This window comes from Campylobacter concisus, assembly GCF_902460595.1.
Lineage (GTDB): Bacteria > Campylobacterota > Campylobacteria > Campylobacterales > Campylobacteraceae > Campylobacter_A > Campylobacter_A concisus_BL.
In genome coordinates this window covers 321,082-378,752 of record NZ_CABPVA010000001.1, presented here as the reverse complement: position 1 = coordinate 378,752, position 57,671 = coordinate 321,082, and the positions used below count along the sequence as shown (strand labels likewise).

Sequence of the window (57,671 nt, the reverse complement as noted above, 5' to 3'; positions counted from 1 at the left end):
TGCAAAGGATCACTTTAAAGCCAAGCGCAGCGCCGCACATAGCTACGCCGATACCTGTATTTCCGCTTGTTGGCTCAACGATAGTGTCGCCATGTTTTAGCGTGCCATCAGCTAGCATTTTTGTGATCATATTAAATGCGATCCTATCTTTTACAGAGCCGCCTGGGTTAAAAAACTCTAATTTTACGTAAATTTCAGCCTCGTCAGCACCTGTTTTAACCTTTACGATAGGTGTATTACCGATCGTTTTTACGATGTTATCGTAGATCATCACTTCTCCTAAAATAAATTTCTCGTAAATTTAGCATAGAATTTAAAATAAAACATAAAAAGTCCTAATTTGCGCTAAATTTAAAATAAAATTTTTAATTTTTAATGTTATCAAGCACCTTTTGTCCGCTTTGGCTTAAAATTTTGCCTTTGAAATTCTCTTTGCAAAACTCCAAAATAAGTGCATGATAGAGCTTTAAAACTTCAACCTCATCAAATTTATCACTATCAAGAAATTTATAAATTTCATCATAATCAAGCGAACTAAACCACTCAGCCGCCTCGTCGTAGCTCTCAAAAATGTAGTCAAAATATGCCATTATCCTAAGCGCATAAGCATCAACGACCATGTAAGGCTTGCCGCAAGCATAAGCAAGTATCGCGTCGCAAGTCTCAGCGCCAACGCCTTTTACGCTTATGAGCCACTCACGGCTAGCGTTTTCTTTAAAGTTTTCAAAGTCACCAAATTCATTTTTTATAGCTAGGCAAAGCGTCTTTAGCCGTTTTGCCTTTGTGTTGTAAAAGCCACTTGGCTTTATGAGTGTGGCAAGCTCGCTATTTTCAAGCGCGCAAATGCCCTGCAGGCTATCTTTGCTGGCTTTTTTTAGATTATCTAGCGCTTTTTCAACATTTTTCCAGTTGGTATTTTGCACCAAAATAGCTCCTAAAACAACCTCAAAAGTGCCCTCGCCTGGCCATTTTAGCTCGTCAAAATTTCTACTTTTGTGATTTAGCAGAGCCAAGAACAGATCAGTTGATCTCATTTTAAATTTTCTTTAAAAGTTAGATAAAACTGCTTTGCCGTCCTGCCACTTCTGCTGGCTCTTAGCGTGGCGAAATTTTTAGCAAGCGTATGAAGCTCCTCTTTGTCGCCAGTGTAGTCCTTAAAGTAAAAATCAACCATTTTTAGGTACTCGTCGTAGTTGCCTTGGTAAAAGCTGATCCAAAGACCAAAGCGGTCTGAGAGCGAAATTTTCTCCTGAGCTGCGTCGCTGTAGTGGATTTCTCCGTCTATTAGCTCTGAGTTTTCATTTTCGCTTTTAAACTCGCTTATTAGATGTCTGCGATTTGATGTGGCGTATAAAAGGACGTTCTTTGGCGGCTTTTGGATAGAGCCGTCCATGATAGGCTTTAGAAATTTATACTCATTGCTGCCATTTTCAAAGCTTAGATCATCGCAGAAAATGATAAATTTAAACTCGCTCTTTCTGATCTCGTCGATGATGTCGCCAAGGTATTTTAGATCCTCGCAGCCGATCTCGATGATGCGAAGCCCCTCTTTATAAAATTTAGTAAAAACAGCCCTTACAAGGCTTGACTTGCCACATCCTCTCTCGCCCCAAAGAAGCACGTGATTTGCCTCGTCGCCAGCTATAAAATTTCTAGTATTTTTTAGCAAAATTTCTTTTTGTTTCTCTAGTCCATAAAGTGAGTCGATATCGACAAAATCGATATCCTCAACTGGTTTTAACATCCCTTTTGTGCTCTTATAAATCGCTGCGTACTTCACACCCCAATCTATCATTTCTTATCCTTTCTTAGATAGACCAAAATTTCAGCCAAAACATCGTCGTCGTCCTTGCTGCGTGACTTTAGCCTGATCTTCTCGTCATCATTTTTTGTTATTAGTATATTTTGCTCGCTGTTTGAGATAGTCTTTATACCAGCTTTTAGGGCTAAAATTTTGATGATGATAAGGTCTAAAAACTGCTTTGTAAAGGTATCTATCTTGCCAAATCTATCCTCAAGCTCGCTTTGTATCTCGTAAACCTCACTCACTTCTTTGCATTTGCTAAGGCGCCTATAAATTTCAAGTCTTAGCCTATCTTCTCTTATAAATTCTTGATTTAAAAAGGCGCTCACGCTAAGCTTTAGATCGATCTTGTCAAGCTTTGCAGAGTCTTGATTAAGAAGCTTGTTTATCTCATCTTCTAGCATCTTTAGATATAGCGAGTAGCCGATAGCCTCGATGTGACCGCTTTGCGCCTCGCCGATGATGTTACCCCCGCCCCTTATCTCAAGGTCGTGATAGGCTAGCACCGAGCCAGCGCCCAAAAATGAGTTGCCCTCGAGTGCCACAAGTCGTTTTAGTGCGTCTTTGCTAATGGCATCTTTATCTTCTACCAAAAAGTAGCAGTAAGCCTGCTTGTCGCTTCTGCCAACTCGCCCGCGCAGCTGGTGCAGGTCAGCCATACCAAATTTATTAGCATTTTCTACGATTATAGTGTTTGCATTTGGCAAGTGGATGCCGCTTTCAACGATGCTAGTGCAAAGTAGCAAGTCATACTCGCCCCGCTCAAATTTCATCATCTCATCTTCAGCGACTTTTGCATTTATCTTTGAGTGAAGTATCAAAATTCTAAGCTTTGGCAAAATTTTTCTTAGCTCATTTGCCGTCTGCTCGATGTCTGCGATATGGTTGTGGATGTAAAAGGTCTGCCCACCGCGTCTTAGCTCACGCATGATAGCCTCTTTGACGACCTTTTCGTCCCACTCTCTCACGCTTGTTCTCACATCCAGCCTCGAGCTTGGCGGAGTGGCTAAAATGCTATATGTTTTTATCTTGCTAAGCGCCATATTTAGGCTTCTTGGTATCGGCGTGGCGCTCATACTTAGGATGTGTGAGTGCTGAGAAATTTCTTTTAGCTGCTCTTTTTGCTTAACGCCAAATTTATGCTCCTCATCAACGACGATAAGCCCTAAATTTTCAGCCTTTACGCCAAGAAGCGCATGCGTACCCACGCAAACTATGGGCTCATTTTCTTTTAGCGCTTTTTGCAGGCTTGATTTTTCTTTGGCACTTGAGAAGCGATCCAGCCTAAAGACCTTTATGCCAAATTTGCTAAATCTCTGGCTTAACGTCTTGTAGTGCTGCGAGCTAAGAAGCGTCGTTGGCACAAAGAAAAATGCGCTAAAGCCTGATTTTATGCAGGTAAATATGGCATTCATCGCAACTTCAGTCTTGCCAAAGCCAACATCTCCGCTAAGCAGCCTATCCATCACCTTGCCGCTTTTTAGCTCATCTTTTATATCATTTACCGCCTTTTGCTGGTCGCTCGTATATGAAAAGCCAGCGTCTTGGACGAAATTTAGATAAGAGATATCCTCTTTTTGTAAAATTTTGCCTGCGATTAGCTCTCTTTTTGCCGCCATCGCCACGATCTTTGAGGCGATCGCAAAGAGTTTTTCTCTAACTTTCTCTTTTATCTTTGCAAAATTTGCCTTGCCTAAGCGATCAAGCACCGCCATAGAGCCATTTTGAGCGATGTAGCGGTCTATCAAATTTAGATGCTCGACCGGCAAAAGAAGCTTGTCGTCATTTTGGTAGGCAATAACCACAAATTCCTTCGTCGCGCCTAAAACTTTTATCTTTTCAAGCCCCAAAAATCTGCCTATACCATAATCTTCATGCACGACGTAGTCATTTATTTTTAGCTCATCTACCACGAGGCTTGAGCGTTTTGCTCGCCTTTTTTTCTCAAATTTATTTAGTGAGACTACGATCTTGTCGCTTGAGGTTAAATTTACTACAAGGGGCGAAATTTCAAGCTTGACATTTGCAAAGCCATCAAGCTCATAGCCCTTAAAAAGCCCTTCATTTCTTGAAAGAACGGTTATGCTTTTGCTCTTATTTAGCTCAAAAAAGTCAAAATTTAAAGTAACTTCTAGGTCTTTATAGACCTTTGGCTCAGGCAAAATTTCAATGCCCTTAAATTTCTCCTCAGGCGCATCATAAATTTCAAAATCGATCTTTTTAACAAGCTTTGAGTCAAAAACTTTCAAGTAGTCGCTAAAGCTATCTATCGCCCAAAATCCAAGCGAATTTAGATCGCTCACCAAAGCGTCGCTTTGCATATCTTCGATCTTTTGGCTAACTTTTTCAAACTCATCTTTGCTCAAATTTGCGATAAATGGCACGATCTCGGCTTCGCTTAGCTCATTTTTGTTGCTAATTTGCGTGGCGGTGTTGTAGTTTCTGATGCTCTCCACCTCATCGCCAAAGAGTAAAATTCTAACAGGATCGTCCATATTTACGCCGTAAATGTCGATCACTTCGCCGCGTATGCTAAACTCACCAACGCTCTCAACGATATCGACGCACTCGTAGCCAAATCGTATGAGCAAGTCGGCAAATTCGCTTAAATTTAGATTATCTTTTAGCTTGATCGTTGAGCTTTCTAAGTTTTTTTGCGTTGGAAGTGGGTTTAAAAGCGTGCTAAATGGGCTTATGATGATCTTTTTGCCATCAAATTTATAGTATTTGCTAAGAACGGATGAAATTTCAAAGAGCTCCTCGTTAAAGCTTCTTAGATCATCGCCCTTTTTAGCTCTAAAATCAGGTAGTTTAAAGGCGCTAAAGCCAGCAAAACTGGCCGCATCGGCGCAGAGTGCAGCCTCTTTATCATCTTCGCAGATGAGAATTTGTGGGACGTGTGTTAAAAGATACTCATAGACCTTTGCTTGCATAGTACTCTTTTAAAAAGGCTTCGGCTAGGTGAAACGAACCAAATGCTAGGTAAATTTTGCCGTTTTTTGCCTCTTTTATATCGTTCATATCGCTTGGCTCAAACTCTCTATAAGAAATTTCAAGCTCGTTTAGCGCTTTGTTTATGAGCTCTCCGCCAAGCTCCCTGCCCTCGCAGTGGTAGTGATAAAGTAGCACGTCCTCAATGGCTGGCTTTAGAGCTGCCAAAACCGCCTTGAAGTCTTTATCTAAAAACGAGTTATAAATTAGTGTTAGCTTCTTACCGCCAAACTCTTTTGAACTAAATTTCTTAGCCACAGCCTTAGCGCCAAGCTCGTTGTGACCGACATCCACGTATAAATTTGAAGCGATCTTTTCGCATCTGCCACGAAGTGATAGAGCGCCAAGCTTTTTAATATCTATGCTACTATCTAAAATTTTAGCTGCGGCGTAGGCTAGAGTTAAATTTGAGCGCAAAAACTCTGGAAGATTAAATTTATCTGCGTAGTTTGCGATCTCGTTTAAATTTTCTTTGGTCAAAATTTCTCTTGGAAAGCTCAGAGTTGCGCCTTTTTCGCTTGCGATCTCTTTTGCGATAGCCACACTTATCTCGTTCATCTCATCATTTAAAATAGCTCTTTTGCCCATGGCTTCAAATTTGGTGCGTGAAATTTCTTCTAAGCTATTGCCTAATATCGCCGTGTGGTCAAAGCCGATCGGAGTAAAGATGCTTAGCTCTTTTTCAAAGACATTTGTCGCATCCAGCACGCCGCCCATGCCAGCCTCGCAGACAAAGTAGTCGCAACCCTCAAAAAGCACCGCAGAAAGCAGCGTCATATACTCAAAATAGCTCGTTTTTATCTTGTACTCATCACTCAAAAGAGCTTGCAAACGCTCGTGAGCTACCTCTAAAATTTCATCGCTAGCGACCTCGCCATTTAGCCAAAATCGCTCGTTAAATTTAAATATATGTGGGCTCGTGTAGTGGCCTACTTTTGCGCCATTTTGGCTTAAAATTTGCGCTAAAAAGCGACCCGTGCTACCTTTGCCATTTGTGCCGATGATGTGGATTATCTTAAAAGGTTTTAGATGGCCTTTGATCGTATCATAAGCCCTTATGATCCTGCCATAGTCGATCTCTTTGTAGTAAAGTGGCTTGCCGTCAAGAAATTTCGCTAGGCTCATTTTTCCTCGATTATCTTTGGCATGACTTGGTTTCTGCCGCCCTCTTTTGAAAGATAGAGCATCTTATCAGCGCCCTCAAGCGTCATCGTATCGCTTAAATTTGCGCTTCTTGTTGCCACACCAGAGCTAATAGTAACTTTGATGCGCTCGTTTTTATAGATAAATTTGAAATTTTCGATCATGCTTCTTAGCTTCTCGCCAAATCTAACACCATCTTTTAGGCTCGTACTTGGTAGCAAAATGACAAATTCCTCGCCACCATATCTACCAACAAAATCAACCTTTCTAGCATTTTTCTTAAGCACTTGAGCCACGGCTGAAAGTATCACGTCGCCAGCTTCGTGTCCGTAGGTGTCGTTTATCTTTTTAAAGAAGTCAATATCAACAAAGCAGATCGAATAGTCCGTGCCGTAACGTTTATAAGCCTCTTCGATACGCTGAATTTCACTCATCAAAGCTCTTTTTGTAGCCACTTTGGTTAAAAAGTCCTCTTTACTCTCAAGTTTAGCAGCTTCAAGCTCTTTTTCTAGGCTAATAACCCTGTTTTGAAGCTCAGAAATGGTCGCTTGCTTGCTGTTCATCTCAAGGCCAAGCTCCTTACTCTCGATCTCCAAGGCACCCGCGATCTCGATAAGCATGCTCTTTACATGATCAATGCTATTTTCATTTAAATTTACCTTTTTAAGGTCGTTTTTGATACTTTGCGCCTTAGCTGAGCTACTTTTTGAGCTAGCTGCGATGTCAGAAATTCTATCGCCTATGTTTTGCAAGATGTTATTTATCGAGCCCACTTTTTCGATGATCTCGCTTCTATCCTCTTCTATCCTGCGATCAACAAAGGTCTTTATCTTATCTTGAATTTCTTTGCTATTTAGGCTTTGTGGATTTTGCTTTAAAACGCTTCTAATGTTGCTAAGCTCTTCGCCAAGCTCCTTTGTGATAGAAGGCTCAAGGGCAAAATTTAAAAGCTCAACTAGCGCATTTTCATCACCGCCATCATTTTTTTGACTAAGAAATTTCTCAAGCTCGGCGGTCATCGTCTTTAGATCGTCAAAGTCTCTCACGCCATAATATTTCAAAAAGTCCAAAAATTCAGTATCGTAAGAGCTTACAAAGTCAAACCATTTAAGGCACATCTCTTCAAGATTTTTCTCATCATATCTTCTAGCAAGTAGCTGCATGCCCTGCTCCGCTAGAGCTTTTGCGTCTTTGTTGTGAAGCATAGAGATAGCTTGGAGGATTCTTCTTGCAAAGGCGTTTAGTGACTTTAACTTTTTATCATCAACCACTTGTGCTGTGCCATTTTTAGCACCATGAGAGAGCCTAGCGGTCATAAAAGCTACAAACTCATCAACCGTTTTTATATGAAGGCTTATAGCTTGCGCCTTATAGTCATCACCAAGCCTTGAGATATATTTTTCTATCTTTTTGCTCTCTTCGGTAGTAAAGCCATATTTTTTAGAAATTTCATTATAAACTTCGGTGTAATTTTCTGGCGTTAGCATCAAATGGCGATCTTTTATCTCGCTCAAGGCCTCCTTGACTATTTGACTAACGGTTACTGCTGCCATTTTTATATCCTTTTACAGCTAAATTTGCGATATACTCATCAAACGCCTCTTTTGAGGCCTCTTTTATAGCTTCATACTTTTGAGTATCGCTAAGAACACTATCGGCAAATCTTACATCTTTTTGACGTCTTGCCACACTAAAATCATACTCGCCAGTAGCAGGTATATCTATGACACGACCATCTTTAAATTTGGTTTTATAGTTTAGAATTAAAAAAGCTTTATACGATGTGATATAGCCGTATTCATCATAGATTATCGCTTCATAGGTTAAATTTTGCACTGAGACAATTATCGAAGTATCAGCGCTCTCTTTGCTAGATAAACTCTTATTTAGCCTTGCGACCATGCCCTCTTTTACGGCATCTTTTATCCAGACACTATTTTTTGGCTCTTCTTTGCTGATGATAACATCAACATAAACTCTATCTCCAACCAAATCCTGCGAGATCTTTGAAACTGGTTTATAGCCACATCCGCAGATAAATATAGCAATAAAAAACGCTAAAAAATATCTCAAAATTTATCCTTTAATGACAAAATTTACTAATTTGCCTTTTATATAAATCTCTTTTAAAATTTCTTTTCCTTCAAGCCATTTAGCCACATTTTGCTTAGCTTGTTTTAAAATTTCACTCTCACTCTCACTCGCTGCTACTTCAAACTCAGCCCTTTTCTTGCCATTAACTGTAACTGCAAGAGCGATGCTATCTTTTACAAAGACCTCTTCTTTTACAGCTATCTTTGTGAAATTTTTTCTGCCAAAAAGCTCTTCGCTAAGCTCATTTGCGATATGCGGCACGATAGGTTCTAGTAAATTTAAGATGATGAAAAAGCCCTCAGCATTTACGTTCTCATTATCCTGCGCATTTATAGCGTTTAGAGCCTCCATGCAAGCAGCGATTAAAGTGTTAAAAGCAAATGTATCGCCAAAAACCTCGGTTGATTTTTTAAGCGCTTCATAAATTTTAAGCCTTGCAAATTTCTCATCTTTATTTAAGCTTTCGTGATCTATCTCAGGCAATTTATCTATCTTTTTGATAGTTTGCGCCTTCTCCCAAAGCCTATTTAAAAACCTAAATGCGCCCTCAACTGCGCTGTCGTTCCACTCAAGCTCTTTTTGAGGAGGAGCAGCAAATAGGATAAAAAGCCTTGCTGTATCGGCGCCGTATCTATTTATGATATCATCAGGGTCTACGACGTTGCCCTTGCTTTTACTCATCTTTTTGCCATCTTTTAAGACCATGCCTTGAGTTAGTAAATTTTCAAACGGCTCATCGTCTCTTAGATAGCCAAGATCCCTTAAGACCTTTTGGAAAAATCTAGCGTATAAAAGGTGCAAGATCGCATGCTCGATACCGCCGATGTACTGATCTACATTCATCCAATAATTCACGCTCTTTTCATCAAGTGCTTTTTGCTCCCAACTCTTTTCATCACTTGCAAATCTAGCAAAATACCAGCTACTCTCTACGAATGTATCCATCGTATCAGTCTCTCTGATCGCGTCTTTGCCGCATTTTGGACACTTTGTAAATTTCCAAGTTGGATGTTTATCAAGTGGGTTGCCCTCGCCTGTGATCTTTACATCTTCAGGCAGTGCGATAGGTAAATTTTCCTCTTTTTCAGGCACTACGCCGCAGCATTTGCAGTGCACGACAGGTATCGGCGCACCCCAGTATCTTTGGCGAGAGATTCCCCAGTCTCTTAGTTTGTAGTTTGTGATCCTTTTGCCAAGACCATCTTTTTCAAATTTCTCTATTATAAAGCTTTTGGCATCCTCTGAGCTAAGGCCGTTTATAAGCTCAGAATTTATAGCAACTCCGTATTCTGAGTATGCTTTTGAGCCCTCACTCTCGCCCTCAAGCGGCTTTACGACTGGTTTTATAGGTAGATTAAATTTGCTTGCAAACTCGAAGTCTCTTTGGTCATGCGCAGGAACAGCCATGATAGCGCCACTGCCGTAGTCAGCTAGGATGAAATTTGCAACCCAAACTGGGATCTTTTCATTTGTGAGTGGATGAACGACGTAAATTCCTAAAAATTCTCCATCTTTATCGCTTGCTTGACGCTCTCTTGGGCTTTGATTAAGTATTGCTTTTATCTTTGCCTTTTTATTTTCATCAAATTTATCACTTTCAAGTAGTGCTTTTACGATAGGATGCTCTGGCGCAAGGGCTGTATAGCTAACGCCATAAATCGTATCAGGTCTTGTTGTAAATACCTCAAAGCCATCAAATTTACCGCCCAAAGTCTCTTTTGATGCCTCATCAAGGCTAAATTTAAACTCCAAGCCATAGCTTCTACCGATCCAGTTTTCTTGCATTGTGATGACTTGATTTGGCCATTTGCCCTCAAGAAGCTTTAGGTCATCAAGTAGCTCGCTAGCGTATTTTGTGATGTTAAAGTAATATCCTGGAAGCTCTTTTTGCACCACATCATTACCGCACCTCCAGCATTTGCCGTCTTCAACCTGCTCGTTTGCAAGCACGGTTTGATCGTATTCACACCAGTTTACGATGGCATTTTTTCTATAAACAAGCCCTTTTTCAAACATCTTTATAAAAAAGCTTTGCTCCCACTTTGTGTAAAGTGGGTCAGATGTGGCTAAAATTCTCTTTTTAGAAAACGAAAAGCCAAGGCTTGCAAGCTCTTTTTTCATATAGTCGATGTTTTCATAAGTCCAAATTTTAGGATGAATTTTATGTTTTATGGCTGCGTTTTCAGCTGGCATACCAAAGCTATCAAATCCGATAGGATGAAGCACGTTGTAGCCGCTTTTTCTATATGATCTAGCCAGCGCATCGCCGATAGAGTAGTTTCTCACATGTCCCATATGTATGCGTCCGCTTGGATATGGAAACATACTTAGGATATATTTTTTTGGCAAGCTTAAGTCATCTTTTGGCTCAAATTCTTCATTTTTATCCCAAATTTCTTGCCATTTTTTTTCTATCTTTAAAGGCTCATATTTTCTCTTCTCAGCCATTTTTTCTCCTAAAATTCTTCTTGTGATTTGCTTGATTCTATTAGTACCAAGGCTAGTGAAAATATATTTGCAATGACTGCGCCAATAGCTAATGAATAGCTAAGCGTTGCATTTTCAGATACTTGCAAAATGACAAAAGCTGGTATAAGGTGCAAATCAGCAACCAGAGAGCTTGCAAAAAGCTCAGCTGATAGTAAATTTTTAACGCCAATCTTAAGTAGCGTAGAAACTAAATTTATACTAGCTGCCACAAAAAGGGCGATCTCGTTTTTATCATATAAAAACTCCGCCGTAGTCGTAAGACTCATCAACGCAAAAAATATGTAGATAACTTTTCCCCAGTTCATTATCCCTCCTTACACAACGCCTTTTTCAAACATAGCACGCTCTTTATCACGCTCTTTTTTGATCCTTTGCTTCTCAGCCTCTCTAGCTCTAAAATGTTCGATGCTAAATTTAAACCAGATAAGAAATGGTGATGAGATGTAGATCGAGCTGATCGTTCCTATAACTATACCAACGATAAGAATAAATGAAAATCCATGTATCATATCTCCGCCAAACAAAAATAGCACAACAACAGTCATCATCGTAGTGGCTGAGGTTAGGATAGTTCTTGAAAGTGTAGCTGAGACTGACTCGTTGATAACGCCCTCGATATCAGTTCTCTTACTCTCTTTTATGCCCTCTCTGATCCTATCAAAAATGATGATCGTATCGTTTAGCGAGTAGCCAAGCACCGTTAAAACAGCAGCTAGCGTGTCCAAATTTACATCAATATCAAATAGCGAAATAGCGCCAACAGTTATGACTATATCGTGAATTTCAGTTGCGATCGCAGCTAGCGCAAATCTCCACTCAAATCTAAATGTAATATAAAGAAGCACGCCAATTAGTGAAATTCCAAGAGCCATCAAGCCCTTTTGCCTAAGCTCGTCACCAACCTTTGGACCAACGATATCAACACGTCTTACTTCAAAATTTCCAGTATCTTTTAAAATTTGTTTTATCTCAGTACCGATGTCGCCAGTTAAATTTGAGCTTGATCCTGAAAATCTAATAACAGCCTCATCTTCGCTTCCAAACTCAGTAACAGAGGCGTTTTTAAGCACTTCATTTGTGCCAAAAGCATCGCGAATTTTATCAAGTGGCGCTTTGGTGTCGTATTTTAGCTGGATAAGCGTACCACCAGAGAAGTCGATGCCGTAGTTTAGACCCTTTGTTGCAAGCAAAAAGATCGAGCCAACAAATAAAAATATAGAAAATGCGAGTGACACAAATCTAAACCGCATAAAATCATAAACTTTTGCCTTAGTAAAAATTTGCATCCCTAGCTCCTTTTATAACCAAACCAAAGTCTGGTATTTCCGCTTTTTTCTATCTTATCCATGACTGCATCAAACATGCCGTGAGTGCCTAAAATGGCTGTTAGCATCGAAGCCATGATTCCTATCGCCATTGTCACAGCAAAGCCCTTAACTGGACCAGTGCCATAAGCATAAAGCACAGCAACTGTGATGATAGTAGTTAAGTTTGAGTCGATGATCGCACTCATAGCGTGCTCATATCCCTTTTGAACAGCTGTTCTTATCGCCACGCCTTCACGTAAAAGCTCACGGATACGTTCATTTATGATGACGTTTGCATCAACCGCCATACCGATCGTTAGCACGATACCAGCCATACCTGGAAGCGTAAGAGTCGCTCCAAAAAGCGCCATAACAGCGACCAATATAACGACGTCCGCAACTAGCGCGATATTTGCAAAAATTCCAGAAATTCCATAATAAACTAGCATAAATAGCACGACTAAAATAGATCCAGCAGCAAGAGCAACCATGCTTTGATTGATGCTCTCTTGGCCTAAAGATGGGCCAACGCTTCTTTTTTCTAGCATCTTCACAGGTGCTAAAAGTGCGCCACTTCTAAGTGCGATCGCTACGTCGTGAGCCTCATCAAGGGTAAAGCCACCGCTGATCTGGCCGCTGCCACCACCTATTCTTTCGTTTATAACTGGAGCTGAATAGACCTTGCCGTCAAGCACGATAGCAAGCCTTTTACCCACATTTGCGCCAGTAAAATCACCAAAAATTCTAGCGCCTTCTGAATTTAGTGTAAAATTTATGATCGGTAGGTTATTTTGCTGAGAGAATGCGACCTTTGCATCAGTTAGCATCGAGCCATCAAGCACTGGGATATTTTTAACGACGTATTTTACGCGGTCATTTTTAGCATCTTTAAAGATCACATCACCATAGCTTTCGGCCTCAGCCTCGCTCATGGTATTAGCTTGATCTTGTCTTTTGTCATCAACTGCCATAAGCTGCAAGTGAGCAGCCTTTGCGATAAGATCTCTCGCTCTTTGCTCATCTTCTTCAGTCTTTATGCCAGGAAGTTCGACTAGGATATTGTCTTTACCTTGTCTAGCGACTGTTGGCTCAGCCAAACCAAACTGATCAAGTCTGTTTCTAATGGTCTCAACAGCTTGTGAGATCGCATACTCGATCGTATCAAGCCTCTCTTGCTCTGTTAGAGTGATGTGATAGTTTAGACCATCTTTTTTGATATCAAGCCCTTTTATCTCAGCAAGTGCCTTATCAACTTTTGGAGCCTCGTCACTATCAAGCAGCGCAAAATCAACACTATCTTCTTTTATCTTAAATTTATCAATAAGCACATCTTCTTTTTTAGCATAATAATTTATGCTTCCAGCGATTGATTTGATCTTAGAGTGGATGGCTTCGTTAGTTTCAACACCAAGAAGCATATGAAGACCGCCTTGAAGGTCAAGTCCTAATGAAATTTTAGCTCCACTTTGAGTCTGGAAAAAAGATGGCACCGAAAAGCCAAAACCAAAAATCAAGGCTAATATTAAGATAATCAGCCTATATGTAACTCTTGCGTTACGCATTATTTATCTTCGATCTTTTTAGCTACAAACTCGCGTGCTATACGAACGATTACATCATCGTTAAGTTTAACTTTGATAAAATCATTTTCGGCTTTAATCACTTCGCATATAAGTCCGCCATTAGTTACTATCTTATCGCCTTTGTCAAGAGCTGCAAGCATTGCTGCGTGGGCTTTTTGTTGTTTTTGTTGAGGTCTGATAACCAAAAAGTAAAATATGGCGAAAAGCACAATAAGAGGTAGTAATGATGTTAAAAAATCAGCGTTTTGCATGGATTTCCTTATTTGTAAGATTTTTAAACGGACATTTTAGCACTAAAATTATAATAAAAGCCTTTGTCGGTGCTTTTTTGCTTTCTAATTTCATTTTTTTAGCTATGGCTGAAAATCAAATTTTAAATTTCATCTCACCTTTTCTTACGCTAGCTGGAATTTTCGTCATCATAAATTTAAGCAGAGCTGGATTTTTCGCGGCTGGCTTTTTCACTGGAATTTTGTGGTTTTACTGGATCGGCTTTAGTTTTATCTACTACGAGCTTGTCTGGCTTATACCATTTGTCATCCTCTTTGTAGCCCTTGTTTATGGACTTTTATTTTGGATAGCCTCTTTTCCAAGCTTTATAGCACTAAGAGCCGTTTTACTATTTTTAATAAGCTACATTCATCCATTTGGTTTTAACTGGTTTAACCTTGAAGCCACGCTTGTTTTAGGGGCTTTTGAGCCAAATACTAGAGGGCTTATATTTGTTTTTTTAGCAGCCATTTCTTTGAGTTTAAAAGGTAAAATTTTAAAATTTATCCTAGCTTTTATCTGTCTGATCGCCGCTTTGCAGTTTAAAAGTAGCGAGGCAAAAACTCTGCCATTTGACGTGGAGCTAATAAACACCGATGTTGCTCAAAGAGTGCGCTGGGATAAAAGCTTGCGCATGAAATTTACAAATGAAAATTTAGACTTGATAAATAGCGCCATAGCCGAGCAAAAACGCCTCATCGTGCTTCCAGAGAGCGCGTTTCCATTATTTATGACAAATGAGCCACTGCTTGTTGATGAGCTAAAAGAGCTTTCAAAAAAGATAACCATCGTAGCTGGCGCACTTGCCTATGAAAATAAGCAAATTTATAACTCTGCATTTTTGTTTCAAGATGGCACTCTAAGGCGAATGGATAAGAAATTTTTAGTGCCATTTGGAGAAGAAATTCCTTTGCCAAAATTTATGCAAGATACGGTAAATAAGCTATTTTTTGGCGGAGCTAGCGACTTTAAAAAGGCTGAAAATTTTAGCGACTATGAGATAGACGGAGTTAAAATCAGAAACGCTATCTGCTACGAGGCAACAAGAGAGGAGCTTTATAAGGGCGAATTTGACGCGGTCGTGGCCATCACAAACAACGGCTGGTTTGTACCAAGTAGCGAACCTTTGCTTCAAAGAGTGCTGATAAAACACCTTGCTACAAAATATAATAAAGCGGTCTATCACAGCGTAAATGGCTCAAAAAGCGAGATCATAAAGCCTAAAAAAGCATTTTGGGATGAGTTTTAAAAGAAATTTAAAGTGGCTTTTTAGATAAAGCCACTTTTTTGATTATTTTTTTAGTAAAGCCTTGAAAGTATCAACCGCATCAAGCTTTTCCCAAGGGTATTTTGCATTTCCCACTTGACCTTTTGCAGCTACTTTTGCATATAAAAATGTCTCTTTGCTTGGTTTATCAAGACCAAATTTATTTGTTATCCAGCGAGGTGTCAGAGAAAAATGCTCGCTTACAAAATTTGAAAGCATGTCATCATTTACGCCGTTTGCGTGAGTTCCCATAGTATCAACGCTAACTGAAGTTGGCTTTGCAACGCCTATTGCGTAGCTTATCTGGACGATACATTTTTTAGCAAGACCAGCTGCTACGATATTTTTAGCTATCCAGCGCGCTGCGTAAAGACCGCTGCGATCAACCTTTGTGTAGTCCTTGCTTGACTGAGCGCCACCGCCTATCGGGCTATATCCACCAAAGCTATCAACAATTAGTTTTCTGCCTGTTAGGCCGCTATCGTGAAGTGAGCTGTGATTTACATATCTGCCTGTTGGGTTTATGTAAATGATCGTTTTTTCTTTATTATATAGCTCTTTTGGAAGGCCAGTTTCATCTATTAAATTTTGTATTAGTGCGCGAAGCTCTTCTATCTTCATGCTCTCCACGCAAGGTGCAGAGACGACGATGGTATGGATACTTTGAGGCTTGCAGTTTTCAAAGTTATCTTTGCTGCCGTAATCAATCGTAACTTGTGTTTTTATATCAACACCAAGCTTATCAGGGTTTGCTTTGGCAAATTTATAGACTTTTTCACAAAGCATTCTTGCATAAGTTATAGCTGCTGGCATAAATTCTTTCGCTTCGCAGCTTGCGAAGCCAAACATGATGCCTTGATCACCTGCTCCGATCTCGCCGTCGCTTTGATCAACGCCTTGATTTATATCTGGACTTTGTTGATTTAAGCAAACTTTGACCTCGATATCATCTGGATGCAAGCACTGCTCTTTTGTAAAGTTGCTCTTTCCGTCATATCCAATATGTGCAAGAGCGTCTTTTACGATCTTTTCGTAGTCTTTATAAGAGAGTTTTACCTTTGAGTTTATCTCTCCGCCTATTACTATATTTTTTCCAGCTACAAAAACTTCGCTTGCGACGCGTCCATTTGGATCTTGCGTTAAGATAGTATCAACAATGCTATCAGCGATGATATCAGCGCATTTATCTGGATGACCTGGACTTACAACTTCAGAAGTAAATAGATACATTTTCGTCCTTTTCCTTGGTTAAATTTTCGTGCAATTGTAACAAATCTATATAAAAAGCGAATTAATCTTTTTAAATTTCTTTATATTTAAAAATCATTTAGCTAGAATCAACAAAAAACTAATTTATTAAGGTGTCAAATGAATATGTTTAAAAATATTGCAAGAAGATACGCCGATGGAAATTTGATCGTTCAAATTTTAGTTGGTATCATCCTAGGTGCCCTAGTTGGCTTTTACACACATTATCAGGCAGCCCCTTACAACCAAATCTCAGCTAAAATTCAAACCATCCAAAAAGAGAGTGGCTTAAGCGTAGATGAAGTCATAAAAACTCGCCTTAGCCAAGATGAAGTAAAACAGCTTGACGAAGCCAAAGAAAAGGCTAGTTCGGCTGATTCTATCGCTGCTTCAGCCTCGGTTTTAGGAGATTTGTTTAAAGGCGCTCTAAAAGCGATCGCACCTATTCTTGTTTTTGTTTTAGTTGCAACCTCTATCATTTTAAAAGATTTTGGCCACACAAAAGGCATGCAAAAGATCATCACACTCTACCTTGTTGGCACCTTTTTAGCAGCTGTTGTGGCAGTCATTGCTAGCTTTTTATTTCCTATCGAGATACCACTTAAAGGTCTGCAAAGCGCTGATATGTCAGCACCTCAAGGCATCACAAACGTGCTAAAAGACCTTATCTATAAAATGGTCGAAAACCCTATAACCGCCCTAGCGAACGGCAACTATATAGGCATCATCACTTGGGCGATTGGTGGTGGCATCGCTATGAGATATGCCACACCTGAGACCAAAAAGGTATTTAAAGATATAAGCGACGGCGTAACTCATATCGTTAAATTTATCATTAGACTAGCTCCGTTTGGTATCTTTGGCATGGTTGCTATCAGCATTCATGACACTGGTTTTGAGGCACTTGCAGGATATCTAAAACTGATCTTAGTTCTTGTTGGAGCGATGCTTGTGGTGGCATTTATCGTCTATCCAGCGATGGTTTTTGCACTAACAAAGAAAAATCCTTATCCACTTGTGATGATATGCCTAAAAGAGAGCGCGATCTCAGCGTTTTTTACAAGAAGCTCTGCTGCAAACATCCCTGTAAATATGGCGCTTTGCAAAAAGCTTGGACTAAAAGAGGAGCTCTACTCGATCTCTATCCCACTAGGAGCCACCATAAACATGGGTGGTGCGGCAGTTACCATTAGCATCCTAGCGCTTACTGCGGTAAATTCTATCCCATCTATCACAGTTACATTTGGCGATGCGCTTCTTCTTTGCTTCATCTCAGCTCTTGGCGCGTGCGGCGCATCTGGCGTGGCTGGTGGCTCACTCCTCCTAGTGCCATTAGCGTGCGGACTTTTTGGCATTGGCAACGATATCGCTATGCAGTTTGTAACAGTTGGCTTTACGATAGGCGTCATCCAAGACTCAGTTGAAACTGCGCTAAATAGCTCATCAGACGTGCTTTTCACAGCAGTTGCCTCAGAGACTTCAAACTAATCTTCATAAAATTTCAGCTAAATTTTGGCTGAAATTTTACTTTTATCCATTTTTTTGTAAAATATCCCAAAAATTTAAAGGACGATAATGCAAATTTGGGATCTAAAAGCACTTTTTGCAAACGAAAAAGAGTGCGAACAAAATGCACTAAATTTACAAAAAGAGTGCGAGAAATTTAAAGATAAATACCTTGAAATTTATGAAAATTTAAAAAGAGACGAGTTTTTAAAGGCATTTGGCGAATATGAAAATTTGATAGCTAAAATTTCAAAAGTAATGACTTATGCTTTTTTAAATTTTGCTAAAGATACAAGCAAGGGTGCATTTTACGCAAAGATCGATGAGATAGCAACAAAAGCAAATGAAAATTTGATATTTTTTGAGATCAAATTTAATGAGTTTAGCCCCAAAAAACAAGAAGAGATCATAAAAAGCTCCAAAAAATATGGCTACTATCTAAGCAACCTCGCCAAAGCAAAACCGCACCAGCTAAGCGTTGCAGAAGAAAGAGTCTTGCTTCGCACTGCAAGCACCGGAGCTGAGGGCTTTTCAAGGCTTTTTGATGAGAGCATGAGTAAGATGAAGTTTAAATTTAAAGGCGAGCTTTTAAATGAAGAAGAGATTTTAGCCAAGCTTCATGAGAGCGACCAAAGCGTGCGAAAACTGGCCGCCAAAAGCCTTTCAAACGAGCTTAGCAAGCACCAGCACCTTCTTGGCTACATATATAATATGATAAAAACCGATCTAAAAACGAGCTGCGAGCTGCGAAATTTCAAGCTTCCTGAAGAGCCAAGACACCTTGAAAATCAAATCAGTAAAAAAAGCGTTGATTCGCTCATCGCTGTAACTGAGAAAAATTTTGATTTAGTTGCTAAATTTTACGAGCGCAAAAGAGAAATTTTAGGCCTTAAAAAGCTTTATGACTACGACAGATACGCGCCTCTTAGCAGTGAAGGAGAGTATAAATTTGATGAGTGTAAAAAGATAGTTTTAAAGGCGTTTGGGACATTTTCACCTAAATTTGGCGAAATAGCCAAAAGCGCCTTTAATGACGGCTGGATCGACGTTTACCCAGCGCCAAACAAGCGAGGTGGGGCATTTTCTCACTCAGGATCAAGCGACACTCACCCTTATGTTTTGCTAAATCACACAAACCAGCGTAGAGACCTTTTTACGCTAGCTCACGAGCTTGGTCACGCTGTGCATCAAAAGCTCTCATATAGCGTAAGCTACCTAAACTCAGACACCCCACTAACCACGGCTGAGACGGCTTCAGTCTTTTGTGAGATGCTAGTTTTTGACCACATAAAAGATGGCCTTAGCAAAAAAGAGAAAATTTCTCTGCTCGCTGGCAAGATCGAGGATATATTTGCCACGCTTTATCGCCAGATAAATTTCACCACTTTTGAAAGGGCTGTGCACGCACACGAGGGCGAGATCAGCCTAGATGAGCTAAATAAAATTTGGCTAAGAGAGAGCAAAAAGATGTTTGGCAAAAGCGTCACGCTAAATGACTACTACAAAATTTGGTGGAGCTACATCCCACACTTCATCCACACGCCATTTTACTGCTACGCTTACTCTTACGCGCAGCTTCTTGTGCTTGCACTTTTTGGACTTTATAAAAGCGGCAAATGCAAAAATTTCGTTGAAATTTACACCGAGTTTTTGAGCCTTGGCGGAAGCCTTAGCCCAAGGGAGCTTGTGGGTAAATTTGGCTTTGATATAGATGATAAAAATTTCTGGCAGATCGGCATAAATGAGGTCAAAAAACTAGTAGATGAGTTTTTAGAAATTTCAAAAGGAATAAAATGTTAGACGAAATTTTAGACGATGAGAAATTCGCGCTTTTGATGAAGATGCACGTCTATGAGTGTATTGATTTTTTGCTTGAAAAGGGGCTAAATTTCTCAGTTATGGCAAATTTACCGCTAGTTAGCTTTGAGCCTAGTTTGCCAGATGAGATAAGCAGTGGCTTTAGCATGCCAGTCATTATGTTCTCACTTGGTGGTTACACGCTTGAGAGTACCATGCTAACGCAAGATGAGCTTAGCTTTGAGGCTGGCTTTGGTAGTGAAAATTTTGCCTCAGTGGTATCATTTCCACTTGGAGCGGTGGTTCAAATTTTGGTTGAAAATAGCCCGATCCTTGTAAATTTCTCTATCTACAAGCCAAAAGAGAAGCAAGTCGATCACGCTAAAAAATCAGCCTCAGTCTTTTTGCAAAACCCAAAAAATAAAGATATATTTAAGAAAAAATAGTAATTTTAAGCATTTTTGGCTAAAATCAAAAGAAAATTTAAAAAGCGAAAAATGGAAAAATTACTATCAAATTTAAATGAAGCCCAGCGCGAAGCAGCCACTCACATAGACGGTCCGATGCTCATACTTGCAGGCGCTGGCAGTGGCAAGACAAAGACTATCACAACTAGGCTTGCCTATCTCATCGGCGAGGTCGGCATAGACGCGGCAAACACGCTAACTCTTACTTTCACAAACAAAGCCGCCAACGAGATGCGTAGCAGAGCCATGGCGATGCTAAGCCAAAGCGGCAAAAACTACTCGCCGCTACTTTGCACATTTCACAAATTTGGACTTTTGTTTTTAAAGCTCTATATAGAAAAGCTTGGCAGAAAAAACAACTTCGTCATCATCGACACAGATGATAAAAAACGCATCATAAAAAGCTTTGAAAGTCCGGTCGCCACGGCGATACTCTCAAGTGAAATTTCAAACTACAAAAACTCACTTTTAAGCGTCGAAGAGGTCTATAAAAATGCAAATTTCTCCTCTTTTGACAAGAGCAAGGACAACTTTTACAAACAAGCAGCGCAAATTTATGAAAAGTACGAGGACTATTTAAAGGCAAACAACCTTGTTGATTTTGACGATTTACTAGGGCTTACGTATAAAATTTTAGACGAAAACGAAGATCTTGCTAGAGAAATTTCAAACCGCTACAAATACATAATGGTCGATGAGTATCAAGACACAAACGACCTTCAGTATAAGCTCCTAAAAAAGCTCTGTCTATGCCACGAAAACATCTGTGTGGTTGGCGATGATGACCAAAGCATCTACGGCTGGCGCGGTGCAAAGATAGATAATATCTTAAATTTCAAAGATCAATTTAGTAACGTAAAGATCATCAGACTTGAGAAAAACTATCGCTCAAGCGAGGCTATACTAAAGGCTGCAAACGAACTGATAGATCATAACCGCAACCGCCTTGGCAAGAAGCTTGTAGGCACAAAAGGCGAAGGAGAGGCTGTAAATTTGATAGAGAGCTTTGATGAGAGCGTCGAGGCTGGCAAGATCGCAAAGAATATAAAAGAGCTTTTAAGTAAAGGCGTGCAGGCAAAAGATATCGCGATCTTGTACCGCATAAACGCTCTCTCGCGCTCGCTTGAAGATGGGTTAAACAAAGAGCAGATCGCCTATAAAATGGTAGGCGGCGTTAAATTTTACGAAAGAGCCGAGATCAAAGATATCATAAGCTACCTAAGACTGATAAACAATCCAAATGATGACTTCTCAATAAGACGCATTATAAATCGTCCAAAGCGAGGACTTGGTAAAGTGAGCCTTGATAAGCTTGAAAAGATGGCATTTGAGGGTAAAATTTCAATTTTCGAGGCGATCTCAAACATCTCTGATAACGACGAAGCCTTTAGTAAAAAGGTAAAATCAGCCCTTCTTGAGTTTGCAAACAACCTAAAAGAGCTTCAAGAAAGTAGCTCGGTTTTTGACCTCATAGATAAATTTGAAGCTAAATTTGGCGTGAAAAAATACTACGAGAGCTTGCCAGATGGAGCTGAAAGAGCGGCGAACATCGACGAGTTTTATGCTGTTTTAAAAGATCAGATTAAGCAAAATCCAAGCTTTGATCTGGAGGAGTTTTTAAACGAGATCACGCTAACAAGCGAGCAAGACGGCATCAGCGACGAGGCTATTAGTATCATGAGCGTGCATGCTAGCAAGGGACTTGAGTTTGAACACCTTTTTGTGATCGGCCTTGAAGAGGGATTTTTCCCGCTCATTGGCGATGGTAGCGACATCGAAGAGGAGCGCAGGCTCGCTTACGTGGCGATAACAAGAGCTAAAAAGACACTTAGTCTAAGCTTTGCAAATTCGCGCTTTTACAAAGGTCAGCGCACAAGGCTAAATAAGAGTAGATTTTTAAGCGAGAGCGGTATCACGCATGGCTCGCTAGTTATCGAACAGAGCAATGAATTTAAAAAAGGCGACCTTGTTAAACATAAAATTTTTGGTATCGGCAGAGTAAGCGCGGTTAGCAAGATCAAAAAAGAGTTTAAACTAACTATAAATTTTGGTGGCAATGTAAGAGAGATAATGTCAAGCTTCGTGGAAAAGGCCGTATGAACGCCATTTTCGTGGCAAACAAGCCTGCTGGCATGAGCTCAAACCACTTTTTAGGGCGACTAAAGAGAAAATATGGCGTTAAAAAGGCTGGATTTTCAGGCACGCTTGATCCATTTGCGAGTGGCTGTCTGATAGTCGCTTTTGGCTCGTATACGAAATTTTTTAGATTTTTAGACAAAAGCCCAAAGGTCTATGAGGCGACGATCTGGCTTGGGGCGAGCAGTCCAAGCATGGATAATGAAAATATAACTGAAATTTTAAATGTAAAAGAGCTAAATTTAGAAAAACTTGAAGCTATAAGAGCCGAGCTAATCGGCAAGATAAGCTACATCCCGCCAAAATTTAGCGCCAAACATGTAAATGGCACAAGAGCTTACAAGCTAGCAAGAAGCGGCGAAGAATTTGAGCTAAAGCCAGAAATTATGGAAATTTATGAGAGTGAAATTTTGAATTATTCACACCCTTTTTTGACACTTCGTTTAAGCGTAAGTGAGGGGAGTTACATCCGCTCTTATGCAGAAATTTTTGGACAAAAAGTTGGTTATAATGTAACTTTAAGCTCATTAAAGAGGGTAAGCGAGGGTAAATTTCGCTATGAAAATGAAAAATTTTTAAATATTTGCAATTTTTTAAATATTGAGCAAAACACGTATTTTGGGGATATTAACAACATACTTGACGGCAAGAAATTAAAAATTAACGATTTTGAAACACAAACACAAGGAATTTATTTGCTAAATTATGATAAATTTATGAGCGTAATCCAAATCATGGATGATACTATAAATTACACTTTAAACAAGGTAGAAAAATGTTAATCTTAGCAAGAAAAGAAAACGAAGAAATTTTACTAGGTAACGACATAAAAGTCGTCGTAGTAAGTATCTCAAAAAGCACCGTTAAGCTTGGTATCGAGGCTCCGCGCAACACAATGATACTAAGAAGCGAGCTGGCAAACGATATCAAAAACGAAAATATCCACGCCACAAAAAAAGCAAGCGAAGCCGATATCCACGAGCTTGCGAAAAAAATCGAGAAATGAAAAGCTTTGCAAAGATCAACGTATTTTTGAAGGTAGTTGGCACCAGAGGCAACTACCACGAAATTTTGTCACGTTTTGTTCTTTGCGAGCAGCTTTTTGATGAAATTTATTTTGAAAGGTCAAATTCTTTTGCTATCGAATGCGACAACAAAGAGATAAAAGATAACATCATCCAAAAAGCGATAGACGAGCTAAAAAAAGCTGGCTTTTCAAATGAGCTAGATGAGTTTTTTAGCTCTCACAAAATCATCATCAACAAACAAATCCCAATAGGTGCTGGTCTAGGAGGAGGCAGTTCAAACGCCGCCACTTTTTTACTTATGGTAAATGACGAGCTAAATTTAAATATAAAACGTGAAAATTTGATGCAAATAGCCTCCAAAATCGGCGCAGATGTGGCCTTTTTTGTAAGTGGCTACAAGGCAGCAAATGTAAGCGGCATAGGCGAGACCATAGAAGAATTTGACGATGAAGTGCCAAATTTAAATATCTTCACGCCAAATGTTTTTTGCTCCACACCGATGGTTTATCAAGAATTTAGAAGCAATTTCTTACAATACATAGACGTTAATGCTGCAAAAAAGATGCAAAATTTAAAGAGCGCAGAGCTACTTGAAATTTATAAAAACGAGGAGCTAAACGATCTTTTTGCCCCATGCTTTAAGCTCTATCCACAGATGAATGAGTTTAGGGATAAATTTCTAAGCGGCAGCGGCAGTAGCGTATTTAACGTAAAATAAAAGGTAAAATTTTGATAAAAGATCTAGCGAAAAACAAGAAAGCTTTGCACGACTTTAGCATACTTGAGACCTTTGAGGCTGGCATCGTGCTAAAAGGCAGCGAGGTCAAGGCTCTAAGGGCTGGCAGAGCAAATTTAAAAGATAGCTTTGTGCGCGTCATAAAGGGCGAGCTTTTTTTACTAAATGCCCATATTAGCTATCTTGAGACTACACACAGCGCATTTCGTCCAAATGAGCGAGCAGCCAGAAAACTTTTGATGCATAGAAAGCAGATCGATAAAATTTTCGGTCAAGTATCACAAGATGGGCTTACTTTGGTTGTTTTAGCACTTTATCTAAGCGACAAAAATATCGTAAAAGCAAGGCTAGCCCTTGCAAAAGGTAAAAATTTACACGACAAGCGCGAGACTTTAAAAAGACGCGAGGCAGACAAAGAGGCAAGAGCTGCCATAAAAAGATATGTTTAAGGGATAAGATGAAAAATTTACTCGTTTTAATAATCGCTTTATTTGCTTTTTTTGGTTGCGGAGATGACGAGAGCAGCAGCGTAAATTTTAAAGAATTTAGTCCAAACGAAGAGGTCAAACTTGTAGATGTAAGCGGTAAGGAGCTTACTTTAGTTAGAAAAGATCACGGCTTTGCTATCAAAAATGATGAAAATAAGGTTTTAATGATCGACATTTTTGGCACATTTTGCCCACCTTGCCAAAAAGAGGCAGCTGAGCTTACAAAATATCAGCTTGAAAACAAAGATAAATTTACACTAATCGGACTAACCCACTTTGAAAATGTCACAAATGAGTATGTTTTGCATGAATTTATGCAAAAATTTAATGCCTACTACTTCATAACAAACGATCAAAAGATAAATGACAGACTTGCCGAGCAGATCGTAAGAGATATTGAATACAAACATGAGATCGCACTACCTTTTAAGGTGGTGATAAAAAACGGCGAATATCAAATTTTAACAGACGTAGATAGCGGACAATACGGAGTTAAATACTATCTTGGCGGTATAAAAGTCACAAAAATGAAAGAAGATTTGGCAAAAATTTATGAAACAAAATAAATTTGCCTTATATTTGGAACATCATTTGCTTATAAATGTGTGAAATTTTAGAAGGACTTTAAATGTTTGTTTTAGATAGATCAAAATCTAGCCCACTCGTCGAATCAGCCCTTGCAGGCAGAGAGCTACGCCAAAAGCTCATCTCTGGCAACCTTGCAAATGTTGATACGCCATTTTACAAGGCTAGAGATGTAAGATTTGAAGATGTTTTAAGAGAAAAAGCAAATGAAATTTACAACGTTTCAGAGAGCAAAAAACTAAATTTAGCTAAAACAAACGAAGCACACATGGCTGCGGTTGATTTTCCAAAAAGCGACACAGCTCAAATTTTCTTGCGCGATGGTCACATGGCTAGAAACGATGCAAACACGGTCGATCTTGATGTTGAGACAACAGAAATGGGCAAAAATACAGTTATGATAAACGCCCTTGATAGCGCTTACAAGGCTCAGGGTAATATCTTTAAAAGCGTAATAGACGCAAGTGCTAAGAACTAGGAGAGATGATGTCATACTTAAATGATTTTGATATTAGCGGATACGGACTAAGCGCGCAACGCTTCAGGATGAACGTCATCAGCTCAAACATCGCAAACGCTCAAACCACAAGGACGGCTGAGGGCGGACCTTACAGAAGACAAGAGGTCATTTTTAAAGAGATGAACTTTGATAAAATTTTAAACGATCAACTTAAAAACTCACAAAGTCTGCTTGATTATGAAAATCCACTCGATGACCCAAGCTCACCCAAAAACGCTCACCCTGCCCTAACTAGCGTGATCGTAGATAAAGTGGTGCGCGATGACAAGGACTTTCAACTAAAATACGACCCAAGCCACCCAGATGCAAATGCAAATGGCTACGTCGCATTTCCAAATATAAACCCGGTCATCGAGATGGCTGACTTGCTCGAGGCGACAAGGGCTTATCAAGCAAATGTAGCGTCATTTCAAAACGCAAAAACAATAGCACAAAGTGCGATATCACTTATTTCAGGACAAGCATAATGATAAATAGTATAAATTTAGATAAGTTAAATAAAAACGAAAATTCAAACAAAATAGCAAAAGCAGGCGAAGAAGGCGGCTTTGAAAACGCATTAAACGACTCTTTAAAAGAGCTAAACAAGGTTCAAATAAACGCCGATAAAGCCATCGCTGATCTTGCAACTGGCGAAGTAAAAGACTTGCACCAAGCAGCTATCGCCATAGGCAAAGCGGAGACTAGCATGAAGCTTATGCTAGAAATTCGCAACAAAGCGCTAAGCGCATATAAAGAAATTTCAAGAACGCAAATTTAAGCCATTGAATGAATTCCAGAAAATCAAAAATAACCATACTCTTTTTATTAATTACTTTTGGAATTTCAATCTTTGTGCTTGTTATATTTTATAGAGCGAGCATCGAGCGAAAGCTTCCTAAGCTTCAAACAAGCGATATCAACACCGCGATTCGTGGCAACATCGTCACGAAAGACGGCTTTAGCATCTCATCAAGCCAAAAACTCTACAAAGTGATGCTTGACACCAGAAATATCGACCCAAATAAAAAAGAGATGTTTATCAAGCTCTACTCGCTTTACAGCGGTGACGATCCAAACAAAGTAAGAAAGATCATAAACGGCACAAAAGGCCTTGTCACGCTCTCTTACAGCATCGATGCAAAGGGCGCTACCTATCTTCAGGAGCTTTCAAGAAAGCTAAACCGCAAGGGCATCTTAATCTCGTATCTTGACCCAAAAACTGGCCTTGCCTCATTTCAAGGTATGCGCGTGATGGAGAGCGGTCAAAACCGCAAATTTATGTCTAAAGACGCCCTGACACCAGCTATCGGCTATGTGAGCAAAACAGAGAGCGACGCACTTACCAAAAGTAAAGGCGTAAAAGGGCTTGAGAGATACTACGAAGACTACCTAGCTCCGATACAAAACGCCAAAATCCTTGGCCCACGCGATATCGGCAACAATATAATTTTAACAAGTGATTCAAATTTAGCAACAAGAGTTGATGGCTATAACGCAGTGCTCTCTATACCGCTTAAATTTCAGACCAAACTAGAGCAAATCTTAGATGAAAAGCGTGAATTTTTAGACGCAAAAGAGCTAATCATCTGCATAATGAATAGCAAAAATGGAGAAATTCTAGCCCTAGCTTCTAGCTCAAGGTATGATCCTTCAAACATAAGAAAGCAAGATTACAGCGCGCTAAATTCGAGCGCAAGTGAGTATGCATACGAGGTTGGATCGGTTTTTAAGCCATTTATCTTCTCCATACTACTTCAAGAAAAAAAGGTAAATCCTTTTGAGCTTGTAAATACCTACAACGGCCGCTATCAGCTAGGCAAAAGGATCATCAAGGACACCCACCCAGAGCCTTTTATGAGTGCTGAAGACATCATCGTGCACAGCTCAAACATCGGTATGATCCAGCTAGTAGATAGACTAAATGGCCCACAAATTTATCAAGGGCTTTTAAATTTTGGCTTTTCAAGAAAAACTGGCATCGACCTGCCATACGAGCAAGTGGGTATGATGCCAACGGTTACAAAGCTAAACTCATCGACCTATAAAGCCACAGTTAGCTACGGATACGGCCTGCAAGCGACATTTATGCAGCTTTTGAAAGCTTATAACACCTTTAACAACAAAGGCATCGAGGTGACGCCGCACATGGTGGCATATCTTGAGCGAAACGGCAAGCGCTACGATCTGCCAAAAGCAGAGCCAGCACAGGTCATCTCGCAAGAGACCGCAAAGATAATGAAGAGAATTTTGATAAAAACGGTTGAAAAAGGCACTGGCCTAAAGGCATTTACGCCAGGTCTTGAGATAGGTGGAAAAACTGGCACCGCACACATCGCTTCTGGCAAAGGCGGATATAGCAACACCTATAATGGCTCGTTTTTTGGCTTCGTAAATGACACAAGAGGCAACAGCTACACCATAGGCGTTTTAGCAAGAGACCCTAAAAAGCCTTACTACTACTTTGGTGCGCAAAGTGCGTTGCCGACATTTAAAAAGGCCGTTGATCTAATGGTTGAAGATGGTTATTTATTTCCAGATCCTAATGTCATAGCTGAGTTTGAAGCTAAAAAAGATAAGCTTAAAAACGATAAAGCAAAGCAAAAACCAGCGTTAGATTAAATTTAACTTCTAAGATATAAATATTAAATTTCAAATTTAGAGTTTAAAGAAGAAATTTGGATCTAGGCAAGTAGCCTAAATCCAGAATTTATGCAAGTCCAAGTTCATTTAAGACAGAGCTTAAATTTACAGAATTATTTGTATTTTTACCAAGGCTATTTTGCTTCTCAAGCAGTGTTTGGCTCGTAAGTGCCATGTTTAGCTCTTTGCGGTAGTCACTTAAAATTTTATCCATTATTTTAAGTAACTCATTTTTTTGATCCTGCGTTTTGGTCGGATCATTTATGCTTAAAAGCTCAGTTAGCTCCTCTTTTTTTTGAGCTATTTTCTCTTCTATCTTGTTTGAATTTAGCTCATTTATAAAGCCAGCAGCGCCAATTTCTGTAAGCCTTTTCTTAAACTGCTCAAGCTTGTCTGAAACCTTTGCCTCACTTGTGATCTTATCGAGCGTTAGACTTAAAATTTCATCAAAACTATTTTTTTTATCTTTAGCTTTGCTTGAGCCTGACTGCAACAAATAATCGATAATATCGTTATTTTGAACCTTCATACATCTCCTTTTAAATTTGAGATGCTTTTTATAAGCAAGATTTATTCCTAAAGGCTAAATTCTCTAGCGTTTTTTGACTTTTCTAGGATAAAACTAGCAAATTCATCACTAAAATTTGGACACTGAACGACTTTGTAAAAGCAAAAATTTAGCTCTTTAGCAAGCTTGGCATACTCGATAACTAGCTCAAAAATGGTCTCAGAGTTGTCTATACAAAAAGATAGCGGATAGATAAGCGCTTTTTTATTTTCACACTTTGCCAAAGCCTCGTTTAGTGATGGCTCTAGCCATTTAACTGGGCCAAGACGTGACTGATAAGCAAGGCTCACATCTTTAAAATTTAGCCCCTGCTCTTTTAGCATTTTGCCTAAAATTTGCACATGTTCGTTTATGTGTTTTTCGTAGATATCGCCCTTTTCTATGATCTTGCGAGGCAAAGAGTGGGCTGAAAAGATGAGGCTAATATCGCTTATATCGATATCTTTTATCGCTTCACGGATGTGAGAGACAATGATCTTATTATAAGCGTCATCATCATAAAATGGCTCGCAAAATGAAATTTTAGCTTTAAAATTAAGCTCCTCTTTTGCCTTTTTAAAATCAGCTAAGCTCGAAGTTATCGTAGTTTGTGAGTGATGAGGATAGAGTGGCAAAAGCACTATCTCATCAAATTTTTCATACTTTTTAAGCACATCTTTTACAAATGGCGAAGTGTAGTTCATCGCAAAATCAACCGCTTCAAATTCATTTTGCAAGCTTGAAATTTTCTCACAAAGCTTAGCAGTAAGCTCGCAAAGTGGTGACTTTCCGCCTATTTGCTCGTAGTTGTGTTTTGCAGTTTTTAGCCTACCTTTTGTGATCATGAAAGCTATAAATTTTCTTAAAAATTTATTTTTTATACCCAAAATATACGGGTCATTAAACATATTTGTTAAAAAAATTTCGACATCATCAAGGCTGTTTGCACCGCCCATATTTAAAAGCAAAAGAGCTTTTTTCATCAAAATAGCTCTCTTATCTTTATCGCATCATCAATATTTGAAAGCTCGCTACTTTCGCCACTTTGGCAAAGATCGTAAAAGGCTTCGTATTGCGCTTTTAGTTCGCTATTATTTGTATCTATCTTTAAATTCATCTGTCCATTTTCGCTCACTTGATGAAGCTTATGATCGATGAGATCGCCAAAATAGACGCCATTTTTCGCATTTACCTCTATCTTAAAGCGCTCTAGTGAGCCACAAAATGAGTCAGTGATATGCACTAGAATTTGATTTTTACTCTTAAAACTGATCGCCACGTTGTCGGCACTTTTGGCATTTGTCTTGTTTGTTTGAGTGTAGTAAAAGTCGCTGACTTCTGAATTTATGATATTTTTTGCTAGGTCAATGTCTGAAACTGAGAGCTCATTTATGATGTTTCCATCGCAAAGTGGCTTAAAATGAGCGATTGAAATGCTATAAATTTCCTCTTCTTTTAAAAGTGCCTTTTTTAGCGACGAGATAGTTGGATTAAAGCGCTCAGAAATTCCCGTGCAAACCCTAGTTTTGTTTGTTTTGGCGGCATATTTTATCTCTTTAAGATCTGCGATACTTTTAAAAACTGGACGTGAGATGAGGATGTTTTGACAATATTTTGCGCACTGGCAAAATGCCTCAACCATCTCCTCTCTTGGCGAGCAAAGCACGACTGCTTGAGGCTGGGCAACCTCTATAAATTCTTTAAAATCAGTATAAAAATCAGCTCTGCAAAACTCATCAACATTGTCTTTGTCAAAAATGCCACAAATTTCAAACTCGTTTGAGCGTCTAAGCTCTAAATAATGTTTTTTACCTGTGCTGCAATAGCCGATAATGCCGATTTTTAGCTTCACATTCACCCTTTAAAACTTTAGAAATTTTTAATTATTTTATTTACAAATCGCTTTTAAATAGATAAAACAAGAGATAGTTTTCAAAATATCACTATTTTTTCTCTTTTTAGAATTTCGCAAACGAATTTTGGCTAAAATCAAGCAAAATTTTAAAACTAACAAGGATAAAAATGCAAAATTTAGATATAAGAAAGGCATATCTTGATTTTTTTAAATCAAAAGGTCACGAAGTCGTAGCTTCTGCACCACTCGTGCCAAACGATGCAACACTACTTTTTACAAATGCTGGCATGGTGCCATTTAAGAGCATTTTCACAGGCGAAGTGCCACGCCCAACACCACCTATCCGCACTAGCTGTCAGACCTGCATAAGAGCTGGAGGCAAGCACAACGACCTTGATAACGTCGGTTACACAGCGCGCCACCACACATTTTTTGAGATGCTAGGCAACTTTAGCTTTGGCGAATACTTCAAAAAAGAGGCGATCGCTTACGCTTGGGAATTTGTCACAGAGGTGCTAAAACTACCAAAAGATAAGCTTTATGTAACCGTTCATGAAAGCGACGATGAGGCGTTTGAAATTTGGAGCACTCACATCACAAAAGAGAGAATTTACCGCTTTGGCGATCATGATAACTTCTGGCAGATGGGCGACACTGGACCATGCGGCCCTTGCAGTGAAATTTTTTACGATCAAGGCGCTGAGCACTTTAACACACCTGAAGATTACATGGGCGGCGATGGAGATAGATTTTTAGAGATATGGAACCTTGTTTTCATGCAGTATGAAAGAAGCGCGGATGGCAAACTAAGCCCACTGCCAAAGCCAAGCATAGATACAGGCATGGGACTTGAGCGCGTTACAGCTATCTTGCAAGGTAAATTTAGCAACTACGATAGCACACTTTTTATGCCACTAATTAGCGAAGTGGCAAAGCTTTGCGGCAAGCCATACGTCTATGAAAGTGGCGCTAGCTACCGCGTCATAAGCGACCACATCCGCTCGGTCACATTTTTGCTAGCTCAAGGCACGACATTTGACAAAGAAGGCCGTGGCTACGTGCTTCGCCGTATCTTACGCCGTGCGATCCGCCATGGATACTTGCTAGGCATAAAAGAGCCATTTATGTATAAGCTTGTCGATAAAGTTTGCGAGCTTATGGGCGGACACTACACCTACCTAAACGATAAAAAAGCGGCTGTAAAAGAGCAGATCAAGCTTGAAGAAGAGAGATTTTTAGCGACTATCGCTAGTGGTTTAGAGCTATTTGAGAGCGAGCTTAAAAATACAAAAGAAATTTTTAGCGGAGATGCTGCGTTTAAGCTCTATGATACATTTGGTTTCCCACTTGATCTAACGGCTGATATGCTTAGAGAAAAGGGCTTAAAGGTCGATGAGGCAAGGTTTGATGAGCTTATGAGTGAGCAAAAAGCACGTGCAAAAGCTGCTTGGAAAGGCAGTGGCGACAAGAGTGCGAAGGGCGATTTTAAAGAGCTACTTGAGAAATTTGGCGAGAATAAATTTATAGGCTACGAAGAGCTTAAGAGTAAAAGTAAAATTCTAGCCTTGCTTGATGAAGAATTTAAAAATGTAGATAGCTTAGATGCTGGCAAAGAGGGCTGGGTGATGTTTGATGTCACTCCATTTTACGCTCAAAGTGGCGGTCAGTGCGGCGATAGCGGCAAGATAATTAGCAAAGCAGATGTGCTTGATACACAAAAATTTCATGGGCTAAATTTATCTTTAGTAAAAACTAGCGCGGCACTAAAAGTTGGCGACGAAGTTGAGCTTGAAGTGGGCAGCGACAGAGCAGAGACTGCGCGACATCACAGCGCTACACACTTGCTTCACGCAGCCCTTAGAAGCGTACTTGGCACACACATCGCTCAAGCTGGCTCAAACGTCGAGGCAGATAGGCTAAGGTTTGACTTCTCTCATCCAAAGGCGCTTACTGGCGAAGAAATTTCAAAGGTTGAGAACCTTGTAAATGAGTGGATCTTAGATGGTGCAAATGCAAAAACGCAGGTTATGGAACTTGAAGAGGCCAAAAAAAGCGGAGCGATCGCGCTATTTAACGAAAAATATGCCGACAAAGTAAGGGTTGTGAGCTTTGGCGATGTCAGCAAAGAGCTTTGCGGTGGCACACACGTGAAAAATATAGATGAGATCGGAGCGTTTTTCATCACAAAAGAGAGTGGCGTAAGCGCTGGCGTTAGGCGTATAGAGGCTGTTTGCTCAAGGGCTGCGCTAAATTTAGCAAGGTCATTTAGAGCTGAGCTTGAAGAGCTAAAAGATGAGCTAAAAAGCACAGAGCCGCTAAATGCCATTAAAAAGCTAAAAGGCGAGATAAAGGGCTTAAAAGATAAGCTAAAAAACGCTAAAAGCTCTGGGGAGCTAGCCTTTATAAATGTAAATGATACCAAGCTTTGTGTGGCACACATCGATGGTGGCGACATAAAAACTTTGATAGATGAGTTTAAAAACGGGCACGAAAAGGCTGCTATTTTACTGATCCAAACAGATGAAGAGGGTAAAATTTCTCTTGCAGCTGGCGTGAAAAATGCTCCTATAAAAGCTGGCGCTTGGGTTAAATTTGCAGCGCAAATTCTAGGCGGCAATGGCGGCGGCAAAGACGACTTTGCAACAGCTGGTGGCAAAAACGCTCTAGCCATCGAAGACGCCATAAAAAGCTCACTTGAGTATGCAAGGCAAGCTTTAGAAAAATGATTCATCAAGAGATCGCTTTTTTTAAATTTGATCAACTAATCATCTTCTTGCACATTAGCTTCGTAGCTCTTTTTATAGGGCTACAAGCTGGTTTGGTGCTTACTGGAAGCTATTTTATAAAAAATAAATTTGAAGATAAAGAGCGCTATCACATCTTGCTTCACATCATAAGACGCTTTGGACTAGCTATCTTTGCGCTAGTTCTTGGCATCGCACTAACTAGCCTGATAATTGTCTTTTACTTTGATGATGGCAAAATGCAAAATCCAATGACAAGTGCGATAGTAGCGACCAAATGGGCGATAGAGCTATTTTTACTCTTAAATTTAAGCTATATCTTTTATAGATACAAAAAGGCTTTAAAAACTCTAAGATCGCACGAGATGATCGAGCTAAACGAGAGCCTAATCGTCATCATCTACTACTTTACGCCTCTAAATTTACTAGCCTCGCTTGCGGCTGTCTATCTTGGCGTGAGCTATAGGGGCTTTTGATGATCACTCTTGCTTCTAGCTCGCCAACAAGGGCAAATTTACTAAAAAATGCTGGGATAGAATTTAAACAAATTTCTTGCAGCTTTGATGAGAGCATGATAGCAAAAGAGCTAAAACCTGAAATTTACGTCCAAAACGTCGTAAAAGCTAAAAAAGAGCAGTTTTTAATGGCAAATGGCAAGCTTATAAATTTACTCTTTGCAGATAGCTGCGTGGCTTGTGGGGATAAAATTTTAGGCAAGGCAAAGGACGAAAACGAGGCACTTGCTATGCTAAATTTACAAAGTGGCAATGAGTGTAGCGTCTATACGGCGATGATATTTTTAGGCGAATTTGAGCTTATAAATGTGAGCAAGACCACATATAAATTTGCTAAATTTAGTGAGCAAGAGCTAAAAAGCTACCTAGAAAGTGGCGAGTGGCGAGGCAAAGCTGGAGCCATGACGATAGAAAATTTTAATAAAAAATACATCACCTCCCAGCACGGCGAGACAAGCACGGCAATGGGGCTAAATTTAAAAATATTAAAGGCATTTTTATGAAATATATCTTGGCATTTATCTTTGTAGTTGCCATCGCACTTGGTGGAGCGTTTTTATACTTTTATTCGCAGGTGAGATTTGACGCTTACACTATCATCGACTACAAGCCAAAGCTTGCGACACAAATTTTTGATAGAAATAACGAGCTCATCGCAAATATCTTTGAAGAAAATAGAATTTACGTAAAATATAACGATATCCCGCCACGTGTCATCGAAGCGCTCGTGGCTATCGAGGATACGAGCTACTTTGAGCATGGCGGTATCAACGTAGAAGCCATGGCAAGAGCAGCGATAAAGGATATCAAAGCTAGAAAGCTAGTCGAGGGCGCATCTACGCTAACTCAGCAGCTCATAAAAAACCTAGCCTTAAGCCGCGAGAAGAAATTTACAAGAAAGATAAAAGAGGTTGTGCTTGCTATGAAGCTTGAAAGCGAGCTTAGCAAAGAGGACATCATCGAAAGATACCTAAATCACGTATATTTTGGACATGGCTACTACGGCATCAAAACAGCTGCGGAGGGGTACTTTAGAAAAGAGCTAAATGAGCTAAGTATAAAAGAGATAGCGATGCTAGTTGGCATGCCAAAAGCGCCAAGCACTTATGATCCTACAAAGCACCTTGACCTCTCGCTTAGCCGCGCAAACAGGGTTCTTGAGAGGATGTATAGCATCGGTTGGATAAACGAGGACGAGTACCGAAAGGGCGTGCTTGAGGAGCCAGCAGTCTTTGACGATACGCTCACACGCAATAAAGCTCCTTACGTGGTCGATGAGATCATAAAAGAGGCTTCAAAGAAATTTGACGATATAAAAACTGGCGGTTACAAGATACAAAGCACAGTCGATCTAAACGTGCAAAAGATCGCTCAAGACGCTCTAGTCTATGGCTACAATGAAATTTTAAAAAGAGATAAAAAGGCAAATCCAGAGATGCTAAATGGCGCTATCGTCGTCACTCATCCACAAAGCGGACAAATTTTAGCTCTAATTGGCGGCATCGACTACGCAAAAAGTAGCTACAACCGCGCCACCCAGAGCAAGCGTCAGCCAGGATCAAGCTTTAAGCCATTTATCTATCAAATAGCGCTTGATAGCGGCTACTCAGTCGTCTCTCAAGTAGCTGATATCGCTAGGACATTTGACATGGGCAATGGCAAAGAGTGGACGCCAAAAAACTATAGCGGTGGTTTTCAAGGCTACATCACGATAAAATCAGCCTTAACCCAGTCTCGCAACCTCGCAACCATAAATTTACTAAACGATCTTGGTCTTAGCTCAGTTCGCAAACAGCTTACAGATATGGGCTTTAACGACATCCCTGAAAATTTATCAATCGCACTTGGTAGCTTTGGAATTTCGCCACTTGACTTTGCGAAATTTTACTCGATGTTTCCAAACGATGGCGAAGTGGTCGAGCCTACGCTCATCAAGCATATAGAAAATAGCTTTGGCGCGTCGATGGACTATGAGCCTCAAAAGAAGCAGGTGCTAAAACCTGAGCAGGCATTTTTGATGACTACCTTGCTTCAAAATGTCGTAAATAACGGCACCGGACGCAACGCAAAGGTAAATGGCATCCAGATCGCTGGCAAAACTGGCACGACAAACAATAACATCGATGCTTGGTTTTGCGGCTATTCGCCTGATATCGAGGCCATCATCTGGTACGGAAACGACGACAACAGCCCTATGAAAAAGGTCGAGGGCGGCGGCAGGACAGCTGCGCCTGTCTTTAAGAAATTTATGGAGGGCTATATCAAGCTCTACCCTACCCTAAGACGTGCGTTTGAACAGCCTGATGGTGTCTATAAAGGATATTATAACGGCGCTGACGAGTACTACACAAACGACTCACCGTTGCCGCAAAATACGCCAACAAACGACATCATTCAAGATCAAGAAAACGATGGATTATTATTTTAGGAGATAAGATGAAAAATTTAAAAATTTTACTTTGTCTAGCGCTTGCAAGCCTTGCGTATGGCGCTGATCTAAACACAGCTAGCAAGAGCGAGCTAATGAGCCTTGGGCTAAATAAAAGCCAAGCACTAAATGTCATAAAATATAGAAAAGCTCATAAATTTACAAGCATCGAGGAGCTTGAGAAGGTTCAAGGCATCGGCTTTAACGACATGCAAAAGGTCAAAGAAAAACTTAGTGTAAAAGATAGCCAAAAGGCGAAAAAAGCTGAACCCAAAAAGAAGTCAAAAAGTAAGAAGCTAAAAAGTAAGAAGAAGAAAAAATAGTTTTTCTCTTATAAATTTCTAGCCATTTGCATTTTAGCTCTATCATCACGCTCCTGAAAGAATGTGGCTAGAAATGCTAAACATCGACAAAATAAGACATATAAGCTTTTTGTAATTTTTAATTTTATTTGTAGCTTATATGTTTTTCATAAACTACATATTTTTATTCAAGGGCGTGTTTTTAGGATTTTTATCGGGCGACACTTTGTCTTTTTCTATACTGCTTTTTGCTCTACTTAGCATATTTTTTCTTTTGCTCTTTGCTGGAGTTTTTTGCATTTTACTTGTGCCATTTTTGCTAAAACCTCTTGCTATCTTTCTCATCATGATTAGCAGTATATCTGCTTACTTTATGCAAGCTTACGGCGTCATTATAGATAAAGGCATGCTATTAAACGTCTTACACACTGACACAAGAGAGGCTTTTAGCTATTTTAATACCAGCTTAGCCATTTGGTTTATTTTTGCAATCATCCTGCCTTGCATATATGTAGTGCTTGTAAAGATTAGCTATGGAGGTTTTAAAAGTACGCTTAGATCAAGGATGAAAATAGCCCTTAGCACTTTGGCAAGTGCGGCAGTAATCTTTGCACTCATGTCTAAAATTTTATACCATTTTTTAGAGAGCATAACGCCTCAAGCGTCTTACTACCATACTATCCTATCTACTCTGGTATAAGATTAGCAAAGTCTTTGACGCAAAAACCACTGCTTTTTACCTACGTGGCAGGTGACGCAACGCTTACTAACGATAAAGCGAGAAATTTTTTAGCAACCGCGAGGCTAAGGCTCGTGAAAATTTAGTTGATATCATCAATAAACTTGGCATAAAAATATACTTTTTTGGTAACAATAGTGGCGACTGCGAAAAAAGAGGAGCGGTGGTTTGCGACAATCTTGATCAAAACCACACCTCAGAGCACAGAGCAGCTGGCTTTGATGAAGTGATATTTGATGAGGCAAAAAAGGTCATAAAAGATGCAAATTCCACTACATTTATCGTGCTACATTTGCAAGGCTCACATGGCCCTATCTACTACAAAGGCTACCCAAGTAAATTTAAAGAATTTACCCCAACATGCGACACCGCCGAGCTAAACAAATGCACGCCAGATGAGATAGCAAACACCTATGACAACACCATTTTATACGAGGACTATCTGCAAAGCGAGCTGATAAGCGCCCTTGAAGCAAGAAAAGATAAATTTGAAGTTGCCATGTTCTTTTTCTCAGATCACGGAGAGAGCCTAGGTGAAAATGGCATATATTTACATGGCCTGCCTTACTCCATCGCTCCAGATGAGCAAAAGCACATCCCAGCCATCATCTTTTCAAGCGATAGCGAGCTTTTAAAAAGGCTAAAAGCTAGAAGAGATGAAAGCCTTTCGCATGATTTTATCTTTAGCTCAGTGCTTGGATATTTTGGGGTAAAAACTAAGGCTTACGAGCCAGAATTTGATATTTTTAAGGAGTAAATTTAAAGCCAGCCTAGGCAAAGCCTAAAGCTGGCACAAATTTAAAAGCTGATCTCTTTTATATCAGCTACTTTTAGTATCTCGCTATAAATTTGACCGATGATCGCGACGCGGTTATTTCGCACTTTCTCGTTTTCAACGTTTATCATAACTTTGTCAAAAAACTCATCTATCTGCGGTTTTAGAGCAAATAGCGCTTTTAGCCTTGGCTCGTATGCTAGGCTCTTATCGACAGCTTTAAACGCATCATTTAAGGCCTTTTCAGCATCTATCTCAAAGAGGCTCTCATCGACCTTGCTAAATTTATCATCTTTTATGATGTTTGCAAGGCGCTTAAATGTCGAGAAATTCTCTCTAAAATTTGGCTCACTTGAAATTTTAGCAAGCGCCTCTATCATCTTAGTTAGCTCCAAGATGTCCTTTTCGCCACTTTTTATGCACGCTTTTACGATAGAAGCGTTTGCGTCAAAGAAGGTGTAGAGCCTATCAAGGATGAAATTTATAAGCACTTCAACGTCAAATTTCTTATAATCTTTTGCGATATCTTCTAAAATTTCTTTTACGTTAAATTTCAAATTATGCGCCAAAACGATCTTTATCACGCCATTTGCCGCACGTCTTAAAGCGTATGGGTCCTTGGTGCCGCTTGGTATTTTGCCGATGCTAAAGAGCCCCATTAGCGTATCAAGCTTATTTGAAAGCGCCACAACTGAGCTAAAGACCTTGCTTGGGCACTGCGCCTCCTCGCCGTCTGGCAGATACTGCTCTTTAATGGCTAGAACGACGTTTTCATCTTCGTTTTTAGCCTTTGCGTAGTAAGCGCCCATGATGCCTTGAAGCTCGGTAAATTCATAAACCATCTGCGTTGTAAGATCAGCCTTGCTTAGCATCACAGCTCGCTCTAGCTTGCTCCCGTACTCGCCAGCCTCTTTTTTAAGTAGCTCATCATAGTTGCTAGCTAGTTTTTTAGCCACTTTTAGCTCTCTAAGCTCTTTTTCGTAGATGCTTCCAAGCTCTTTTAGGTAGGTTATATTTTTTAGTTTTTCTGGGCTAAATTCGGCCTTAAGGTCGCTTTGCCAAAAGAACATCGCGTCGCTCAGCCTTGCTCTTAGCACCTTTTCATTGCCTTTGATGATAAGCGAATAGTCCTGTGTAATGGCGTTACTAACGACAATAAAGCCATTTGCTAGCTTGCCATCTTTAAAGACTGGAAAGTAGCGCTGATTTTCTTTCATCGATGTGATGATGACCTCGCTTGGCACCTCCAAAAACTCCTCTTCAAACGAGCCAAGAAGCGCCGTTGGATACTCGGTGATAGACACGACTTCAGCTAGCAGCTCTTTATCTATCTCGATCTTTAGCCCACTTTTTTGGCTAATCTTTTCAAACTCATCAAGGATTATTTTTTCTCTCTCATCCGCTTCAAGCACGACGCCACGGCTCTTTGAGCCATCAAAATACTCTTTTATATTTGAAATTTTTATCTTATCGTAGCTGATGCTTCTGTGAGGATAGGTAGAGTTACTGCTCTCTACGCCAAATTTGTTAAATTTAATGACCTCATCGCCCAGCAAGCACAAAAACGATCTTATCGGACGGATAAACTCAAATTCGCCGTTGCCCCAGCGCATAGACTTACCAAAGCTAAGGCTCTTTAAAAACTCCTCGACCATGTCGCCCATTATCTTAGCGACTGGCTCGCCCTTCACCTCTTTTTCGTAATAAAGCACCTCTTTGCCGTCTATCTCTTTAAATTTAAGCTCACTCTCGCTTATGCCACATTTATTTGCAAAACTAAGCGCAGCATTTGTAAAAGCTCCGTCTTTTAGCGCTACTTGCTTTGGCGCACCAACAAAGCTAGCTACGCTATCTGGCTGAGCTTGCGGGAATTTCTCATGGAAAAAGACCAAACGGCGCGGCGTGTAGTAAAATTTAAACTCGCTTTTGATGTTATATTTTTCAAGCACAGCCTGCCATTTAGCGTTGATGTTTGGCAGCTCCCTTAAAAATGGTATCGCTGGGAGCTCCTCGACTCCGATCTCTAGTAACAACTCTTTCATATCTCACTCTTTTTATTAAAATTTTCTCTTTTTTCTCTTATCATCTCTCTTGCTCTCTCCTTCTCTTGCGCCTGCACAATGACGCCTCTTATCATAAATATCACAAACAAAACAAACGCTGCGATCATAAAAATATCTAAAATTTGCACCATCTACTCCACAACGATCTCTTTTTCGTTTTTATAAATTTTCACCCTCGCCTGCTCAAAGCTATACTCACCATCTTTTAGCCTTTTTTTGCTATAAACTCTGATCTTGCCATGCGGTGTATGCAAGTAGCCACTCTCTAGCCTACCTGAAATTTTAGCGATCACATCGCCGCTTCTTGCAATGCTTAGCTTTGAGCTATCAAGTAAATTTTCGCTTACATCTTTTGTGCCATGCTCATTTATGATCTCATAAGAGCTTACTTCAAGCGCCTCTTTGTAAAATTTCACTCGCCTGATCAAAATGTCAAGCTCATCGCCCACGCCGACGCTATTTTTAGGATCATAAACGTAAATTCCACGGCGATTTTTTGAGATGATAAAGCCATGCTTATCTTTTAAGATGACAACAGCTTTTTCAACTAGCACTGGCACATCCTCAGGATGCTCAAAAAGCGCGTCTATGTCAGCTTTTTTATAGTTTTGATCATCTACTTTTTTAGCTTCTTTTTTTAAATTTTCATTTGATTTAGCAGGACTTGGTTTGGTTGAGATTTTAAATTTGAGCGCAAAGTGGTCTGAGTAAAGATCGCTCTTTGCAAAGCCATGCTCATCGACCACAAAGCTTGGTTTAAAGACCTCAAAACTGCCATCAATGTAGCTTAGATCGCCATTTGCCATAAAGCTAGGCGAGAGCAAAACGTGATCAATAGCTCGCTTTTTGCCATGAACTGCATGAGAGTATCTATCTTTTGGGGCTAAAAAGCTATAAAGATCGTAAAATCCACGAGTTGCGATGATATCGTTTAAGATGGATTTTTGCCCATAAGGTGAGTTAAAATCGCCCAAAACTATGACATTTTGCTCGTTACCTAGAGCTGCTCTTAGCGTTCTTTCGGCCTTTTTTTGCATATTTATGCCGTTTTTGTAAGCTGGGAAGTGATTAACAAAAACGCTAAATTTCTTACCCTCCACCTCAAAAACAACCTTTAAAATGTTTCTAGTTTTTACATTTGGCACTTCAAAAATTTCACTGCCATTTGGCTTTATTTTTGACACAAGAGCTAGTCCGACTGGAGAGTTTTTTGCCTTGCTAAAGGCTATAAATTTATACTCACTGCCATCAACCAAAGCCCTTAAAACCTGCTCGTTTTCAACCTCTTCAAGTGCGATGATGTCGGTATTTATAGCGTCTATGACCTGTCTTGTTCTTTTTAGTTTTGAGCTAGCCGCCTCGCAGTCCCACTTTGAAGTGCTAGATTTAAAGTCAGGATATTCGCTGCCATCGTCCTTGCAGTCAAATAAATTTTGCACGTTATAAGTTGCGATGCTTATCTCGCTAGCAAATGCAACCAAAACAGCAAAAACTAATACAAAGAGCGCTCTCAAACCTCGCTCCTAAAGTCAAATTTAGAGATGTTTTGCCTGATCGCCTCATACGCGATGATGCCAGCACTCATAGCTAAATTTAAGCTCCTGCCCTCTTTTCCCATCGGGATCGTTATGGCATTTTTGAAATTTATATCCATAAATTCTCTTGGCAGTCCAGTGCTCTCTCCGCCAAAAAATATAAAATCCCCTGGTTCAAATTTAGCGTCATAGTAAAGCCTATTTGTCTTTGTTGTAGCAAAGAAAAATCGCTCTTTGTGGCTTAAATTTGCCTCCAAAAACTCATCTAGGCTCCCCCAAATTTGTGGCTTTAAAATTTTCCAATAATCAAGCCCAGCACGTCTAACAGCCTTTTCACTCAGATCAAAGACCGTTGGCTTAACGATGTGAAGCTTTAAATTTGCATTTACGCACATTCTGCCGATAGCTCCGGTGTTTTGCGGTATCTGAGGATGGACTAGGACTATGTTAAACATAAATTTATTTTTGCCTTAAAAAGTGTTATAAACTGCCTTATTCTAGCCAAAATGGGCTTTTAAGAGTTTTAAAATTTAAATTTTACTTATCTATAAATTTAGCGTTTTGCAAGAGTTTCAAGGTGCTTAGTGATGGCAAGCAACTGCCTTCGTTTTATCTCAGCGGCGATCATCTCATTTTTAAAGCCAGCCGATAAGATCTCGCTCACATCAACCTTTGCGTCAAATTTAGCTTCATATACTCCAAGCTCTTTTGCACGCTCTATGCGCTCTTTATTATAAGCTCCCAGCCATGATTTTAAGGGCATATTTAGAGCAATTTCTAGTAGCTCATTGTCTCTTGGCATCTCTTTAAAATATGGCTCTTTTAAGATAGAAAAGTAGCTCTTTGGCAAGCGCATTTTCTCTAAAATTTCCTTTGCGTCAAGCTCAAATTTACCAAAAAGCATATATAAAAACAGCCTCTCGTCATCTACAAATTTCCTAGCGCTCTTTAGCTCAGCCAAAAATTCATCACTCCCACAAATTTGCACGCCAAAAATTTGCTCAAAGAGAGAGAGCTTAAAAAGATAAAACGCCCCTTTTTCAAGATGCTCTGAGCGAAAAAATTTAATGAGCTCGGTATTTATCCTATCCTTACTTAGATGCGCTAGATCAAGCGTTTTCATAAGCTCTAGTGTCTCGTCCGCTATGCTAAAACCAAGCCTAGCGCTAAACTGCACGCCACGCAACACTCTTAGTGGATCCTCTTTAAATTTCTCACTATCGATGTGTCTTAGCGTCTTGCTCGCAAGGTCCTTTTTACCGCCATGAAAGTCTAAAATTTCGCCGTTAAAGATGTTCATCATCATGGCATTTACCGTAAAATCACGCCTAAGACTTGCAAGGCTAGGATCGTTTATGTAGCTTACAGCAAAGTCTTTGTGCGAATTTCCAGTCTTACTCTCGCTTCTAGGTAAGCCAAGATCGTAGTTTTTGTATTTGTAGATGAAGTAGCTTTTGCCAACACCACTAGCTCTTATGCCAGTCATCAGCTCGTCAAATTTAGCTGGCTTTATGTCATAAACTTCGATGTCATAATCATAAATTTCTCGCCCCAAAAGCGCGTCTCTCACGCAGCCGCCGACTAGATAGACACGCTTGCTAAATGGAGCAAATAGTGATCTAAAAAAGTCTAGCTCGCTATTTTTGTAAATTTCTGTCCCAGTTTTTGCCTCAAATTTATTATTTTGAGAGATTTTGGAGTCTATTTTCGATATTTGCAAGGGTAAATTCTAAAAATTTAGTCGTTAGCTCTAGCCTTTGGCTAAGATCTTGTTCGCTAGTTTTCTTAAGCCCTTCAAAAAGCACCTCGATGCGCTCAGCAAGGTTTGCTAAGAAAATTTCCTCATCGCTTATCTCCCTGCTCTTTGGTGAAATTTGTGCCACCTTTAGCTCTGGCTCGCTTTGCAAATTTGTCTCTATCTCTGGCTCATCGGCCGTCTCTTGCTCCCTAGCTTCCATAGCCAAAAGCTCTTTTTTTAAATTCTCCCTTTCGAGCTCTTCTTGCTTTTTACTTTGTAACGCCTCTATCTTCTCAAGCTCGGCACTAACCTCACTAATGGCCATCCTAGCGATATCATCAAGCTTCATAATCTTATCAACCACCTTTTAAATTCATTTATCTCTTCGTCACTTTTCATCCTGATGAAAAACTCTTTCATCTGCTCGTTTTTTATCGCGCGCTCCTTGCGAAGTCCGCTCAGGCGGTTTATCGCGCTAAGGGCATCCTTGTTTGATGGGTCTTGTTTTAAGATGTTCTTGTAAATTTCAAGCGCATCGTCTTTTAGCCCTTGAGCCTCGTAGATCAGTGCTTCAGTGATTGTGTTTTTCATTTTTGATAAATCCTGCTATCACGTCGCCTATCTCGCTTGTTGAACAAATTTCAACTGCGTTAAAAGCGGCGATATCTTTTGTTCTATATCCCTTTGCAAGTGCTGTTTTTACGGCACTTTCTATCGCATCTGCCGCCTCGCTCTCGCCAAATGCGTATCTTAGCATCATCGCTGCACTTAAAATGGTAGCTATTGGATTCGCTATACCCTGCCCTGCGATGTCTGGAGCTGAGCCATGGATAGGCTCATAAATTCCCACTTTACCGCCCATACTAGCACTTGGCAAAAGTCCTATCGAGCCACAAACCATGCTCGCTTCGTCGCTTAAAATGTCGCCAAATAAATTTTCAGTAAGTATGACGTCAAAATTTGCAGGCGCTCTTACTAGCTGCATCGCTGCGTTATCGACGTACATAAAGCTAAGCTCCACTTCAGGATAGCTCTTCGCCACCTCGCTAGTCACCTCGCGCCAAAGCTGGCTTGTCTCAAGCACGTTTGCCTTATCGACCATACAGACCTTTTTCTTGCGAAGCATAGCCGTCTCAAAGGCGATCTTTGCGATGCGCTCGATCTCAAATTTAGTATAAACCATCGTGTTAAACGCTCTATCTTCGCCTTTTTCACGTGGCTGGCCAAAATAAAGCCCACCAGTTAGCTCACGAACCACGACAAAATCAACGCCTTTTAGCACCTCTGGCTTTAGCGTGCTAGCATCAACTAGCTCGTCAAAGATGATGGCTGGGCGTAAATTTGCATAAGCTTCTAGCTCTTTTCTGATCTTTAAAAGTCCGCTTTCTGGTCTTAGGTGTCTTGGCAGGCTGTCCCATTTCTCGCCACCGATCGCTCCAAAAAGCACAGCGTCGCTATTAAGTGCTGAGCTTAGCGTCTCATCTGGCAGTGGCTCGCCAAAAACGTCGTAGGCTGCGCCGCCCATTAGCTTATAGTCGTACTCAAATTTGATACCAAACTCAGCGCTTACAACGTCTAAAACCTTTATCGCTTCGTCAATGATCTCAGGGCCGATGCCATCGCCTTTTATAACGCAAATTTTATAGTTTTTCATCGCCGCTCCTTAGTTCATCTTCGCTTTTGCGTACTCGATAAGGCCGCCAGCGTTTAAAAGCTCTTGCATAAATGGCGGGATAGCGTTAAATTTATACTCTTTTTTTGTGCTTTCATCTACGATGAAGCCGTTATCTACGTCGATCTTTAGCGTGTCGCCCTCGTTTATCTCCTCAGTTTCTTTGATCTCTAGTATCAAAAGCCCTGTGTTAAAGCTATTTCTGTAAAAAATCCTCGCAAAGCTCTTAGCCACAACAGCTGCTATGCCAGCCTCTTTTAGCGCTAACGGGGCGTGCTCTCTTGAGCTTCCGCAGCCAAAATTTTCGCCAGCTACTATGATGTCGCCTTTTGCTATTTTTGAGCTAAATTTAGGATCGGCGTCTTCCATGATGTGTTTTGCTAGCTCTTTTTCGTCTGAAGTGTTTAAATATCTTGCGGCGATGATGATGTCAGTGTCGATGTTATCGCCAAATTTCCAAACTTTGCCTTGTTTCATTTTTAACCTTTAGTTTTGTAAATTTGGGCTGATTTTAACCAAAAGAAGCTAAATAAATAATCAAAAAGCCAAATTTAGTGCGCCAAAAAGCCCTAAATTTAAGCCTTTGCCCTTTGTAAAATTTCTTTCATCTCATCCTCGCTAAGTGGCTCAACTAGCACGTTTGCAGCGTCGATAAAGCGGTACTTTTCTTTTGGTAAATTTGCCATGAAAGCTCCATATTCACACTCATCAAGCACGTGAGCGTCACTATCATCCACGCCCACAACTAGCGTAAGCACCCAGCGTGAGACCTTGCGATCCCCGAGCGCCTCTTGCGCCTGCCATGACGGAGTTGGAGCGTAAGGCAAGATGGTCGGTAAATTTTCACTAAGCGTATATGCGCCCAAAATTTCGTTGCCGTCTTTGTCTTGATAGAGGTGCTCTTTTGCGCTGTATGCGTCAAGATACTGCACCTGCCTCATCATCTCATCAAATTTAGCCGCAGGGCTGGCACTAGCAAAAATTTCATCTACCATAACCGCGTCAAACGCCACATCACGCCCCACGCCAGAGATATAAAGAGTTTGATTTTTCTCTTTTATATCTTTTAACGCTTCAAGCCCCCACATGATGTCAGCCTCGTAGTCAAATTTTAAAATTTGCTCACTATCATAAATTTTTTCGTTGTCGCACTCTATTTTTGAGCCAGTTTGAGCCGAGAGCTTTGAGAGTAGCTCAAGTGCGACCTGCCAGTCGCCGACGCCACTTGGAGTATAAACACGCACGATATAGCAGCCATCTTCGTAGTTTAGCTCGAAGCCACGAGCGCTCTTTTGCCACACGCCTGCGATCATCACGTCAGCGCCCAGCTCATTTGCGCTTGGCTCCTCTTGCTCGCTGTTAAAAAAGAAAAGCCCCTCAACAAGAGCTGAAATTTCACGCTCGCTTAGCGCCTTTGCGTATCCGCCAAGTAGCTTCTTTTTATTTTTTACACTAAATGTCAAACTCATAAATTCTCCTTTTTTGCTCTAAAATGTCATCACCTGATCGCACTCTCTCACCCACTCGGACAAGATATCCATGCTACCTTTCACCTCAGCCTCAAAATAAGGCTCTCCCACATGCAAACCACACCTTGTTTGGCAGCTACCACAAACCTTAGCATCGCGCCACCAGCGTAAAGCTCCTTTAGCATCGCCACAAGACCCGCATCGTAGTTTTTCTGGCTTTTTGGTGCTATTTCACACAAGATAAACTACGCATTTGGTAGTGCAAAGTTGGAAAATTTTAGCCAAATCAGGTAAAAAGGGGATAAATTTATCTAAAAAATAAAAGCACGCCGATCGTGCAGACTATGACGGCGGTGCAAATTTCAAGTAGTCTTAGGTGCGTTTGTAAAAATTTCTTTAGCATAGCTCCGCCAAGTGCGTAGATATTTAGCGATAAAAACTCGATAAAAACAAGCGTTACGGTGATAACGCACATGCGAACTAGGCTAAATGGGGCGTCTTTGTCTAAAAATGTAGGCAGCAAGGCTGATAAAAATATCCACGCCTTTGGGTTTGAGACGCTAACGATGAAGCCATTTATAAACATCTGCTTTTTGCTTGGCAAATTTGATACTTTCGTGATGCTAAGCTCGCCCTTGCCAAAAAAGAGCATCGCACCAAGATAGAGCATATAAAGGCCTGCGATGATATTTAGCACCTTAAATGCATACTCAAAATGATGTAGCACCGCTCCTACGCCCAGCATACAGCTAAACGAGACAAAAGCAAGTGCTAAAAGCTGCCCAGCCATCACGAAAAATGAGTGCTTGTATCCAAGACTCATGCCAACGCTCATCGCATAAGTCATGTTGATACCTGGCATCATCGAGATCGGGAAAATCGTGACAAAAAAGAGCAAGAAATTCATGAAGCGCCTTGAAATTTTAGTGAAATGCTAAATCAAAATCTATAAATTTATGATAAAAGAGCGCTTTATTAGCAAATTTAGCCTGCTTTTGGACGTGAGAAATTTGGCTTTTGGTGCTAGGAATATAAATTTAATAAATTTAGCGCAAAAACAAGGGCGATTTTGTGTGTATTTCACAGCCTATATGGCAAATTTAGGGCACTCTATAAATTTAATTGCCTTCAAAGCTAGCTAAATTTAGAGCAAAATAGCCCCACTAAAAATTTAGAAATTTAGCCTATTACTATCAGCATGCCAAGCCCTTTGTCGGCGGCATTTTGATAAAAATTTAAAAGCCCGACAAAATGCTCTTTTAGCTTTTCTTTTATATTTTCAAATTCACTCTCGCATCCAAAAATATCAGGATATGTCTTTGAGCTAGCAAATTCTTTTAAATTTATATTTGCCAAAAGTGCGCTAATCTCAACATTTTTCAACGCCTCAGCCACCTCTTTTACATCTGTGGCACTAGCATAAGAGATCATCTCGCTTAGCTCTTCGTTTAGCGCACTACGCCCAAAAATAGCCCAACTAAAAGGCTTTTTTGAGCTAAAAATATCGCCAGCCTTAAGCCTCTCCTGAAAATTTGTGCCAGTTAGCATCTTACACATCGCGTCCCACATCTTGTCCATGTCGTATTCGTCCAAAAGTTCGCCGTCGCCGCCATTTTTGATCATCTCTATATCATCTTGCGAGTAGGCATAGTAGTGCGCGCTGATACCCATTTTAGAGCCTTAAATTTAATGTAAATTTGAGAAAAGAGAGGGCGGAGCTATAAATTTAATAGTTCCGCCACAAGAATTAAAAAATTAATGAGTTAAGAAAAACTCTTGAATTTTAGCTTTGTCGCTTGTTTTTGTAAGAGCAAGCATCAAAAGTACTCTAGCTTTTTGAGCGTTTAGGTTATCGCTTGTTAAAAAGCCGTATTTTGCGTCATCGACTTCGCCGTTCATAGTTGTCTCGCCGCTTCCCACGCGTGAGTCACGAACTACCACTACGCCAGCTTTTGAAGCCTCGCCAAGAGCCTCTAGCACGCTAAAGTAAGGGTTGCCGTTGCCAAGACCAGCGCTAATTATGCCTTTTGCGCCGTTTTTAACAGCTACATTTACAAAGTCAGGGTTGTCATTTGCGTGAGAGTAGATGATATCAACTCTTGGAAGCTCTTTTACGCCAGTTAGGTCAAATGCTGAGCTTGCTGTGTGTTTTCTGATCGGGTTCATATAGTATTTTACGTTGCCATAAAAGACTGTGCCGATTTTGCCGCTGTTTGGTGATTTAAACGTATCAACGCCTGTAGTGTTGGTCTTTGTCACCTCACGAGCCGCGTGAATTTCATCATTCATAACAACTACAACGCCCTTAACTACGCTATCTTTGCTGATAGCTACATTTACAGCGTTAAATAAATTTAGTGGGCCATCAGCACTTAGTGAGCCGCTATTTCTCATCGCACCTACAAGCACGACTGGCTTGTCGCTTTTAACGACTAAATTTAGAAAGTAAGCTGTCTCCTCCATAGTGTCTGTGCCGTGAGTTACAACGATACCATCAGCTTTGCCGCTGTTTAGAAGTTCGTTTATTCTATTTGCAAGCTTAAGCCAAACTTCGTTATTCATATCTTGTGAGCCGATATTTGAAATTTGCTCGCCTTTTATGGTAGCGATCTTGTTGATATCTGGCACGGCTGCGATAAGTTTATCGACCGTAACAGTTCCAGAAGTATAGCTTGAATCAAGCGAGCCTGAGCCGCTTCCTGCTATCGTTCCACCAGTAGCTAGGATGTAGATGGTTGGCTTAGCAACCGCTAAAGTAGCACCTAAAATCATGAGTAATACCGCCTTAAAGATTAAACGCATTTTAGCTCCTTTGCATTAAAATTTGCTAGAGCATTATAACGTCATATATTTAAAAAATTTATTAATTTTCAAAATTTATATTTATTTAAAAAATTCTTATCAAAAGCATATAAATTCCGGTTGAAACGACTATGCTAAGAAGGGCGTTTTTAAACTTTAAATGCACCAAAATAGCCGTAAAAACCGCCACTATCTCGCTTAAGCCATATGGAAACTCGCTAAATTTCGTATCTTTTAGCCCGTAGCAGACCAAAACGACCATTATCATCATACCCATATGCTTCTCAATAGCGTCTAAATAAGGGTTTGGCTTATAGTTTCTTAACGCATAAAACGGCGTCGCCCTCGTTATAAAAGTAGCCAAGGCACTTAAAAGCACCGCCACAAAAAGCACCATCTCGCTTGAGCTTACACTTATCAAATTTTATCCTTAAACAAAAGCAAAAATATAAAACAAAGCGCCATCGAGCCAACAAGCACAAATTTAGCTGGAAACAGGCTTACTCCAAGCACGCCAAAAAAGGCCGCCGCAAAGAGCACGCGGTAGTTTTTATCATTTTTAAACATCTCGATGACAACCACTATAAAAAGCGAGGTCAAACTAAACTCAAGCCCCTTTGTATCGGCCTTGATAAAGTCACCAAGTATCGCTCCAAGCAGCGTTCCAGCCGCCCAGTAAGACCAAGCAAGTAAATTTAGCCAGGTAAAGACAAAACTTCGCTCACTTGCATCTTTTAGCCCTAAATTTTTAAATATCGCAAAGGTCTCATCTGTTAGCAAAGCGATGTTTAAAAGCCTAAATTTGATCCCGCTATACTCTTTTAAAAGCGAAATCCCATAAAAAGTGTGGCGCAAATTTACAAGATAGCTCACGATAAATACCTCAACGTAGCTCGTGCCCACACTAAAGAGCGAGAGCATCATAAACTGCGCTGCTCCGCCGTATCCAAGCATGCTAAGCGCCATGGCGATAAATGCGCTCACTCCCATGCTCTTTGCCAGCACGCCAAAGGCGACACCAAGCGGAAAATAGCCCATAAAGATAGGAATGGATAGTTTAAAAACGTAGTTAAATGTCAAATTTTACCTTCATAAAAAAGCCGAAATGTTAGCAAAAATTTGAAAATTTAGGATAAAGGCTAGAAATTCTAGCCTTGCAGGGTAAAATTTGAGATTAAAATTTGATGATCTCGCCGTCATTTGGGATAGTGATCTTGCTCTCTATACCTTCTTTTTTAACAAATTCACGAAGATCCTTACGGCTTACACTTGTGTGATTTACGGCGTCCATATGCACTGCAATGATAGTCGCGCCATTAAGCACTTTTGCAGCGTGAGCTACGTCGGCTTTGCCCATTATGATACCGTTGTCAGGAAATGCTAGCACGCGAGCGTCACCCGTATTCATCACGACTACACTAGGATTAAATTTGTTTAGAGCCTTATTTACGTCCGCAGTCCAAAGTGTATCGCCCATGACGTAAAGCGTTTTGTGCCCCTTTGCCTCAAACACGACGCCCATCGCATCGCCCAAAATAGCACCAAGCTGTTTATTTTCATACATCTCTGCTGTGCCGTGAGCGCCGCCTGCTTTATATAGTTTCACTCCTTTAAATTCAGCCGATTCGTCTAGCACTCTTACATCTTTAAAGCCTTGCTTTTTGATTAGCGCCGCATCATCGTTATGCTGAGCAAAGATAACGATATTTTTAGGTAAAATTTCAGCCGCGACCTCATCCCAGTGATCAGGATGCGTGTGCGTAACGATGATCGCATCGACGCCCTTATACACCTCTTTTGCATCCATAGGAAGTTCTATCAAAGGATTTCTAAGGTGTGAGTTTAGCGTCCCCTCAAAGCCAGGATATTTACCCTTTGGTGCAAGATACGGGTCGAGCAAAAAGTTCGCTCCCGCATAGTTTATCTTTGCGGTAGCGTTTCTGATATGCTGAAAGCTGTCTTGTGCGTTTGCCACGCCAAAGCCCAAAAATAGGGCGACTAAAAATAAAATTTTGTTTATTTTCATTATTTCTCCTTGTAAAATTTACTAACTAAAAATACCAAAAAAGGCTAAAAATATATTTAAAAGAGTTAAATTTAAAGAATAGATTTTGTTCTTATAAATTTAATGACCTTTTCGCATTTTAAAACTAAATTTTATAAAATAACAACAAAATTTATAAAGAAAATTTCTATGAAAAAGATAGTTTTACTAATATTTTTAACACTAAATTTAATAGCTTTAACAACAAATCCAAAGATAAAAATCCCTCAAGCAAATAGCTGCAATATCGAGGATAACTGCATTGATTTTAGCCGCAGATACAGCGATGATGAGTATAAAAGGCTATTTGGAATTTATAAAAGTGAGTGCGAGGTTAAAAATTTAGACGCATGCATCTATCTGGCTGAGTTTTATAAAAATGGGCTTGGCGTAAAAAAAGACGCGAAAAAATCACTAGAAATTCTTAACAAAACCTGCGATGAGAGCAATAAATTTGCCTGTCACAACCTTGGTGTTGAGTATCAAGAGATGAAAGATCACAAAATGGCTTTAGAAGCTTTTAAAAAAGGCTGCGATCTAGCTTTTATACAAAGCTGTTTTAACGTCGCAGTTTTATATAATAATGGCGGCGGCGTAAAAAGAGACTACAAAAAGGCTGCTAAAATTTACAAAGAAGTTTGCGAGCAAAATTTCTATGAAGGATGCTACAATCTAGCAGTTTTATACCACAACACGCCAGGCGTAAAGCGCGACTACAAAGAAGCGGTAAAGCTTTACAAAAAGGCTTGTGATAGCGACTTTGGCATATCTTGCTACAACCTAGCGAGCTTATATCAAGAGCAAAAAGAGTATGAAAAGGCCAGTAAGCTCTATTTTAAAGCCTGCAAGCTTGACTTTGCCGATGCTTGCAATAACCTAGCCAGCCTTTACGACGACGCTCTTGGCGTAGAAAAAGATGATGAAGTGGCGTTTAGATACTACAACAAAGCGTGCAGGCTAGATAGCGCAAGTGGGTGCAAACATCTTGCATACTTTTACTATCATGGCATAGGGACAAAAAAGGATAAAAAGCTGGCAAAAAAAGAGCTTAACAAAGCTTGCAAGCTAGGCCTTAAAGAGGCTTGCGAGATAGTTAGAGATTTTCACTAAAAAGCATTTATGAAAAAACTAATTTTTCTTTATCTCTCTTTTTGCTTCTAAATGCAGAAAATTTAGACGAGATGTGCCAAAGTGAGGGCGATATAAGAGCAAATTTAACGAGCTGTTACAAGGCTGCTACAAAAATTTATAACTCTTCAAGCGATGATAAAGATTTCAAAAAGCTACAAAAGATATTTTTACTAGCTTGCGAAAATGATATGAAAGAGGGTTGTTACAGCGCTGCGCTCAACTACCAAAATAGCTACAATGACGTTAGTAGCGAGCTTAATCAAACTATCATATTAAATAGATACGCTAGATTTCTTAACTACGCGCTTTTGGGTGGCGGCAAAAAAGAAGATAAAACGACTGCCAAAAGCTACTTTACAAGATCATGCGAGCTAGGCTTTAAAAAGGGCTGCGATATGAAAAATTTGCTAAATTCTCTTGGGTATTAAATTTCACATCCTAAACGATAATGAGAATATATTTACTATAAATTTAGACCTTTTTATCTAAACTTATTTAAATTTTTAAAAAGGCAAGCAATGAAAAAGATCGTTTTACTTTTATCTTCTGCGGCTCTTTTGTGGAGTGCAAATTTAGACCAAAAAGCGCTTGAGACAAAGTGCGAAAAGGCTGACGCCGCAAGCTGCTACGAGCTTGGAGCTATCTATCAAGAGAGCAAAAACTACCAAAAAGCGGGCGAGTTTTACAAAAAAGCTTGCGAGCTAAAACATGCAAGTGCTTGCAGTAGCGTGGGCGTGCTCTACGACATGGACTACATAAAAGATGTAAATAACAAAAATGCAGCCAAATTTTACCAAAAGGGCTGCGAGCTAAACGACGGCTTTGGCTGCGCAAGGCTCGGCTTTGTCTATACGCTAGATAAAAACTATCAAAAGTCAAAAGAGCTCTTTTTAAGGGCATGCGAGCTAAAAGATGGCGACGGATACTACGGCCTTGCACTTTTATACTATGACGGAAATGGCGTAGAGCAAAACGCCAAAAAGGCAAAAGAGCTCTTTGAAAAGAGCTGCGAACTAGACGCTCCTGCTGGCTGCAATAGCCTTGGCATGATGCTTCATAGCGGAAAATACGTAGAAAAAGATCAAAAAAGAGCTAGCAAACTCTTCATAAAAGCTTGCGAAATGGACTTTGGGGATGGTTGTCACAACCTTGGGGTTATTTATTATGAAACAGAAGGAGATAAAAATTTAGCTAAAAAGTACTTTGGCAAGTCCTGCGAGCTAGGCAACGACGAAGACTGCCAAATTTACAATGCTCTATAAATTTAATGCACCTGACTTTTGGGACCCTTGCCCTTTGGGGTCCTATCTGAAAAGTAAAAAACATCAAGCGTAAAAGCAACGAGTATGAGTCCAACAATAGCCAAAGTCGCGTCCATATCACCTACCTTTTAAGTCCATTTACTATCTCTAACATCGAGTCACTCGTAGTTATCGCCTTTGAGTTCGCCTCGTATGCGCGCTGGCCTGTGATAAGATCAGTCATCTCTTCAACAAGCTGAACGTTACTCATCTCAACAAAGCCTTGTCTAATGGTGCCAAGTCCGTCAAGGCCAGCCACACCCACCACCACGTCGCCACTAGCGCTTGTTTGGAGGTAATTATTATCGCCCATCGAGTGAAGACCGGCTGGGTTTATGAAATTTGCTAGCTCGATCTGACCTATCTGAGCCATGTCTGTTTCACCAGCTTGCAAAACTGAGACGGTGCCGTCAGTGCCTATTGAAATTTGCGTCGCATTTGCAGGGACTGTGATCTGAGGGATGAGCTGGTAGCCGTCGCTATTTACGATCGTGCCGTTTGCGTCAAGCTTAAATGCGCCGTTTCTAGTATAAGCCGTCGTGCCGTCAGGGAGCTGAATTTGAAAAAAGCCGTTGCCAGCTATGACCATATCTAGGTTGTTGCTAGTCTCTTTAAAATAGCCCTGAGAGAAAATTTTATTTATCGCCGTTGGGCGCACGCCAAGACCTACTTCGATGCCTGTCGGGCTTGTGGTAGTCTGGCTTGTGGCAGTGCCTGCGTACTCCATGACTTGATACATAAGATCGGCAAATTCAGCTCTATTTTTCTTATATCCATAGGTATTTACGTTTGCAATGTTGTGTGAGGTTACGTCTATCTGCGTCTGCTCGGCGATCATGCCAGTGGCCGCAGTGTAAAGTGATCTCATCATAGTTTTATCCTTTTATTAAGCTTTTAGGGCTAGTTTTTGAACAGCATCTTGGTTAAGGTCAGTCATGTGGCTTGTCATAACCTTTTGATACATATCAACTAAGCGTTGGGTTTCTATTAGACCCACCATTTCTAAGACTGGATTTACATTTGACATCTGAGCGTAGCCTTGCATCACGCTATCAGCCTCGTCAAGCTCGGTTATGTCGTCAAAATTTCTACTCTCAAAGAGATTGTCGCCGACCTTTTTTATATCTCTTATCTCTCTTGGCTGAGCGATGTAAAATTTAGAAAATTGATTGTTATTTGAGTATAAATTTCCATTTTTATCAGAGGTTAAGACCTCGCCTTGTGGCACTTGAATGCCTCTTTGGCCAGGATTTTGCGCCTCATAGCCACTTGGCAACACTCTATAACCCTCTTTTGTGACGATGTAGCCATCGCCATCAAGGCTAAAAGAGCCATTTTTGCTTAGTTTTACGCCATTTGGAGTATCGACTAAGAAAAAAGCATCGTCTCTTTTTATCGCAAAGTCAAGTGTGTTTGAGCTGTATTTAAAGCCGCCAGCGCTAAAGTCGGTGTATTCTTCGCTCACTTGTGGTACGCGATCAAGCATTCTGTTTAGAAATTTAGCTCCGTCTTTTGTGTGATTTTTAAGCGGAAGCTCATCTTGCGTCTCTTTAAAAATTCTCGCAAAGTCACCGATGACTACGTCATTTCGCTTGTAGCCAATCGTATTTACATTTGCAAGGTTGTTTGAGATGACATTTAGTCTGTTAAACTGCGTTACCATGCCAGCAGTGGCTTGATAATAACCATTTTGCATAAATTTTCCTAATCAAAATTTGATTTTTATAGCTACTAAGCAATCATCGTTCCAACTTTCTTTTATAGACATTTAAAAAATTTTGGGTATAATCCACTTTCTTTTAACCAATACTTAAATCACGATGATACGATTTGAAAGGAAATTTATGAGCGCCGCAAAAGACTCTTTTTCTCAGATAGAAGAGCTTTTTGTTGAAAATGCAAAAGGCTTTTTGACATACGAAAAATTAGTAAAATTATTAGACAAAGCTCCGACGGCTACGGTAGTAAAAAAGATAGAACAACTAGCAAAAACAAATAAAGTCCAGCTCATCACATCTGCTGAAGCTGCAAAGCTTAGAAATTTAGCTGACGCTAAAAAACGTCAAGAAAATGCTCAAAAAAGCGACCAAGATATCGACGAGGATCTCGATCTTTCAGGTGAGAGTGACCTTTTAGAGTGGTCAAGATCAGATAGTCCAGTAAGGATGTATCTAAGAGAGATGGGCCAGATTGCACTTCTTACAAAAGAAGAAGAGGTGGAGATTAGCAAAAGGATCGAGCTTGGCGAAGATATCATCATCGATGCATTTTGCTCGGTGCCGTTTTTGATCGATTTCATACTTGATTACAAAGAGCCACTTATCAATAGAGAACGCCGCGTAAAAGAGCTTTTTAAAAGCTTTGAAGACGAGAGCGAAAACGAAAATGAAGATGGCGAAGAAGATATAGACGAAGATGATGAGGAGAACGAAGAGAACGAAACTCCTAAAAAATCAGCCAAAAACGACAAGCGCGCAGAAAAAGTTATAGAGAGCTTTAAGGCCCTTGAAAAGGCTAAAAAAGAGTGGCTAAAGACCGCAAACAAGCAAGATAAAGTAGAAAGCGACGACACAGCTTCAAAGATGACGCTTGCATTTAAAAAGAAAATTTTAAAAGAGAAGCTGATGGACCTTGGCCCAACAAGCAAGCTTATCAGCGAGATCGTAAAATCAATGGAGACAGCACTAAAAAGCGACGATGAATTTGACAGAGAGCTAAAACGCTTGGAGTATCGCTTGCCGATGTTTAGCGACGAGCTAAAGAAAAATCACAAAAGCATCTTAAAAGATATCATCAAGCTTAGCAAAGAAGAGATCGCAGCTCGTGTACCAGAGGCTACGATGGTCTCAACCTACGTCGAGATCAAAAAGCTTTTTACGACAAAAGAGGCAAGCAAACAAGGCTTTGACCTTGAGCCAGCAAGACTAAAAGAGATTTTAGAGCAGATCAAGCGTGGAAAGAAAATTTCAGACGAAGCAAAAGCTAGAATGGCTAAGTCAAACCTCCGTCTAGTCGTAAGTATCGCAAAACGCTATACAAACAGGGGCTTACCATTTTTAGATCTCATCCAAGAGGGCAACATCGGTCTTATGAAGGCGGTTGATAAATTTGAATATAGAAAAGGCTATAAATTTTCAACCTACGCCACATGGTGGATCCGCCAGGCTATCTCGCGCGCGATCGCTGATCAGGCAAGGACGATTAGGATACCTATCCACATGATAGAGACGATAAACCGCATCAACAAAATCAACCGCAAATACCTCCAAGAAGAAGGCAAAGAGCCTGATGTAAGCGTCATCGCAAAAGAGGTCGGACTAAGCGTCGATAAGGTAAAACAGGTAATCAAGATCACAAAAGAGCCTATCAGCCTTGAAGCTCCGATCGCAAACGAAGAAGACGGTAAATTTGGAGATTTTGTCGAAGACAAAACTTCGCTATCACCGATAGATCAAATTTTAAAAAGTGACCTTAGAGAGCAGATCGACGATGTGCTTTCACAGCTAAATGAGCGCGAAAAGGCGGTTATTTCGATGAGATTTGGCTTGCTTGAAGACGAGAGCGACCGCACGCTTGAAGAGATCGGCAAGGCACTAAACGTCACTCGTGAGCGCGTCCGCCAGATAGAAAGCTCGGCTATCAAGAAACTAAAACACCCAAAAGTTGGTAGAAAACTTAAAAACTACATCGAGGGCTAACAAGCCCTACCCTTTTGGGCGTCCGCATCTAAACTCTTTAAATTTATATCCTAGTCTATAATTAAGTTATTTTCGCGACCGAACCGCCAAAAGAGATAAGCAAAAAATTTAATGTTTTTGTATAGCATTCTACCATACTTTGGTGTATATACTCTTATTTAGACAGCTTTTCTTTTGGTAAATTATTAGCGTCTATACCATTTAAAGGACTTTCTCTTTGAAAAATTTATA

Annotated in this window: 60 protein-coding genes (1 of these 60 running past the window's edge); 25 read left to right on the top strand and 35 right to left on the bottom strand. The window is 40.2% G+C overall.

Going from position 1 to position 57,671, the window contains the following annotated elements; genetic code table 11:
* The 12 genes from cysK to yajC form a co-directional block, all read right to left on the bottom strand.
* Positions 1-271 carry the 5' end (the start) of a cysteine synthase A gene (cysK, locus tag F3G86_RS01815; RefSeq protein WP_149722812.1) on the bottom strand. Its footprint begins 635 nt before the window's first position, so the window shows 271 of its 906 coding nt (coding positions 1-271); it begins with the start codon at positions 269-271; the stop codon falls past the left edge of the window.
* Between the two features lie 94 nt (positions 272-365).
* Positions 366-1,034 carry an endonuclease III domain-containing protein gene (locus F3G86_RS01810; protein ID WP_149722811.1) on the bottom strand — a complete coding sequence of 223 codons (669 nt, stop codon included), beginning with the start codon at positions 1,032-1,034 and terminating at the stop codon, positions 366-368.
* Complete coding sequence (locus tag F3G86_RS01805) at positions 1,031-1,795, bottom strand: ATP-binding protein (RefSeq protein WP_021085579.1); 765 nt, start codon at positions 1,793-1,795, stop codon at positions 1,031-1,033. The genes F3G86_RS01810 and F3G86_RS01805 overlap by 4 nt, the downstream gene beginning before the upstream one ends.
* Complete coding sequence (gene mfd / locus F3G86_RS01800) at positions 1,792-4,737, bottom strand: transcription-repair coupling factor (RefSeq protein WP_149722810.1); 2,946 nt, start codon at positions 4,735-4,737, stop codon at positions 1,792-1,794. The genes F3G86_RS01805 and mfd overlap by 4 nt, the downstream gene beginning before the upstream one ends.
* Positions 4,718-5,920 (bottom strand): Mur ligase family protein, encoded by a 1,203-nt coding sequence (locus tag F3G86_RS01795; RefSeq protein ID WP_149722809.1) that lies wholly within the window; start codon positions 5,918-5,920, stop codon positions 4,718-4,720. The genes mfd and F3G86_RS01795 overlap by 20 nt, the downstream gene beginning before the upstream one ends.
* The gene (locus F3G86_RS01790) at positions 5,917-7,491 is read right to left on the bottom strand and encodes a GGDEF domain-containing protein (protein ID WP_149722808.1); all 1,575 of its coding nucleotides are present in this window, start codon (positions 7,489-7,491) and stop codon (positions 5,917-5,919) included. The genes F3G86_RS01795 and F3G86_RS01790 overlap by 4 nt, the downstream gene beginning before the upstream one ends.
* Positions 7,472-8,011: an LPS assembly lipoprotein LptE gene (gene lptE / locus F3G86_RS01785; protein ID WP_149722807.1), complete on the bottom strand. Its 540-nt coding sequence runs from the start codon at positions 8,009-8,011 to the stop codon at positions 7,472-7,474. The genes F3G86_RS01790 and lptE overlap by 20 nt, the downstream gene beginning before the upstream one ends.
* A 3-nt stretch (positions 8,012-8,014) precedes the next feature.
* On the bottom strand, positions 8,015-10,480 hold the full coding sequence (leuS, locus tag F3G86_RS01780; protein ID WP_149722806.1) for a leucine--tRNA ligase: 2,466 nt from the start codon (positions 10,478-10,480) through the stop codon (positions 8,015-8,017).
* Positions 10,481-10,488: 8 nt separating this feature from the next.
* A complete protein-coding gene (locus tag F3G86_RS01775) occupies positions 10,489-10,827 on the bottom strand; it encodes a DUF6394 family protein (RefSeq protein WP_002942000.1) in 339 nt (112 codons plus the stop codon).
* 9 nt (positions 10,828-10,836) lie between these two features.
* Entirely contained in the window at positions 10,837-11,808 is a 972-nt protein-coding gene (secF, locus tag F3G86_RS01770) for a protein translocase subunit SecF (protein ID WP_012139969.1), read from the bottom strand.
* A gap of 2 nt (positions 11,809-11,810) precedes the next feature.
* Entirely contained in the window at positions 11,811-13,391 is a 1,581-nt protein-coding gene (secD, locus tag F3G86_RS01765; protein ID WP_103647639.1) for a protein translocase subunit SecD, read from the bottom strand.
* Positions 13,391-13,663, bottom strand: coding sequence for a preprotein translocase subunit YajC (yajC, locus tag F3G86_RS01760; RefSeq protein WP_149722805.1), 273 nt, complete (start codon positions 13,661-13,663; stop codon positions 13,391-13,393). The genes secD and yajC overlap by 1 nt, the downstream gene beginning before the upstream one ends.
* Here yajC and F3G86_RS01755 point away from each other — a divergent pair.
* The gene (locus tag F3G86_RS01755) at positions 13,639-14,931 is read left to right on the top strand and encodes an apolipoprotein N-acyltransferase (RefSeq protein ID WP_188116403.1); all 1,293 of its coding nucleotides are present in this window, start codon (positions 13,639-13,641) and stop codon (positions 14,929-14,931) included. The genes yajC and F3G86_RS01755 overlap by 25 nt on opposite strands.
* Before the next feature lie 42 nt (positions 14,932-14,973).
* Here the strand turns inward: F3G86_RS01755 and metK are convergent, their stop codons facing one another.
* A complete protein-coding gene (metK, locus tag F3G86_RS01750; protein ID WP_021084435.1) occupies positions 14,974-16,179 on the bottom strand; it encodes a methionine adenosyltransferase in 1,206 nt (401 codons plus the stop codon).
* 138 nt (positions 16,180-16,317) lie between these two features.
* Between metK and sstT the strand changes: the two genes are divergently transcribed.
* The 13 genes from sstT (at position 16,318) to F3G86_RS01690 (ending at position 28,061) form a co-directional block, all read left to right on the top strand.
* Positions 16,318-17,685 (top strand): serine/threonine transporter SstT, encoded by a 1,368-nt coding sequence (gene sstT, locus F3G86_RS01745; protein WP_411160678.1) that lies wholly within the window; start codon positions 16,318-16,320, stop codon positions 17,683-17,685.
* A gap of 87 nt (positions 17,686-17,772) precedes the next feature.
* Positions 17,773-19,503, top strand: coding sequence for a M3 family oligoendopeptidase (locus tag F3G86_RS01740; protein WP_188116402.1), 1,731 nt, complete (start codon positions 17,773-17,775; stop codon positions 19,501-19,503).
* Positions 19,497-19,946 carry a hypothetical protein gene (locus tag F3G86_RS10305; RefSeq protein WP_012139975.1) on the top strand — a complete coding sequence of 150 codons (450 nt, stop codon included), beginning with the start codon at positions 19,497-19,499 and terminating at the stop codon, positions 19,944-19,946. Before F3G86_RS01740 ends, F3G86_RS10305 begins: the two co-directional genes overlap by 7 nt.
* Positions 19,947-19,997: 51 nt before the next feature.
* Entirely contained in the window at positions 19,998-22,067 is a 2,070-nt protein-coding gene (locus tag F3G86_RS01735) for an ATP-dependent helicase (protein WP_149722803.1), read from the top strand.
* Entirely contained in the window at positions 22,064-22,885 is an 822-nt protein-coding gene (gene truB, locus F3G86_RS01730; RefSeq protein ID WP_149722802.1) for a tRNA pseudouridine(55) synthase TruB, read from the top strand. The genes F3G86_RS01735 and truB overlap by 4 nt, the downstream gene beginning before the upstream one ends.
* Positions 22,879-23,109, top strand: coding sequence for a carbon storage regulator CsrA (gene csrA, locus F3G86_RS01725; RefSeq protein WP_002941828.1), 231 nt, complete (start codon positions 22,879-22,881; stop codon positions 23,107-23,109). Before truB ends, csrA begins: the two co-directional genes overlap by 7 nt.
* Complete coding sequence (locus F3G86_RS01720; protein WP_149722801.1) at positions 23,106-23,849, top strand: 4-(cytidine 5'-diphospho)-2-C-methyl-D-erythritol kinase; 744 nt, start codon at positions 23,106-23,108, stop codon at positions 23,847-23,849. Before csrA ends, F3G86_RS01720 begins: the two co-directional genes overlap by 4 nt.
* Before the next feature lie 14 nt (positions 23,850-23,863).
* A complete protein-coding gene (gene smpB / locus F3G86_RS01715) occupies positions 23,864-24,316 on the top strand; it encodes an SsrA-binding protein SmpB (protein WP_035142320.1) in 453 nt (150 codons plus the stop codon).
* Between the two features lie 8 nt (positions 24,317-24,324).
* Entirely contained in the window at positions 24,325-24,921 is a 597-nt protein-coding gene (locus F3G86_RS01710) for a thioredoxin domain-containing protein (protein WP_021092210.1), read from the top strand.
* Between the two features lie 62 nt (positions 24,922-24,983).
* Positions 24,984-25,418 (top strand): flagellar basal body rod protein FlgB, encoded by a 435-nt coding sequence (gene flgB, locus F3G86_RS01705; protein ID WP_009294075.1) that lies wholly within the window; start codon positions 24,984-24,986, stop codon positions 25,416-25,418.
* Between the two features lie 8 nt (positions 25,419-25,426).
* Positions 25,427-25,927, top strand: a complete 501-nt coding sequence (gene flgC, locus F3G86_RS01700) for a flagellar basal body rod protein FlgC (protein WP_012139981.1) — start codon at positions 25,427-25,429, stop codon at positions 25,925-25,927.
* The gene (gene fliE, locus F3G86_RS01695; protein ID WP_002941937.1) at positions 25,927-26,220 is read left to right on the top strand and encodes a flagellar hook-basal body complex protein FliE; all 294 of its coding nucleotides are present in this window, start codon (positions 25,927-25,929) and stop codon (positions 26,218-26,220) included. Before flgC ends, fliE begins: the two co-directional genes overlap by 1 nt.
* 8 nt (positions 26,221-26,228) lie before the next feature.
* Positions 26,229-28,061, top strand: a complete 1,833-nt coding sequence (locus F3G86_RS01690) for a peptidoglycan D,D-transpeptidase FtsI family protein (RefSeq protein WP_149722800.1) — start codon at positions 26,229-26,231, stop codon at positions 28,059-28,061.
* An 88-nt stretch (positions 28,062-28,149) separates the two neighbouring features.
* On the opposite strand, the gene F3G86_RS01685 is transcribed toward F3G86_RS01690, so the two are convergent.
* Genes F3G86_RS01685 through F3G86_RS01675 form a run of 3 tightly spaced genes read right to left on the bottom strand, consistent with a single transcriptional unit; the run spans position 28,150 to position 30,481 of the window.
* Complete coding sequence (locus tag F3G86_RS01685) at positions 28,150-28,611, bottom strand: hypothetical protein (protein WP_021084467.1); 462 nt, start codon at positions 28,609-28,611, stop codon at positions 28,150-28,152.
* A gap of 47 nt (positions 28,612-28,658) precedes the next feature.
* Positions 28,659-29,612: a ferrochelatase gene (gene hemH / locus F3G86_RS01680; RefSeq protein ID WP_149722799.1), complete on the bottom strand. Its 954-nt coding sequence runs from the start codon at positions 29,610-29,612 to the stop codon at positions 28,659-28,661.
* Positions 29,612-30,481, bottom strand: coding sequence for a Gfo/Idh/MocA family protein (locus F3G86_RS01675; protein WP_149722798.1), 870 nt, complete (start codon positions 30,479-30,481; stop codon positions 29,612-29,614). The genes hemH and F3G86_RS01675 overlap by 1 nt, the downstream gene beginning before the upstream one ends.
* A 170-nt stretch (positions 30,482-30,651) precedes the next feature.
* On the opposite strand from F3G86_RS01675, the gene alaS reads away from it, so the two are divergent.
* From alaS to F3G86_RS10620, 7 genes are all read left to right on the top strand, one after another.
* Positions 30,652-33,210, top strand: a complete 2,559-nt coding sequence (gene alaS, locus F3G86_RS01670; protein ID WP_149722797.1) for an alanine--tRNA ligase — start codon at positions 30,652-30,654, stop codon at positions 33,208-33,210.
* Positions 33,207-33,704, top strand: coding sequence for a 3-isopropylmalate dehydratase (locus F3G86_RS01665; RefSeq protein ID WP_107713989.1), 498 nt, complete (start codon positions 33,207-33,209; stop codon positions 33,702-33,704). Before alaS ends, F3G86_RS01665 begins: the two co-directional genes overlap by 4 nt.
* Positions 33,704-34,246, top strand: coding sequence for a septum formation inhibitor Maf (gene maf, locus F3G86_RS01660; protein ID WP_149722796.1), 543 nt, complete (start codon positions 33,704-33,706; stop codon positions 34,244-34,246). The genes F3G86_RS01665 and maf overlap by 1 nt, the downstream gene beginning before the upstream one ends.
* A complete protein-coding gene (locus F3G86_RS01655) occupies positions 34,243-36,171 on the top strand; it encodes a transglycosylase domain-containing protein (RefSeq protein WP_021087919.1) in 1,929 nt (642 codons plus the stop codon). The genes maf and F3G86_RS01655 overlap by 4 nt, the downstream gene beginning before the upstream one ends.
* Before the next feature lie 8 nt (positions 36,172-36,179).
* Entirely contained in the window at positions 36,180-36,494 is a 315-nt protein-coding gene (locus tag F3G86_RS01650) for a helix-hairpin-helix domain-containing protein (protein WP_149722795.1), read from the top strand.
* Positions 36,495-36,699: 205 nt separating this feature from the next.
* Positions 36,700-37,173 carry a phosphoethanolamine transferase domain-containing protein gene (locus tag F3G86_RS10625; protein ID WP_223228528.1) on the top strand — a complete coding sequence of 158 codons (474 nt, stop codon included), beginning with the start codon at positions 36,700-36,702 and terminating at the stop codon, positions 37,171-37,173.
* 130 nt (positions 37,174-37,303) lie between these two features.
* On the top strand, positions 37,304-37,969 hold the full coding sequence (locus tag F3G86_RS10620) for a phosphoethanolamine transferase (protein ID WP_223228546.1): 666 nt from the start codon (positions 37,304-37,306) through the stop codon (positions 37,967-37,969).
* 41 nt (positions 37,970-38,010) lie between these two features.
* Here F3G86_RS10620 and glyS read toward each other — a convergent pair whose 3' ends face one another.
* The 17 genes from glyS to F3G86_RS01565 all read right to left on the bottom strand — a co-directional run bounded on the left by glyS (position 38,011) and on the right by F3G86_RS01565 (position 51,292).
* Positions 38,011-40,029 carry a glycine--tRNA ligase subunit beta gene (gene glyS / locus F3G86_RS01640; RefSeq protein WP_103594318.1) on the bottom strand — a complete coding sequence of 673 codons (2,019 nt, stop codon included), beginning with the start codon at positions 40,027-40,029 and terminating at the stop codon, positions 38,011-38,013.
* Positions 40,026-40,178 carry a hypothetical protein gene (locus F3G86_RS10300; RefSeq protein ID WP_180995627.1) on the bottom strand — a complete coding sequence of 51 codons (153 nt, stop codon included), beginning with the start codon at positions 40,176-40,178 and terminating at the stop codon, positions 40,026-40,028. The genes glyS and F3G86_RS10300 overlap by 4 nt, the downstream gene beginning before the upstream one ends.
* 3 nt (positions 40,179-40,181) lie before the next feature.
* On the bottom strand, positions 40,182-41,564 hold the full coding sequence (locus tag F3G86_RS01635; protein ID WP_149722794.1) for an endonuclease/exonuclease/phosphatase family protein: 1,383 nt from the start codon (positions 41,562-41,564) through the stop codon (positions 40,182-40,184).
* Positions 41,561-42,040 (bottom strand): tRNA (cytidine(34)-2'-O)-methyltransferase, encoded by a 480-nt coding sequence (locus tag F3G86_RS01630; RefSeq protein ID WP_103614725.1) that lies wholly within the window; start codon positions 42,038-42,040, stop codon positions 41,561-41,563. The genes F3G86_RS01635 and F3G86_RS01630 overlap by 4 nt, the downstream gene beginning before the upstream one ends.
* Before the next feature lie 98 nt (positions 42,041-42,138).
* Positions 42,139-43,305, bottom strand: coding sequence for a tRNA nucleotidyltransferase/poly(A) polymerase-related protein (locus F3G86_RS01625; protein ID WP_149722793.1), 1,167 nt, complete (start codon positions 43,303-43,305; stop codon positions 42,139-42,141).
* Positions 43,265-43,672, bottom strand: coding sequence for a CiaD-like domain-containing protein (locus F3G86_RS01620; RefSeq protein WP_149723145.1), 408 nt, complete (start codon positions 43,670-43,672; stop codon positions 43,265-43,267). Before F3G86_RS01620 ends, F3G86_RS01625 begins: the two co-directional genes overlap by 41 nt.
* Positions 43,669-43,914 (bottom strand): hypothetical protein, encoded by a 246-nt coding sequence (locus F3G86_RS01615; protein WP_021089560.1) that lies wholly within the window; start codon positions 43,912-43,914, stop codon positions 43,669-43,671. Before F3G86_RS01615 ends, F3G86_RS01620 begins: the two co-directional genes overlap by 4 nt.
* A complete protein-coding gene (leuB, locus tag F3G86_RS01610; RefSeq protein WP_149722792.1) occupies positions 43,895-44,977 on the bottom strand; it encodes a 3-isopropylmalate dehydrogenase in 1,083 nt (360 codons plus the stop codon). Before leuB ends, F3G86_RS01615 begins: the two co-directional genes overlap by 20 nt.
* Before the next feature lie 9 nt (positions 44,978-44,986).
* Positions 44,987-45,472, bottom strand: a complete 486-nt coding sequence (locus F3G86_RS01605) for a 3-isopropylmalate dehydratase small subunit (RefSeq protein WP_107929440.1) — start codon at positions 45,470-45,472, stop codon at positions 44,987-44,989.
* 98 nt (positions 45,473-45,570) lie between these two features.
* Positions 45,571-46,464, bottom strand: coding sequence for a DUF4299 family protein (locus F3G86_RS01600; protein WP_149722791.1), 894 nt, complete (start codon positions 46,462-46,464; stop codon positions 45,571-45,573).
* Positions 46,465-46,544: 80 nt separating this feature from the next.
* Positions 46,545-46,703, bottom strand: coding sequence for a hypothetical protein (locus F3G86_RS01595; RefSeq protein WP_223228527.1), 159 nt, complete (start codon positions 46,701-46,703; stop codon positions 46,545-46,547).
* Between the two features lie 68 nt (positions 46,704-46,771).
* The gene (locus F3G86_RS01590; RefSeq protein ID WP_149722790.1) at positions 46,772-47,371 is read right to left on the bottom strand and encodes a LysE family translocator; all 600 of its coding nucleotides are present in this window, start codon (positions 47,369-47,371) and stop codon (positions 46,772-46,774) included.
* Positions 47,372-47,643: 272 nt separating this feature from the next.
* Positions 47,644-48,135: a DUF1877 family protein gene (locus F3G86_RS01585; protein WP_149722789.1), complete on the bottom strand. Its 492-nt coding sequence runs from the start codon at positions 48,133-48,135 to the stop codon at positions 47,644-47,646.
* Positions 48,136-48,219: 84 nt separating this feature from the next.
* Positions 48,220-49,266 (bottom strand): type II asparaginase, encoded by a 1,047-nt coding sequence (locus F3G86_RS01580; protein WP_149722788.1) that lies wholly within the window; start codon positions 49,264-49,266, stop codon positions 48,220-48,222.
* Positions 49,267-49,351: 85 nt separating this feature from the next.
* A complete protein-coding gene (locus F3G86_RS01575; RefSeq protein WP_103571250.1) occupies positions 49,352-49,687 on the bottom strand; it encodes a branched-chain amino acid transporter permease in 336 nt (111 codons plus the stop codon).
* Complete coding sequence (locus tag F3G86_RS01570) at positions 49,684-50,346, bottom strand: AzlC family ABC transporter permease (protein ID WP_149722787.1); 663 nt, start codon at positions 50,344-50,346, stop codon at positions 49,684-49,686. The genes F3G86_RS01575 and F3G86_RS01570 overlap by 4 nt, the downstream gene beginning before the upstream one ends.
* Before the next feature lie 94 nt (positions 50,347-50,440).
* A complete protein-coding gene (locus tag F3G86_RS01565) occupies positions 50,441-51,292 on the bottom strand; it encodes an MBL fold metallo-hydrolase (RefSeq protein WP_149722786.1) in 852 nt (283 codons plus the stop codon).
* Between the two features lie 168 nt (positions 51,293-51,460).
* Between F3G86_RS01565 and F3G86_RS01560 the strand changes: the two genes are divergently transcribed.
* From F3G86_RS01560 to F3G86_RS01550, 3 genes are all read left to right on the top strand, one after another.
* Positions 51,461-52,420 (top strand): SEL1-like repeat protein, encoded by a 960-nt coding sequence (locus F3G86_RS01560; protein WP_149722785.1) that lies wholly within the window; start codon positions 51,461-51,463, stop codon positions 52,418-52,420.
* 41 nt (positions 52,421-52,461) lie between these two features.
* A complete protein-coding gene (locus F3G86_RS01555; RefSeq protein WP_188116401.1) occupies positions 52,462-52,869 on the top strand; it encodes a hypothetical protein in 408 nt (135 codons plus the stop codon).
* A 90-nt stretch (positions 52,870-52,959) separates the two neighbouring features.
* A complete protein-coding gene (locus F3G86_RS01550) occupies positions 52,960-53,703 on the top strand; it encodes a tetratricopeptide repeat protein (protein WP_149722783.1) in 744 nt (247 codons plus the stop codon).
* 121 nt (positions 53,704-53,824) lie between these two features.
* Here the strand turns inward: F3G86_RS01550 and flgG are convergent, their stop codons facing one another.
* Together flgG and F3G86_RS01535 are read right to left on the bottom strand one after the other, a co-directional pair.
* Positions 53,825-54,613, bottom strand: a complete 789-nt coding sequence (gene flgG, locus F3G86_RS01540) for a flagellar basal-body rod protein FlgG (RefSeq protein WP_002942100.1) — start codon at positions 54,611-54,613, stop codon at positions 53,825-53,827.
* A 15-nt stretch (positions 54,614-54,628) separates the two neighbouring features.
* Positions 54,629-55,438 carry a flagellar hook-basal body protein gene (locus tag F3G86_RS01535; protein ID WP_149722782.1) on the bottom strand — a complete coding sequence of 270 codons (810 nt, stop codon included), beginning with the start codon at positions 55,436-55,438 and terminating at the stop codon, positions 54,629-54,631.
* Positions 55,439-55,586: 148 nt separating this feature from the next.
* Between F3G86_RS01535 and rpoD the strand changes: the two genes are divergently transcribed.
* Positions 55,587-57,440 carry an RNA polymerase sigma factor RpoD gene (gene rpoD, locus F3G86_RS01530; protein WP_107805630.1) on the top strand — a complete coding sequence of 618 codons (1,854 nt, stop codon included), beginning with the start codon at positions 55,587-55,589 and terminating at the stop codon, positions 57,438-57,440.
* Positions 57,441-57,671: the final 231 nt, after the last annotated feature.

Bases quoted from the DNA above. Each gene is read 5' to 3' on its own strand.
- F3G86_RS01810 (WP_149722811.1), bottom strand. From the start codon at position 1,034: ATGAGATCAACTGATCTGTTCTTGGCTCTGCTAAATCACAAAAGTAGA.
- F3G86_RS01805 (WP_021085579.1), bottom strand. From the start codon at position 1,795: ATGATAGATTGGGGTGTGAAGTACGCAGCGATTTATAAGAGCACAAAA.
- mfd (WP_149722810.1), bottom strand. From the start codon at position 4,737: ATGCAAGCAAAGGTCTATGAGTATCTTTTAACACACGTCCCACAAATT.
- F3G86_RS01795 (WP_149722809.1), bottom strand. From the start codon at position 5,920: ATGAGCCTAGCGAAATTTCTTGACGGCAAGCCACTTTACTACAAAGAG.
- F3G86_RS01790 (WP_149722808.1), bottom strand. From the start codon at position 7,491: ATGGCAGCAGTAACCGTTAGTCAAATAGTCAAGGAGGCCTTGAGCGAG.
- leuS (WP_149722806.1), bottom strand. From the start codon at position 10,480: ATGGCTGAGAAGAGAAAATATGAGCCTTTAAAGATAGAAAAAAAATGG.
- F3G86_RS01775 (WP_002942000.1), bottom strand. From the start codon at position 10,827: ATGAACTGGGGAAAAGTTATCTACATATTTTTTGCGTTGATGAGTCTT.
- secF (WP_012139969.1), bottom strand. From the start codon at position 11,808: ATGCAAATTTTTACTAAGGCAAAAGTTTATGATTTTATGCGGTTTAGA.
- secD (WP_103647639.1), bottom strand. From the start codon at position 13,391: ATGCGTAACGCAAGAGTTACATATAGGCTGATTATCTTAATATTAGCC.
- F3G86_RS01755 (WP_188116403.1), top strand. From the start codon at position 13,639: ATGTTAAAAAATCAGCGTTTTGCATGGATTTCCTTATTTGTAAGATTT.
- yajC (WP_149722805.1), bottom strand. From the start codon at position 13,663: ATGCAAAACGCTGATTTTTTAACATCATTACTACCTCTTATTGTGCTT.
- metK (WP_021084435.1), bottom strand. From the start codon at position 16,179: ATGTATCTATTTACTTCTGAAGTTGTAAGTCCAGGTCATCCAGATAAA.
- sstT (WP_411160678.1), top strand. From the start codon at position 16,318: ATGAATATGTTTAAAAATATTGCAAGAAGATACGCCGATGGAAATTTG.
- F3G86_RS01740 (WP_188116402.1), top strand. From the start codon at position 17,773: ATGCAAATTTGGGATCTAAAAGCACTTTTTGCAAACGAAAAAGAGTGC.
- F3G86_RS10305 (WP_012139975.1), top strand. From the start codon at position 19,497: ATGTTAGACGAAATTTTAGACGATGAGAAATTCGCGCTTTTGATGAAG.
- F3G86_RS01735 (WP_149722803.1), top strand. From the start codon at position 19,998: ATGGAAAAATTACTATCAAATTTAAATGAAGCCCAGCGCGAAGCAGCC.
- truB (WP_149722802.1), top strand. From the start codon at position 22,064: ATGAACGCCATTTTCGTGGCAAACAAGCCTGCTGGCATGAGCTCAAAC.
- csrA (WP_002941828.1), top strand. From the start codon at position 22,879: ATGTTAATCTTAGCAAGAAAAGAAAACGAAGAAATTTTACTAGGTAAC.
- F3G86_RS01720 (WP_149722801.1), top strand. From the start codon at position 23,106: ATGAAAAGCTTTGCAAAGATCAACGTATTTTTGAAGGTAGTTGGCACC.
- F3G86_RS01710 (WP_021092210.1), top strand. From the start codon at position 24,325: ATGAAAAATTTACTCGTTTTAATAATCGCTTTATTTGCTTTTTTTGGT.
- flgB (WP_009294075.1), top strand. From the start codon at position 24,984: ATGTTTGTTTTAGATAGATCAAAATCTAGCCCACTCGTCGAATCAGCC.
- flgC (WP_012139981.1), top strand. From the start codon at position 25,427: ATGTCATACTTAAATGATTTTGATATTAGCGGATACGGACTAAGCGCG.
- fliE (WP_002941937.1), top strand. From the start codon at position 25,927: ATGATAAATAGTATAAATTTAGATAAGTTAAATAAAAACGAAAATTCA.
- F3G86_RS01690 (WP_149722800.1), top strand. From the start codon at position 26,229: ATGAATTCCAGAAAATCAAAAATAACCATACTCTTTTTATTAATTACT.
- F3G86_RS01685 (WP_021084467.1), bottom strand. From the start codon at position 28,611: ATGAAGGTTCAAAATAACGATATTATCGATTATTTGTTGCAGTCAGGC.
- hemH (WP_149722799.1), bottom strand. From the start codon at position 29,612: ATGAAAAAAGCTCTTTTGCTTTTAAATATGGGCGGTGCAAACAGCCTT.
- alaS (WP_149722797.1), top strand. From the start codon at position 30,652: ATGCAAAATTTAGATATAAGAAAGGCATATCTTGATTTTTTTAAATCA.
- F3G86_RS01665 (WP_107713989.1), top strand. From the start codon at position 33,207: ATGATTCATCAAGAGATCGCTTTTTTTAAATTTGATCAACTAATCATC.
- maf (WP_149722796.1), top strand. From the start codon at position 33,704: ATGATCACTCTTGCTTCTAGCTCGCCAACAAGGGCAAATTTACTAAAA.
- F3G86_RS01655 (WP_021087919.1), top strand. From the start codon at position 34,243: ATGAAATATATCTTGGCATTTATCTTTGTAGTTGCCATCGCACTTGGT.
- F3G86_RS01650 (WP_149722795.1), top strand. From the start codon at position 36,180: ATGAAAAATTTAAAAATTTTACTTTGTCTAGCGCTTGCAAGCCTTGCG.
- glyS (WP_103594318.1), bottom strand. From the start codon at position 40,029: ATGAAAGAGTTGTTACTAGAGATCGGAGTCGAGGAGCTCCCAGCGATA.
- F3G86_RS01630 (WP_103614725.1), bottom strand. From the start codon at position 42,040: ATGTTTAACATAGTCCTAGTCCATCCTCAGATACCGCAAAACACCGGA.
- F3G86_RS01620 (WP_149723145.1), bottom strand. From the start codon at position 43,672: ATGAAGCTTGATGATATCGCTAGGATGGCCATTAGTGAGGTTAGTGCC.
- F3G86_RS01615 (WP_021089560.1), bottom strand. From the start codon at position 43,914: ATGAAAAACACAATCACTGAAGCACTGATCTACGAGGCTCAAGGGCTA.
- leuB (WP_149722792.1), bottom strand. From the start codon at position 44,977: ATGAAAAACTATAAAATTTGCGTTATAAAAGGCGATGGCATCGGCCCT.
- F3G86_RS01605 (WP_107929440.1), bottom strand. From the start codon at position 45,472: ATGAAACAAGGCAAAGTTTGGAAATTTGGCGATAACATCGACACTGAC.
- F3G86_RS01600 (WP_149722791.1), bottom strand. From the start codon at position 46,464: ATGAGTTTGACATTTAGTGTAAAAAATAAAAAGAAGCTACTTGGCGGA.
- F3G86_RS01590 (WP_149722790.1), bottom strand. From the start codon at position 47,371: ATGAATTTCTTGCTCTTTTTTGTCACGATTTTCCCGATCTCGATGATG.
- F3G86_RS01585 (WP_149722789.1), bottom strand. From the start codon at position 48,135: ATGGGTATCAGCGCGCACTACTATGCCTACTCGCAAGATGATATAGAG.
- F3G86_RS01580 (WP_149722788.1), bottom strand. From the start codon at position 49,266: ATGCGTTTAATCTTTAAGGCGGTATTACTCATGATTTTAGGTGCTACT.
- F3G86_RS01565 (WP_149722786.1), bottom strand. From the start codon at position 51,292: ATGAAAATAAACAAAATTTTATTTTTAGTCGCCCTATTTTTGGGCTTT.
- F3G86_RS01560 (WP_149722785.1), top strand. From the start codon at position 51,461: ATGAAAAAGATAGTTTTACTAATATTTTTAACACTAAATTTAATAGCT.
- F3G86_RS01550 (WP_149722783.1), top strand. From the start codon at position 52,960: ATGAAAAAGATCGTTTTACTTTTATCTTCTGCGGCTCTTTTGTGGAGT.
- flgG (WP_002942100.1), bottom strand. From the start codon at position 54,613: ATGATGAGATCACTTTACACTGCGGCCACTGGCATGATCGCCGAGCAG.
- F3G86_RS01535 (WP_149722782.1), bottom strand. From the start codon at position 55,438: ATGCAAAATGGTTATTATCAAGCCACTGCTGGCATGGTAACGCAGTTT.
- rpoD (WP_107805630.1), top strand. From the start codon at position 55,587: ATGAGCGCCGCAAAAGACTCTTTTTCTCAGATAGAAGAGCTTTTTGTT.